The 54249-nt window shown below is 57.8% G+C and carries 59 protein-coding genes and 7 pseudogenes (2 of these 66 only partly in view); 29 read left to right on the forward strand and 37 right to left on the reverse strand.

Features of this window, described 5'->3' with window-relative positions; genetic code table 11:
• The 3 genes and pseudogenes from ltrA to AC5XE7_RS14855 all read left to right on the forward strand — a co-directional run.
• Positions 1-897: the 3' portion of a group II intron reverse transcriptase/maturase gene (gene ltrA / locus AC5XE7_RS14845; RefSeq protein ID WP_495366688.1), read on the forward strand. Its footprint begins 363 nt before the window's first position; 897 of the gene's 1260 nt are visible here — the last part of the coding sequence; its start codon lies beyond the left edge, outside the window; its stop codon occupies positions 895-897.
• Between the two features lie 80 nt (positions 898-977).
• A pseudogene (locus tag AC5XE7_RS14850) lies at positions 978-1361 on the forward strand (IS630 family transposase); the annotation flags it as partial.
• A 145-nt stretch (positions 1362-1506) separates the two neighbouring features.
• Positions 1507-1845 (forward strand): annotated as a pseudogene (locus AC5XE7_RS14855) (integrase core domain-containing protein); the annotation flags it as partial.
• 134 nt (positions 1846-1979) lie between these two features.
• Here the strand turns inward: AC5XE7_RS14855 and AC5XE7_RS14860 are convergent.
• The 4 genes and pseudogenes from AC5XE7_RS14860 to AC5XE7_RS14875 form a co-directional block, all read right to left on the reverse strand.
• Positions 1980-2174, reverse strand: a complete 195-nt coding sequence (locus AC5XE7_RS14860; protein ID WP_495366649.1) for a KGG domain-containing protein — start codon at positions 2172-2174, stop codon at positions 1980-1982.
• A gap of 349 nt (positions 2175-2523) precedes the next feature.
• Positions 2524-2878, reverse strand: a pseudogene (locus tag AC5XE7_RS14865) (chromate transporter); the annotation flags it as partial.
• A gap of 44 nt (positions 2879-2922) precedes the next feature.
• Positions 2923-3097: pseudogene (locus AC5XE7_RS14870) on the reverse strand (arsenical resistance protein ArsH); the annotation flags it as partial.
• A 112-nt stretch (positions 3098-3209) separates the two neighbouring features.
• Positions 3210-3458 carry a DUF982 domain-containing protein gene (locus AC5XE7_RS14875; protein WP_495366648.1) on the reverse strand — a complete coding sequence of 83 codons (249 nt, stop codon included), beginning with the start codon at positions 3456-3458 and terminating at the stop codon, positions 3210-3212.
• 604 nt (positions 3459-4062) lie between these two features.
• Here AC5XE7_RS14875 and AC5XE7_RS14880 point away from each other — a divergent pair.
• Both AC5XE7_RS14880 and AC5XE7_RS14885 read left to right on the forward strand, forming a co-directional pair.
• Complete coding sequence (locus AC5XE7_RS14880) at positions 4063-4434, forward strand: PRC-barrel domain-containing protein (RefSeq protein ID WP_495366647.1); 372 nt, start codon at positions 4063-4065, stop codon at positions 4432-4434.
• Positions 4435-4511: 77 nt separating this feature from the next.
• The gene (locus AC5XE7_RS14885) at positions 4512-5276 is read left to right on the forward strand and encodes a DUF421 domain-containing protein (RefSeq protein ID WP_495366646.1); all 765 of its coding nucleotides are present in this window, start codon (positions 4512-4514) and stop codon (positions 5274-5276) included.
• Here the strand turns inward: AC5XE7_RS14885 and AC5XE7_RS14890 are convergent.
• Positions 5250-5503 (reverse strand): annotated as a pseudogene (locus tag AC5XE7_RS14890) (hypothetical protein). The gene AC5XE7_RS14885 and the pseudogene AC5XE7_RS14890 overlap by 27 nt on opposite strands.
• A gap of 78 nt (positions 5504-5581) precedes the next feature.
• Positions 5582-6793: pseudogene (locus tag AC5XE7_RS14895) on the reverse strand (phosphoketolase family protein); the annotation flags it as partial.
• 168 nt (positions 6794-6961) lie between these two features.
• Between AC5XE7_RS14895 and AC5XE7_RS14900 the strand changes: the two are divergent.
• Positions 6962-7159, forward strand: a complete 198-nt coding sequence (locus AC5XE7_RS14900; RefSeq protein ID WP_495366645.1) for a hypothetical protein — start codon at positions 6962-6964, stop codon at positions 7157-7159.
• A gap of 1193 nt (positions 7160-8352) precedes the next feature.
• On the opposite strand, the gene AC5XE7_RS14905 is transcribed toward AC5XE7_RS14900, so the two are convergent.
• The gene (locus tag AC5XE7_RS14905; RefSeq protein WP_495366644.1) at positions 8353-8937 is read right to left on the reverse strand and encodes a hypothetical protein; all 585 of its coding nucleotides are present in this window, start codon (positions 8935-8937) and stop codon (positions 8353-8355) included.
• Between the two features lie 16 nt (positions 8938-8953).
• Positions 8954-9259, reverse strand: coding sequence for a PepSY domain-containing protein (locus AC5XE7_RS14910; RefSeq protein ID WP_495366643.1), 306 nt, complete (start codon positions 9257-9259; stop codon positions 8954-8956).
• Positions 9260-9648: 389 nt separating this feature from the next.
• Between AC5XE7_RS14910 and AC5XE7_RS14915 the strand changes: the two genes are divergently transcribed.
• Entirely contained in the window at positions 9649-9861 is a 213-nt protein-coding gene (locus AC5XE7_RS14915) for a hypothetical protein (protein WP_495366642.1), read from the forward strand.
• Positions 9862-9896: 35 nt separating this feature from the next.
• Here the strand turns inward: AC5XE7_RS14915 and AC5XE7_RS14920 are convergent, their stop codons facing one another.
• Together AC5XE7_RS14920 and AC5XE7_RS14925 are read right to left on the reverse strand one after the other, a co-directional pair.
• On the reverse strand, positions 9897-10376 hold the full coding sequence (locus tag AC5XE7_RS14920; RefSeq protein WP_495366641.1) for an MgtC/SapB family protein: 480 nt from the start codon (positions 10374-10376) through the stop codon (positions 9897-9899).
• 162 nt (positions 10377-10538) lie between these two features.
• Positions 10539-11666, reverse strand: a complete 1128-nt coding sequence (locus tag AC5XE7_RS14925; RefSeq protein WP_495366640.1) for a DNA topoisomerase IB — start codon at positions 11664-11666, stop codon at positions 10539-10541.
• 453 nt (positions 11667-12119) lie between these two features.
• Here AC5XE7_RS14925 and AC5XE7_RS14930 point away from each other — a divergent pair, with 453 nt between their 5' ends.
• Complete coding sequence (locus AC5XE7_RS14930) at positions 12120-12311, forward strand: KGG domain-containing protein (RefSeq protein WP_495366639.1); 192 nt, start codon at positions 12120-12122, stop codon at positions 12309-12311.
• Between the two features lie 384 nt (positions 12312-12695).
• On the opposite strand, the gene AC5XE7_RS14935 is transcribed toward AC5XE7_RS14930, so the two are convergent.
• The 5 genes and pseudogenes from AC5XE7_RS14935 to AC5XE7_RS14955 all read right to left on the reverse strand — a co-directional run bounded on the left by AC5XE7_RS14935 (position 12696) and on the right by AC5XE7_RS14955 (position 15471).
• Positions 12696-12941 carry a hypothetical protein gene (locus AC5XE7_RS14935; protein ID WP_495366638.1) on the reverse strand — a complete coding sequence of 82 codons (246 nt, stop codon included), beginning with the start codon at positions 12939-12941 and terminating at the stop codon, positions 12696-12698.
• 123 nt (positions 12942-13064) lie between these two features.
• Positions 13065-13232, reverse strand: a complete 168-nt coding sequence (locus AC5XE7_RS14940) for a hypothetical protein (RefSeq protein ID WP_495366637.1) — start codon at positions 13230-13232, stop codon at positions 13065-13067.
• A gap of 70 nt (positions 13233-13302) precedes the next feature.
• Positions 13303-13809, reverse strand: coding sequence for a YciE/YciF ferroxidase family protein (locus tag AC5XE7_RS14945; RefSeq protein ID WP_495366687.1), 507 nt, complete (start codon positions 13807-13809; stop codon positions 13303-13305).
• A gap of 210 nt (positions 13810-14019) precedes the next feature.
• The gene (locus AC5XE7_RS14950; protein WP_495366686.1) at positions 14020-14205 is read right to left on the reverse strand and encodes a hypothetical protein; all 186 of its coding nucleotides are present in this window, start codon (positions 14203-14205) and stop codon (positions 14020-14022) included.
• A 500-nt stretch (positions 14206-14705) separates the two neighbouring features.
• Positions 14706-15471: pseudogene (locus tag AC5XE7_RS14955) on the reverse strand (integrase core domain-containing protein).
• 309 nt (positions 15472-15780) lie between these two features.
• On the opposite strand from AC5XE7_RS14955, the gene glf reads away from it, so the two are divergent.
• From glf to AC5XE7_RS14970, 3 genes are read left to right on the forward strand one after another with little or no spacing between them, the layout of a single operon-like run.
• Positions 15781-18003: a UDP-galactopyranose mutase gene (glf, locus tag AC5XE7_RS14960; RefSeq protein ID WP_495366685.1), complete on the forward strand. Its 2223-nt coding sequence runs from the start codon at positions 15781-15783 to the stop codon at positions 18001-18003.
• The gene (locus tag AC5XE7_RS14965; protein WP_495366636.1) at positions 17969-19744 is read left to right on the forward strand and encodes a hypothetical protein; all 1776 of its coding nucleotides are present in this window, start codon (positions 17969-17971) and stop codon (positions 19742-19744) included. Before glf ends, AC5XE7_RS14965 begins: the two co-directional genes overlap by 35 nt.
• A complete protein-coding gene (locus tag AC5XE7_RS14970; RefSeq protein WP_495366635.1) occupies positions 19741-19884 on the forward strand; it encodes a hypothetical protein in 144 nt (47 codons plus the stop codon). The genes AC5XE7_RS14965 and AC5XE7_RS14970 overlap by 4 nt, the downstream gene beginning before the upstream one ends.
• 110 nt (positions 19885-19994) lie before the next feature.
• On the opposite strand, the gene AC5XE7_RS14975 is transcribed toward AC5XE7_RS14970, so the two are convergent.
• The 3 genes from AC5XE7_RS14975 to AC5XE7_RS14985 form a co-directional block, all read right to left on the reverse strand.
• Positions 19995-20747 carry a Crp/Fnr family transcriptional regulator gene (locus tag AC5XE7_RS14975; RefSeq protein ID WP_495366634.1) on the reverse strand — a complete coding sequence of 251 codons (753 nt, stop codon included), beginning with the start codon at positions 20745-20747 and terminating at the stop codon, positions 19995-19997.
• 117 nt (positions 20748-20864) lie between these two features.
• Positions 20865-21350 (reverse strand): DUF6894 family protein, encoded by a 486-nt coding sequence (locus AC5XE7_RS14980; RefSeq protein ID WP_495366633.1) that lies wholly within the window; start codon positions 21348-21350, stop codon positions 20865-20867.
• A 36-nt stretch (positions 21351-21386) separates the two neighbouring features.
• The gene (locus tag AC5XE7_RS14985; protein WP_495917822.1) at positions 21387-21923 is read right to left on the reverse strand and encodes a sigma-70 family RNA polymerase sigma factor; all 537 of its coding nucleotides are present in this window, start codon (positions 21921-21923) and stop codon (positions 21387-21389) included.
• A gap of 155 nt (positions 21924-22078) precedes the next feature.
• Between AC5XE7_RS14985 and AC5XE7_RS14990 the strand changes: the two genes are divergently transcribed.
• Entirely contained in the window at positions 22079-23005 is a 927-nt protein-coding gene (locus AC5XE7_RS14990) for a manganese catalase family protein (protein ID WP_495366632.1), read from the forward strand.
• Positions 23006-23095: 90 nt separating this feature from the next.
• Here AC5XE7_RS14990 and AC5XE7_RS14995 read toward each other — a convergent pair whose 3' ends face one another.
• The 3 genes from AC5XE7_RS14995 to AC5XE7_RS15005 are packed head-to-tail and all read right to left on the reverse strand — an operon-like array spanning position 23096 to position 24930.
• Positions 23096-23404: a hypothetical protein gene (locus tag AC5XE7_RS14995; RefSeq protein ID WP_495366631.1), complete on the reverse strand. Its 309-nt coding sequence runs from the start codon at positions 23402-23404 to the stop codon at positions 23096-23098.
• 5 nt (positions 23405-23409) lie between these two features.
• On the reverse strand, positions 23410-23721 hold the full coding sequence (locus tag AC5XE7_RS15000) for a hypothetical protein (protein WP_495366630.1): 312 nt from the start codon (positions 23719-23721) through the stop codon (positions 23410-23412).
• A gap of 36 nt (positions 23722-23757) precedes the next feature.
• Positions 23758-24930: a zinc-dependent alcohol dehydrogenase gene (locus AC5XE7_RS15005; protein WP_495366629.1), complete on the reverse strand. Its 1173-nt coding sequence runs from the start codon at positions 24928-24930 to the stop codon at positions 23758-23760.
• A gap of 168 nt (positions 24931-25098) precedes the next feature.
• On the opposite strand from AC5XE7_RS15005, the gene AC5XE7_RS15010 reads away from it, so the two are divergent.
• Positions 25099-25596, forward strand: coding sequence for a YciE/YciF ferroxidase family protein (locus AC5XE7_RS15010; protein ID WP_495366683.1), 498 nt, complete (start codon positions 25099-25101; stop codon positions 25594-25596).
• Positions 25597-25671: 75 nt separating this feature from the next.
• Here the strand turns inward: AC5XE7_RS15010 and AC5XE7_RS15015 are convergent, their stop codons facing one another.
• From AC5XE7_RS15015 to AC5XE7_RS15025, 3 genes are all read right to left on the reverse strand, one after another.
• On the reverse strand, positions 25672-26307 hold the full coding sequence (locus AC5XE7_RS15015) for a DUF6766 family protein (protein ID WP_495366628.1): 636 nt from the start codon (positions 26305-26307) through the stop codon (positions 25672-25674).
• A gap of 20 nt (positions 26308-26327) precedes the next feature.
• Positions 26328-26936 (reverse strand): cysteine hydrolase family protein, encoded by a 609-nt coding sequence (locus AC5XE7_RS15020; protein WP_495366627.1) that lies wholly within the window; start codon positions 26934-26936, stop codon positions 26328-26330.
• A 73-nt stretch (positions 26937-27009) separates the two neighbouring features.
• Positions 27010-27531: a DUF6894 family protein gene (locus tag AC5XE7_RS15025; RefSeq protein ID WP_495366626.1), complete on the reverse strand. Its 522-nt coding sequence runs from the start codon at positions 27529-27531 to the stop codon at positions 27010-27012.
• 184 nt (positions 27532-27715) lie between these two features.
• On the opposite strand from AC5XE7_RS15025, the gene AC5XE7_RS15030 reads away from it, so the two are divergent.
• The 5 genes from AC5XE7_RS15030 to AC5XE7_RS15050 are packed head-to-tail and all read left to right on the forward strand — an operon-like array spanning position 27716 to position 32044.
• Entirely contained in the window at positions 27716-28225 is a 510-nt protein-coding gene (locus tag AC5XE7_RS15030; RefSeq protein ID WP_495366625.1) for a ferritin-like domain-containing protein, read from the forward strand.
• A 40-nt stretch (positions 28226-28265) separates the two neighbouring features.
• The gene (locus AC5XE7_RS15035; protein WP_495366624.1) at positions 28266-28763 is read left to right on the forward strand and encodes a hypothetical protein; all 498 of its coding nucleotides are present in this window, start codon (positions 28266-28268) and stop codon (positions 28761-28763) included.
• A complete protein-coding gene (locus AC5XE7_RS15040) occupies positions 28753-30285 on the forward strand; it encodes an FAD-dependent oxidoreductase (RefSeq protein ID WP_495366623.1) in 1533 nt (510 codons plus the stop codon). The genes AC5XE7_RS15035 and AC5XE7_RS15040 overlap by 11 nt, the downstream gene beginning before the upstream one ends.
• A complete protein-coding gene (locus AC5XE7_RS15045; protein ID WP_495366682.1) occupies positions 30279-31568 on the forward strand; it encodes an SDR family oxidoreductase in 1290 nt (429 codons plus the stop codon). The genes AC5XE7_RS15040 and AC5XE7_RS15045 overlap by 7 nt, the downstream gene beginning before the upstream one ends.
• Positions 31568-32044, forward strand: coding sequence for a DUF2269 family protein (locus tag AC5XE7_RS15050; protein ID WP_495366622.1), 477 nt, complete (start codon positions 31568-31570; stop codon positions 32042-32044). The genes AC5XE7_RS15045 and AC5XE7_RS15050 overlap by 1 nt, the downstream gene beginning before the upstream one ends.
• Before the next feature lie 32 nt (positions 32045-32076).
• On the opposite strand, the gene AC5XE7_RS15055 is transcribed toward AC5XE7_RS15050, so the two are convergent.
• Positions 32077-32991: an NAD(P)/FAD-dependent oxidoreductase gene (locus tag AC5XE7_RS15055; RefSeq protein WP_495366621.1), complete on the reverse strand. Its 915-nt coding sequence runs from the start codon at positions 32989-32991 to the stop codon at positions 32077-32079.
• Positions 32988-33779 (reverse strand): DUF2243 domain-containing protein, encoded by a 792-nt coding sequence (locus AC5XE7_RS15060; protein ID WP_495366620.1) that lies wholly within the window; start codon positions 33777-33779, stop codon positions 32988-32990. Before AC5XE7_RS15060 ends, AC5XE7_RS15055 begins: the two co-directional genes overlap by 4 nt.
• Positions 33780-34507: 728 nt before the next feature.
• Here AC5XE7_RS15060 and AC5XE7_RS15065 point away from each other — a divergent pair.
• The 4 genes from AC5XE7_RS15065 to ku (AC5XE7_RS15080) all read left to right on the forward strand — a co-directional run bounded on the left by AC5XE7_RS15065 (position 34508) and on the right by ku (AC5XE7_RS15080) (position 37302).
• The gene (locus tag AC5XE7_RS15065) at positions 34508-35401 is read left to right on the forward strand and encodes an SDR family oxidoreductase (RefSeq protein ID WP_495366619.1); all 894 of its coding nucleotides are present in this window, start codon (positions 34508-34510) and stop codon (positions 35399-35401) included.
• 25 nt (positions 35402-35426) lie between these two features.
• Positions 35427-35603, forward strand: coding sequence for a hypothetical protein (locus AC5XE7_RS15070; RefSeq protein WP_495366618.1), 177 nt, complete (start codon positions 35427-35429; stop codon positions 35601-35603).
• Positions 35604-35639: 36 nt separating this feature from the next.
• The gene (gene xth / locus AC5XE7_RS15075; RefSeq protein ID WP_495366617.1) at positions 35640-36425 is read left to right on the forward strand and encodes an exodeoxyribonuclease III; all 786 of its coding nucleotides are present in this window, start codon (positions 35640-35642) and stop codon (positions 36423-36425) included.
• A gap of 70 nt (positions 36426-36495) precedes the next feature.
• Positions 36496-37302 carry a non-homologous end joining protein Ku gene (ku, locus tag AC5XE7_RS15080; protein ID WP_495366616.1) on the forward strand — a complete coding sequence of 269 codons (807 nt, stop codon included), beginning with the start codon at positions 36496-36498 and terminating at the stop codon, positions 37300-37302.
• Positions 37303-37307: 5 nt separating this feature from the next.
• Here the strand turns inward: ku (AC5XE7_RS15080) and AC5XE7_RS15085 are convergent, their stop codons facing one another.
• From AC5XE7_RS15085 to AC5XE7_RS15130, 10 genes are all read right to left on the reverse strand, one after another.
• Positions 37308-37463 carry a KTSC domain-containing protein gene (locus AC5XE7_RS15085; RefSeq protein WP_495917825.1) on the reverse strand — a complete coding sequence of 52 codons (156 nt, stop codon included), beginning with the start codon at positions 37461-37463 and terminating at the stop codon, positions 37308-37310.
• Between the two features lie 65 nt (positions 37464-37528).
• Positions 37529-37837, reverse strand: a complete 309-nt coding sequence (locus AC5XE7_RS15090) for a hypothetical protein (protein ID WP_495366614.1) — start codon at positions 37835-37837, stop codon at positions 37529-37531.
• 11 nt (positions 37838-37848) lie between these two features.
• A complete protein-coding gene (gene ligD / locus AC5XE7_RS15095) occupies positions 37849-40404 on the reverse strand; it encodes a DNA ligase D (RefSeq protein ID WP_495366613.1) in 2556 nt (851 codons plus the stop codon).
• Positions 40405-40406: 2 nt separating this feature from the next.
• Positions 40407-41273 (reverse strand): non-homologous end joining protein Ku, encoded by an 867-nt coding sequence (gene ku, locus AC5XE7_RS15100; RefSeq protein ID WP_280199549.1) that lies wholly within the window; start codon positions 41271-41273, stop codon positions 40407-40409.
• A 447-nt stretch (positions 41274-41720) separates the two neighbouring features.
• Positions 41721-42749, reverse strand: coding sequence for a succinylglutamate desuccinylase/aspartoacylase family protein (locus AC5XE7_RS15105; protein ID WP_495366612.1), 1029 nt, complete (start codon positions 42747-42749; stop codon positions 41721-41723).
• 1 nt (position 42750) lies between these two features.
• Positions 42751-43560, reverse strand: coding sequence for an amino acid ABC transporter ATP-binding protein (locus AC5XE7_RS15110; RefSeq protein WP_495366681.1), 810 nt, complete (start codon positions 43558-43560; stop codon positions 42751-42753).
• The gene (locus AC5XE7_RS15115; protein ID WP_495366611.1) at positions 43557-44216 is read right to left on the reverse strand and encodes an amino acid ABC transporter permease; all 660 of its coding nucleotides are present in this window, start codon (positions 44214-44216) and stop codon (positions 43557-43559) included. Before AC5XE7_RS15115 ends, AC5XE7_RS15110 begins: the two co-directional genes overlap by 4 nt.
• A complete protein-coding gene (locus AC5XE7_RS15120; protein ID WP_495366610.1) occupies positions 44206-44865 on the reverse strand; it encodes an amino acid ABC transporter permease in 660 nt (219 codons plus the stop codon). The genes AC5XE7_RS15115 and AC5XE7_RS15120 overlap by 11 nt, the downstream gene beginning before the upstream one ends.
• The gene (gene ehuB, locus AC5XE7_RS15125; RefSeq protein ID WP_495366609.1) at positions 44862-45752 is read right to left on the reverse strand and encodes an ectoine/hydroxyectoine ABC transporter substrate-binding protein EhuB; all 891 of its coding nucleotides are present in this window, start codon (positions 45750-45752) and stop codon (positions 44862-44864) included. Before ehuB ends, AC5XE7_RS15120 begins: the two co-directional genes overlap by 4 nt.
• A gap of 104 nt (positions 45753-45856) precedes the next feature.
• Positions 45857-46360: a hypothetical protein gene (locus AC5XE7_RS15130; RefSeq protein WP_495366608.1), complete on the reverse strand. Its 504-nt coding sequence runs from the start codon at positions 46358-46360 to the stop codon at positions 45857-45859.
• Between the two features lie 239 nt (positions 46361-46599).
• Between AC5XE7_RS15130 and AC5XE7_RS15135 the strand changes: the two genes are divergently transcribed.
• The 5 genes from AC5XE7_RS15135 to AC5XE7_RS15155 all read left to right on the forward strand — a co-directional run bounded on the left by AC5XE7_RS15135 (position 46600) and on the right by AC5XE7_RS15155 (position 50007).
• Positions 46600-46821 (forward strand): helix-turn-helix domain-containing protein, encoded by a 222-nt coding sequence (locus AC5XE7_RS15135; RefSeq protein WP_495917833.1) that lies wholly within the window; start codon positions 46600-46602, stop codon positions 46819-46821.
• 59 nt (positions 46822-46880) lie between these two features.
• Complete coding sequence (locus tag AC5XE7_RS15140) at positions 46881-47087, forward strand: helix-turn-helix domain-containing protein (RefSeq protein ID WP_342213529.1); 207 nt, start codon at positions 46881-46883, stop codon at positions 47085-47087.
• On the forward strand, positions 47084-47347 hold the full coding sequence (locus AC5XE7_RS15145) for a helix-turn-helix domain-containing protein (RefSeq protein WP_495366606.1): 264 nt from the start codon (positions 47084-47086) through the stop codon (positions 47345-47347). The genes AC5XE7_RS15140 and AC5XE7_RS15145 overlap by 4 nt, the downstream gene beginning before the upstream one ends.
• Before the next feature lie 688 nt (positions 47348-48035).
• Entirely contained in the window at positions 48036-48992 is a 957-nt protein-coding gene (locus AC5XE7_RS15150) for a GHMP family kinase ATP-binding protein (protein ID WP_495366605.1), read from the forward strand.
• Entirely contained in the window at positions 48976-50007 is a 1032-nt protein-coding gene (locus AC5XE7_RS15155; RefSeq protein ID WP_495366604.1) for a pyridoxal-phosphate dependent enzyme, read from the forward strand. The genes AC5XE7_RS15150 and AC5XE7_RS15155 overlap by 17 nt, the downstream gene beginning before the upstream one ends.
• A 311-nt stretch (positions 50008-50318) precedes the next feature.
• Here the strand turns inward: AC5XE7_RS15155 and AC5XE7_RS15160 are convergent, their stop codons facing one another.
• The gene (locus AC5XE7_RS15160) at positions 50319-52424 is read right to left on the reverse strand and encodes an AAA family ATPase (RefSeq protein WP_495366603.1); all 2106 of its coding nucleotides are present in this window, start codon (positions 52422-52424) and stop codon (positions 50319-50321) included.
• Positions 52425-52585: 161 nt separating this feature from the next.
• Here AC5XE7_RS15160 and AC5XE7_RS15165 point away from each other — a divergent pair, with 161 nt between their 5' ends.
• Together AC5XE7_RS15165 and AC5XE7_RS15170 are read left to right on the forward strand one after the other, a co-directional pair.
• Complete coding sequence (locus AC5XE7_RS15165; protein ID WP_495366602.1) at positions 52586-53800, forward strand: hypothetical protein; 1215 nt, start codon at positions 52586-52588, stop codon at positions 53798-53800.
• An 11-nt stretch (positions 53801-53811) separates the two neighbouring features.
• Positions 53812-54249, forward strand: partial view of a nucleotidyltransferase family protein gene (locus AC5XE7_RS15170; protein WP_495366601.1) — the 5' portion only. It continues 321 nt past the right edge of the window; 438 of the gene's 759 nt are visible here — the first part of the coding sequence; it begins with the start codon at positions 53812-53814; its stop codon lies beyond the right edge, outside the window.

A 54249-nucleotide genomic window follows, 5' to 3' on the forward strand; every position in this document is an offset into this window, starting at 1 on the left:
CTGGATGCCGTGGGTGTGACGCGGCAGCGGTGCTGGAAGTATGACTGGGTTCTGGAATTCGACATCAAAGGGCTGTTTGATAACCTTCCGCACGATCTCCTGTTGAAGGCGGTCAGGAAGCACGTCGCATGCAAGTGGGCTCTGCTCTACATCGAAAGATGGCTGGCAGCGCCGATGGAGAAGAACGGAGAAGTAGTCGAGCGCACACGCGGTACCCCGCAAGGAGGTGTTGTCAGCCCGATCTTGTCGAATCTCTTCATGCACTATGCATTTGATCTGTGGATGACGCGGACACACCCTGACTTTCCATGGTGTCGATATGCAGACGATGGCCTTGTGCATTGCCGGAATGAGCAGCAGGCAGAAGCCCTCAAGGCGGAGCTTGGTGCTCGACTGGAAGCATGCGGGCTCCAAATGCATCCGACAAAGACCAAGATCGTCTATTGCAAAGACCAAAGGCGCAGAGGGGAATACCCGAATGTCGTGTTCGACTTCCTCGGGTATCAGTTCCGACCGCGACGCGTGGCGAACACACAGCGAGATGAGTTCTTCTGTGGCTACACGCCTGCGGCCAGCCCAACGGCAATGAAGTCGATGCGAGCCACGATCAAAAGCTTGAACATCCCGCGGCAAACGCCGGGGACGCTGGCTGAAATCGCCCAACAGCTCAATCCACTCCTTCGGGGATGGATAGCCTATTACGGCCGTTACAGCCGTTCGGCCCTGTCCACTCTGGCTGATTACGTCAACCGGAAGCTCAGGGCGTGGATCATGCGTAAGTTCAAGCGCTTTCAGTCTCATAAGACGCGTGCCAGCCTCTTCGTGAGAAAGCTGGCGCGGGAAAATCCAGGACTGTTTGTGCACTGGAAGGCGTTCGGAACGAATACGTTTGCCTGATGGGAGCGGTGTGAATCGAGAGGTTCACGCACCGTTCTGCGAGGGGCCGGCAGGTGAAATCCCTCCGGCCTACTCACCCAGGTCTGTCGGCCAGGATGGCGCGACTACGCGTTCGTGCACCGCGCGGTGAACGCCGCCGCGTCGGCATGCCGCATGGGCATTGGAAGACCACGACATTCACCGGCGCGCTGCGGCTGACTGGCACGACCGCACCCTTCGTCTACGATGGCGCCATGAATGGCAATGTATTCTTCGCCTATATCGAGCAGGCCCTGATTCCGACCCTGTCGGCAGGCGATATCGTCGTGATGGATAATTTGCCCGCTCACAAAACCGCCGGCGTGCGCGACGCAATCGAAGCGGCCGGTGCGAGGTTGATGTTCCTGCCGCCATATAGTCCCGATTTCAACCCCATTGAGAATGCCTTCTCAACTAGTCGACAAGGCCGACAGGAAGACCGCCTGGGAATTCCTTCAGCATATGCTCTAAGCCGTACCCTACCAGGTCCATACCATTCTCACCGACAACGGCATCCAGTTCGCAGAGCAGCCTCGGAACCGGAATACCATCTACTCCCGGCCGATGCGCTTTGACATGATCTGCGAGGCCAACGGGATCGAGCACAGGCTGACCAAACCCAACCATCCATGGACCAATGGCCAAGTCGAACGGATGAACCGCACGATCAAGGAGACCACCGTCAAGCGCTTCCATTACGACAGCCACGAGCAGTTGCGTACACACCTCGCCGACTTCATGGCGGCCTACAACTTCGCACGAAGGCTCAAGAACCTCGGCGGTCTCACGCCCTACGAATACATCTGCAAGATCTGGACATCAGAGCCAGATCGATTCATCCTGAACCCGATCCACCAAATGCCGGGACTGAACACCCAGGGCACGCGTTACGTTTTCCTCGCAATCATCAGGACAATCGAAGAGTTTTGAGGGGTCCTAAGGAAACCTCCGCAACCAATTCCCCGACTCTGCAATCCAGTACAGTGCAAAAAAAGCCCGCTGCCGGGTTATCATTTCGGCAGCGGGTGGGCGCAAGTTCAATTGATGATGCTCAAAATATAAGGCTAATGCTGGCCGCCCTTGCGGCCGGCTTCGGAAGCTCGCTCACGGTCTTCGGCAAAGTTGCCCTTTCGGCCGCGGCGATTGCCTTCGTCCTTACTGCGCTCGGAAGCATGCCGCTGCGTGTTCTGATCATCATTCTTATGGCTCTGCTGACCGGCTTTCACATGCTGTTCGTGGGTTCCGCCTTGGTTCGGCATAGTGCTTCTCCTTGTTGGGTTATGCATGGCTTCATCGCCTTGCCCAAACGCAACGGAACGTGCCGCTTACCGTTCCCTCACGTAATATTTCGTGTTTATGCCGCTGTTCAACCGACACTATCCGTTATCATGATATGAAAATGTCTCGCTAATCCAGCAAAGGGGAGAGAAATGCAGCTTCATCAACGAGGTGTTGACCTTCTTCTCAAAGTTATGGATGCCGCAGACCACGCAGACAAGCTCGAGACCAATCAAACACAAGCACTTCTTAAGGAGGTCTCGGAGGTATTGGCAGCAATTCTGGAACGGGATGCAAGGAATATCGTGATTCGGGATGATCCCAACGACATATTGCGACAGCGACGATATGGAGATTATGTAGGACGCTAAGTAGCAGCGGGCTTTCCAGCCGCGTGGCCGTCATGGCGAGCGCGAGAACGATCAAAGCCAACGGCAAGGTGAAGACGAGGGAAGCTGCAAAAGCTCTGACCCATCCCGCCCGCGCGAGACCAAGCCCAAAGCCGACCTCGATGGAGGCCGGACCGGGTAGGAACTGGCACAGCGCCACCAAATCGGCATAGGCGTTCACTCAGTCATTTTCGCCAGGTCACCAGCTCGTCCCGAGAACAGCCCAGATGCGCAATCGGTCCACCGAAGGAGTAAGCCCCATTTTCGCGAGCGAGGACGTGCGATCGATGCGGGATAGATTCTCAGATGCAGCCATCAAGTTGACTGCCGCATCTGGGCTTCACCACTCTCCATTGCTTTCGGAATAGGGGTAAGTGAGGTAGGTAGAGACGTCATGTATCAGCAGCGTGACCTTCATCCATTTCCTCCAGTACATCGACCACCGGATCATAGCAGGATAACGGTTTCATCCGAGCTGTCGGAGCGAACTCCTGAAAAGCTTTGGCGACGGAGGACTAGTTGGGGATTCAGTCGGCCGGTGAGGCCGCAACGGGCGCCTGACCAGAAAATCTCCGTGAGGGAACCCCACTATTCAGAAGGACCCGAAAGAAGCGCTGCATGATTTTCTCACTCCATCGTAACTTCCGCCAGTGCATCGGAATCTTTGAGAAAAAGAATAACGGCTTTTCGTGCTTCAGCAGGGGCGATGGAGCCCTTCAGAGCTTCGTCGATTTTCGCGACCGTTTCATAAAACAGTGGAGTTCTTTTGTCCGGTTTCAGAGCTTCAAGAAATTCTTTTGCATCCTCAACTGTTTCCAGCTGTTGAATCTCGATACCTCGCTTACGTGCCCAGATACTCGTGCTGAACCACTGCATACACACCTCCCTGAATATTTTGACCAACGCACAGGCGGCGATGTGGTTTCATGAACATCTCTGAACGCCTTGCCCGTGAAGCCTATGACCGCCAAGCCATGGCGACCGATGTCCGATGCCTTCCCAGACAGCACCGTCTGTGAACCTCGGTTCCTCGACGATAAGCGTTGGTATTGCATCGATCCGCGCGCCCCTGTTTACGCATGATTGCCTGGCGTCCCGCCTGCGCGCATCTGACCAGCCAGCGTCGGCACCACATCAAGCACCAGGCAAGGTGGAGATGAGCAGGCAGAACCAATCAACCCGGCACCCTGCAGTGATGGCAGGCAAGCGGCGCAACATGAGCTTTGGGGGAGCGCGCCGGCATATCCATCGCCAGTTAAGCCAACTTCCTGCGCGGAACTGCCTCCGGCTACGCCACTGGATTGGCCGGTGGCCGCGCAGATGCGATCGACAGGTTAGATGCCTTCAGGAAGTCACGGGTGACAAGCCTGCGGAACCATTTTCCGACTAATGTGCTTAGCAAGCCGGGCTTTCTTTTAAGGTTTCTCGGAACAGTCTTGCTCACGGCCCGTTGGTTAATCCTACAAGGAAGGAGACCAACATGACGCATCAGGACCCTAATATTAACGAAACTTTCGATCTTGTGGCGAGCGACATGGTTATCGGAACCAATGTCTATGACGCAGAGGGAAACAGCGTCGGCGAAGTGGAGAAGCTGGTTCTGGGCAAGCGAAGTGGGAAGGTTGCTTATGCCGTGCTCAGCTTGGGCGGCTTTCTGGGAATTGGCACTGATTATTACCCGGTGCCCTGGGAAACGCTGACTTATGATGAAAGCGTTCAGGGCTTCAGGGTGAATATTACCAAAGAGCAGATTGAAGGTGCCCCTCGCTACAATCCGGCCGATGATTACGATTGGTTTGAAGGCGGCAGAACTGTCGACGAATATTACGGGACCCGGCCTTACGCCCTCTGAGGCCTTACTAAAGGAGCTGCCCCCAACGCAGCTCCTTTTCAAGGAGAAAATTGTCTGATCATAGGCTCTAACGTCCCATGGATCAAATCCTGCAAATATTCGAGTGGAAACGCTTGTTGTTGGGTGACGAGCCGCCATGGTTCTTCATAGAGATTCTTTTTCGTACCGCCGTTGTATATGTCTATGCGTTGCTGCTGATCCGCTGGCTGGGTAGTCGCACCATCGGCCAACTGTCCACAATCGAATTTCTTCTGGTAATCGCCTTAGGCTCAGCCGTAGGCGATTCAATGTTCTATCCTGACGTTCCCCTTTTGCACGCCTTGTTGGTAATAACGGTGGTGGTCGTTGCCAATAAGGGACTGGATGTCCTAATCGCGAAAAATTCCTCTGCGGAGAGAGCTCTTGATGGGGCCCCCGAAGAAGCCGTCAGAGATGGCGTGATCTGCCAGTCATTTCTTTCCAGCACGAGTTTGAGCCAAAGCGAGCTTTTTCAGCAACTGAGAGAAAAAGGCATTTCGCAACTTGGGGAGGTAGCCCACGCCTACATTGAGACCGACGGAATGCTTAGCGTATTCAAGGCAACCCCTCCGCACCCCGGATTACCCATCGTGCCTCCGTGGGAAAACACCCCGCCACCCGAAATCACTTCGGGCGACAGGGATTTTGCAGTGGGCCAAGTCGCATGCAAAACTTGCGGCGCTATTGCGCAAGAAGAAAATGCTCGCTGTCTTCATTGTGATGACGACCACTGGATAAAGATATCATCCTCTGGCCTGGCCGAATTCAACGCAGGATCTAGCAGGCTGTTGAAGAAGTCAGCCGCGAATGCAGACGAAGCCTGAATCGTCGCCATTGTGGATGTAGAAGTGGCCGACGAGCCGGCCTGCGGTGCCGAAGACAACCACCTGCGGCCAGAGGCGGGATCGTTTTCGTCATAGCCTTCCCATGAGAATTCGGCGCAGGTAGATCGCCTCTTCAACGAGGTCGAGGGGTCATTGGCCCAGACATCCATCTCGACGATACGCCAGCGGCCGGCAAAAGCCTTGGCGAAGGCGGGAACCTTGGGCATCAGCCGGTCCACAACGATGATCCTCTCCATCGACACCCTCTCCGTGACCTCGAAGACCGCGTCCAGCCGGTTGGAGGCCGTCTCGTCCGGCGCCATGGGTCGGAAATTTCGGGCTTGGGCGTTAAGCCGGACCACCTCGCGCAGGTATTGCCCCATCACGCGGGTCGCCTCGGCGGTCATCGCGCCCATCTGCGGCACGTCCAATGCCAGTTCCTTCCAGTCCGGCAGCAGGAGATCGCGTTTCAGCACGCCGCCATTGGCGTGCGACAGCGCGCCCATACGCTTTTCGCCCTCCGGCGCGAGCGCGGCAAGCTCCGGCCTGAGCCGGCCGTTCTCGTCGAACAGCTCGTCCGGCCGGTAGCCGCGCATCCATTCCTCGAGGATTTTCCGGTGCGCCGCGTCGCCGCGCCCATTGGACACCGGCACCTGATGCGAGCGCCAGAAATCCTCGACCTTCTGGCCGTCGACCTCCTTCGGTCCGGTCCAGCCTTCGGGCTGCGCAGCACGATCATCGGCCAGCGCGGACGGCCACGTTCGCTGTCGCCGGGACGCCATTCCCGCTTTATTGCGGCGATGCGCTCAAGCGTTGCGTCGAGCACGTCTATCATCGCCGCATGCATCGGCGCGGGCTCGTGCCCCTCGACAAAGAACGGCTCGTAGCCATAGCCGGCGAAGAGGCTTTCCAGCTCGGCATTGTCCATGCGCGCAAGCACCGTCGGATTGGCGATCTTGTAGCCGTTGAGGTGCAGCATCGGCAGCACCGTGCCGTCTGTCCCCGGGTTGAGGAACTTGTTCGAGTGCCACGCCGCCGCCAGCGGCCCGGTCTCGGCCTCGCCGTCGCCCACCCCGCAGGCAACGACGAGATCGGGGTTGTCGAAGGCCGCGCCATAGGCGTGGACGAGCGCGTAGCCGAGCTCGCCGCCTTCGTGGATCGAGCCAGGCGTCTCTGGCGCCACATGGCTCGCTACGCCGCCAGGAAAGGAGAACTGCCTGAACAACGTTTTCATGCCCTCGACGTCTCGGCCGACATGCGGATACACCTCGCTGTAGGTGCCCTCCAGCCACGTGTTGGCGACCATGGCCGGGACCGCAGATAGAGAGGACATCGAGACCGCGCTCCCTGATCACGCGATTCAGATGCACGTAGATGAAGTTGAGGCCGGGCAGGGCTCGGGGCCGAGGCGAAGAAGCCGTCGCAGCAGCTTTCCCGGGTGCTATCCTTTTCCGGTCGGCGGTGATGACGGGAAGTGACGACGCCTTTCTGACGACGATCGTGCGAATAGTCGGCATGCTTCCTGCCAACCCGCTGTTCGGCAGCCGTCTTCAGCCGGCATTCGTCGAAGACGTTGCGCAGGCCATTGCGCCTCTTACGTCAGGAACGGTCGAATCCAGGGCTCCTGTTTTCGAATTCGGCGGTGCCCGCATCTACACCTACCGAAATCTGGTTCGGAGGAAAGTATGCCGTCGGTTCGGCGTTCGCGCACGCTTGGTATCGGTGCGTTTCCAGCGTGGCAGGCACTCGCCGCCGTAGCCGAATTGGTCCCCGGCGCGCGCCTAACCCACAAGCAGGTGGAACTCATGCAGATCGACAATGTCCCGACGGCGGAAAGCCGGGCTTTCGCGACCCCGGAACGGAGCCTTGCGACATTGACGTGATGGTGCAGGTGATCAGGGATAAGCCCCGATGAGGTTCCAGGCAAAGGAGGGTATGCGCCGACGGCCAGATGCGCTCGGTGTGGCAGGCTGCCGATCTCTGGCCTTCCTGCCGTAGATCGCTGCGTTCGAGCGTCTTCCGCCGACCATTTCCTTGTATCGCCGGACATGGAAAGGCCGCCAATGTGCTGAAATTTTCGATCCTCATGAGGACCTTGCAAGCTCACTCCGGGGGCTGTTCGGGGTAAGGTCTCCGGAGGGATGATTGGTGTGGTTCCGGTGTCCGGCGGCGCTGGTCGCCGGTCTTCGGCGGAGTGACCACGCCATTGCAGTCTTTAAGTTCCGGCCGCCGGTCGACGCCCATCGGATTGTCTTTTCTCCCGGTCTTGTCCTCATATGATTCAGTCTTGTCGTCAGGCTGCGCCTGACATGGGTCCGCCGGCTTTGTCACGCTTGTATCGTTGTCTGGAGTCTCGGCGCCAGCGGTGGTGGCCGCCACCGTGCAGCTCAGCAGTTCAGCACCGCGGCTGCGAGGACCGAAAATCGAACTGCGCTTGGCGCGGGATATTCCGGTTGCGGAGGTACCTCTGGCGGCGTTTCGGGCGGTATCTGGATCGGTTCCTTGTCCGGTGAAGGGAGAGGATCTGACGCTGGCGGGGGAACTCCCGGCGGCACATCGGGATTTGGCTTCTCGGGAGGCATTGGAGGACGGGCTGGTCCCGGATTTGGATTAGCCGGCGTCGGTCGTGGATTGTTCGGATCCGGCGTGGGCGTAGTCATCATGAGCCTCATCAATAGCAATCCCCGCCTTCCCGAGGAAAATGACGGATGCCCCGCGGAGGGAAAGGGATGGAAAAAGGACCGCCGAGGGCGCGCATCTCGATGGACATCAACTTTCGCGCGCGCCCGGCATGGGAAGCAGTCTCGACCACATGGGGATCCGGCGTTATAACCTGACTCACCGTACCTCCCTGAAAGAGAATGCAAGCCCGGGAATCTGGTACGTGGTAGCCATGAGAGCTTCATCATTGCCTCCTCTATCTTGGTTTGTTGCACCCCGCCTTCGCTTGCGCCTCTGGCGTAGTAACGGCGGAAGTCTTAAGCTCCAAAACGCGATAACTCGCCAATCTCGGGCAAGAGACTGGCGAGCTGTCGAGAAGCTCCAAAATCCATCGAAAGCCGTTTCAAAGATAAACTTAAGCGCGATAGCGTCCGCGCTCCCGGTCAATTTCTTCGGTGGTATATGGCGGCAAGTTTTCATCGAAAGCGGCCCAGCCTTCTGCTTCGTAGGCACGGCGACGCTCCACGGGATCCACCCATGCTCCACGACGCAGAATAGCGGTGGCTTCTGCCTCGTGGACGTCGTTTACACGAGCCGTAACGAGAGAGCCGCCGCGGCGAACGCCTTCGGCATACACGTGAGCGTCAGCTTCAGGAACGCCCTCACCCGTTATGGCTCCAATTATGCCCCCTGCGGCGCCCCCCGCCACTGCTCCGGCAATTACGCCAACTGCAGTCGAGGCAAGCCACCCTGCAGCCACTACCGGTCCGACGCCGGGAATCGCCATGAGGCCGAGGCCTGCAAGAAGACCGCCAGCACCGCCGATTGCTGCACCTACACCAGCTCCCGTGCCTGCGCCTTCGGCAGCATCGGAGGTTTCGCCCTCCACGTGATGGCTGATAATGCTGATGTCTTGGCTGGGAATTCCCATGTTTTCGAGGTCGCGCACAGCTGAAACGGCATCAGCATGGGTGTCGAAAAGTCCTGTTACGGTTTTCATCAGTCAGTTCTCCCTTTTACTCAGAGGTCACGTTGCCCTGATAGTCCAACGCCACAGAAACGGACGCACCATCCTTCATTGCTGTGCCCCTCCAGAAACCCTTGTCGTCCAGCTTCAGGTCAGACACATCGGTATAACCCGCGTCGGCAATCCGGGATTTCGCCTGCTCTTCAGTAAAGCTGTTAGCGCCTTCGACAGGGGCCGTGGGGTTGGTGCTGTCAGGCGTTACAACCGCAGGCGTATCGGGTGCCGGTTGTGTTTGGGCCAGTACGGGCGAAAAAGACAAAGCAGCGGCGGCCATAGCGAGCATGGTTCTACGCATGATGTGCTCCATTATTGGGGGGTTGTCCTACCCGGGAGTAACATCTCGTGGGCGCATAAGTTCCACGCATTTTCAGCCCGAAGAGCCGCTGCCTTTCACGAAGGCTCCATGCGGGGCAAGCGGCCGCTCCTCTGTCATCCGATACCAGGAGACAGACGCCACGAAGCGCCCTTAACCTGGCCTTCAGAAGAAGCTGCAGAAACAGTAGAAATTAGCGGGTCGGACCGGTAACCCTGCCATTCAAAAAGGTGAGGGACTTTTACTGTTTTAATACGTGATGAGGCTTCTTCTCTGCGATAGCCTATGCTGCGTAATCGGCAGCTTTTGCCAAGGGCGCTGTCGACTGTAAGCAACCGTCATGCTTCCGCCCCAGTGCAAGGGAGAGGGCCATGAGTGGCTCTGACAATGGAATTGCCACCCCTGAGAATATGCGCTCATTGAAACGAGTGTTTGATGATCTCTGCGAGGACCACCAGATCGATCAGAGTAGCTCGGATGGCGAGGTGCTTGCGAAGGCAGTTATGTCGCTTTTCACTGTTGGGATGGATGACGCAGATGAGCTTCGGGCAAGTCTTACGGAGTTTATGGACCGGCGATCGTAATCCATACTTGAACGGGACGCAGTATTGTAATCGATTTATTCACCAGAGGGTTTTTTGAGTTGGAAAACTGAAAGAACCCCCAACACTGTGACTGTCAATCCAGTTGCAAGTACGGCGATTTGCCAAAACCCCAACCCTACAGCAAGACCGATAGCACCTGCCAGCCACATACCAGCACCTGTAGTAAGGCCATGTACCTGGCCTTTGGAGAAAAAAATTAAACCGGCAGCCAGGAATGCAACACCTGCAGTTGTGGCCTCAATCAAGCGAATGGGGTCAATACGGATTTCCTGTCCCGCAAAGTCGTCCACATGAGTGATCTCTATAGTGAGGATCGCAATGGCTGCAGTGCTTACACAGACGAGAATATGCGTGCGCAGCCCTGCTGGTTGACGACGCCATTCACGCTCCATGCCAACTACAGCCCCTAACATAGCAGCAAGGAAAAGCCTGGCCGCAATTATAGGGAAAGGCAGCCATGTGCTATGACCGAATGTTTCGAAGAATGCTTCCATTCTCCATCAACTATTGGAGCGCACACAAGTTCCGGCGAAGCAGCATTGCAAGCTGGACGGGATAGGCGCTCGTCTGCCATTGCGTTGCCAGATCGAGAAACCGGAAAAATCCTCCTATTCACCTTGCCGCCATGTCCGGTTAACGCAGCCAGCAACAATATTTCAGCGAGCAGATGGGCTGGGCGTTCCATGCTTTGAAAGCCAGCTTAGTACCAGCGCCTCACCTTCCTTGAGACCTTTAACCGCAAAACCAGCATTTCTGCGGATCGCGTTCATCTCAGGAGGAAGTTGCCCTCGTTGCCATGCCGTTATGACTGCAGGATGAATGTAAGAACGGCGACATACTGTTCGGGTGTTACAAAGAAGACGGGCAGCTGTGTCGATCGCTGCATTTAGCGTTCTGGCTTTTTCTCTCGTTGAATCCGGGAGCGTGGTTTTTTCAAGACTCAGCGCTGTGGTTACCGTAGCACCCCAAGTCCGAAAGTCCTTTGAGGTGAAATCCTCACCTGTGGCAGAGGAAATATACTCATTCACGTCCTGAGAGCGGATCTCATACTTTTCAGTGCCTTGGAGATATTGGAACAGGTGCTGTCCTGGTATTTGCTGTACAGATAATATCAATTTTGCCATTCGACGGTCGTTGAGCTTCAGCTTCCATCTTTTTCCCGATTTCCCGGTATAGGAAAATCTCATCTCGTCGCCTTCCACTTTCACATGACGGGAACGTAACGTTGTCAGGCCATAACTCTTATTTTGCTTCACATAACTCTCATTTCCAATCCTCATGAGAGTGCAGTCGAGAAGCCATACGATCGAAGCCAGAACGCGGTTGCGCGACAGGCCCTGACATCGAAGATCGTGTTTCATCTGTTCACGCAGCGCCGGCAATGACTTCGCAAAGTGAGTAAGGTTCCCGAATTTCTGTTCGTCCCGATATGATGTCCATTCTTCATGATAAATATATTGCTTTCGACCCTCTTGATCGCGGCCAGTAGCCTGAAGATGACCAGAAGAGTTGGAGCAAATCCAGACATCTTTCCATGCAGGGGGAATGGATAACGTTTTGATACGCGACAAGCACGGCCCAGCTTTAACGTGGGTGCCATCTGGCTTCACATAACAAAAGCCCTTTCCGGCTCGCTGTCGTCGATATCCTGGGTCGGTATCGCTGACGTAGATCAGGCCCTTAGGAGGCTGAAGCCCTTGGTTTATTGGTACCGGCGCATCCATAGGAGAGACGTTTTGCACTTGCTGATGGTTCCGGTTGCACATCAGAAAAATATGCTTCATCGGGCGCATATCTAATTGATTTCTGCGTCTCCGTTTTTGACTAAGATGCTTCAGGCGCAAAAGCACTGGAACAGCTCTGCCGATCCCGCAATAGCCGCTGTAACGAACGTCGTTTTTTCAACCAGTTTTTCCGATGCATTATAGAAAGGTGAATCATACAGAGGCTGTGGATCAGGGATACGTTCGTCCCCGGCTGTTTCGCGCGTCAGGTGATTTCTTGTCATCGTATATCAAGAGATAAAGGACTCAAGCCTAATCAGTTCAAGCCCGTATATTCAATAGAAACCCGGCAAACGCTACCTCCTCTCGTATACGACGAACGACCATCTTTCATTTCCGAAATCATGATCCTGAATCTGTCACGAAATGTTACGTGAGGGAACGGCAAGGGGCGCCTTCCGTTCGGTTTGTGCAAGGCAATAAAGCCTTGCATCATGCAACGGGAGAAACACTATGCCGAACCAAGGCGGAACCCACGAACAGCATGTGAAGGCCGGCCAGCATAGCCACAAGGATGACCAGAAGAAGCAACAGCAGGCTTCTGAACAGAATAAAGACGAAGGAACTCATCGTGGCGGCAAGGGCAACTTTGCTGAGGATCGTGAGCGGGCCTCTGAAGCCGGCCGCAAAGGTGGTCAGCACTAATTTGCAGTAACTACCACCTTGACATTGAGATTGCGTTCGCCCGCTGCCAAATCTCATGGCAGCGGGCTTTTTCATTCCATTGAGCGCTGTCGGAATACGCTCGTCCCTGAAAAGGCCGGTATATCAAACCGCAAAGGCTCCTGGGTGTGGCAAACCGATGGCGCTGGAAACCTGTCTCAAAAAGGAAGCTTTTCGGCCACCCCAACCACGCTACCAATGATGTACCCGCATGAAGGTATGCAGGCTTCTTCGCGTCTTCTACCGTAAAACGATCTTATTCGGCCCGCGCACGGCCCGGCGCGCGCGGTTTCAGCGCCCTTGGGTTGGATTTCCTGGGGCGCTGCCCCTCTTGGCTTGGGTCAGCGGAATACGGTTCTTGGAGTGCTATGCAGCCGTATCGCTTGCATCGGGTTTCGTCAGAGGAAGGTGCCGTGAATATGCGAATCGCTCGGCAAAATTGAGATCCTCCTGAGTGATAACCGGGATAGGATCGGAAATCATTGCCAGAAGCGCTTCGCGTGAGATGCTCTCATCTTCAAGTGCCGTCTCAAACGCCCCGCGCGTCTCCCGTTCGGCCCGTAACAGAGCCGCTAGCGCGAGGATCAAACGATCTTTAGTGTCAAAGTGCATTTGGCGCTCCTGAAACGTGTAAACGGGGGCCTTCCAGAGTATTAACGCCGCTTCGTCTTTGTCTAGGAATCGATGCTAACGTTTCCAGAATGAACGTGCTTCTCTCAGGTGGGCGGAATGAGGCTAGCCTTCAGCTTTCATTGTGCGCGCTATTTCCAGCAGCTTCACACGATCATTTCCGTGTCGGGCGATCAAATCCCGGGCTTGCCGGGGAGACAGATCTGTGTGCTCTGCCAGAAACCGTACATCAGGATCATCATCATAAGGTAACGTCTTGTCTTCTTTGGTCATAGCGAACCGCTCCTTTTGGACCGATACAAAAAAGCAGGGTCGGCCCCCTCACCACCGACCCCATCCGGCGTTATTCAGCAGCATGAAGATTGACGCGGGATTCTGCCATCTGAGTAAGTTTCTTGTCGGTGGCTTTTTCCTCGTAGAGATTCTGCTCCAGCACTGCAGCGCAATCAGAACGGCCGAGCTCATTTGCCCATGCGATGAGCGTGCCATAACGTGTGATCTCATAATGTTCGACTGCCTGAGCCGAAGCAATCAGGGCGGCATCCAGAACTTGCTTGTCATCGACCTCAGAAGAAACTTCGTCCGCCTCTTCGAGAATGCCGTCAATAGCAGGACAATTCACCGCCTTTGCCTTCACATCGTGCATAGAAAAGACCTGTTCCACACGATCTATGTGGCCTCTGGTTTCTTTAAGGTGTTTCTCAAAGCCGGCTTTGAGTTCCGGGCTGGAAGCTTTGTCGATCATCTTCGGCAAAGCTTTCTCGATCTGCTTTTCGGCATAGTAGATGTCACGAAGGGTATGAACAAAAAGATCGTCCAGCGATTTGATGTCCTTTGAAAAGAATCCCATCTCGATCATCCTCCATTTTCTCGGTTTAAGGGAATTTGTTGCCTGAAACTGAAGGCCAACGTGCACCCCTCTCTGTTGGTTCCGGCATTTTTCTCTAATGCTAAAAAGCGAGAGCAGAGGTATATCAACGATAGATCGGCATTCGCGATGCCCACACCCACAAAGCGAAAACTCTCACCAGCGCTGCGGAAGAACCTGATAATCACAAGCTTAACGCCCTCGCTTTTTAAAAGCGTCGGTCAGCTTTTTCTTTTCAGGATCTTTCAGGTTTTCACCGGCGGCATCACGATCATTTTCGGGATCGTCCTTCGCTGGCAGATAACCCCGCGGACGGTTCTCCGGAGGCCCTTCCCAGCGAGGTTTTTCGCCGGATGTTCCGGATGGCTCGGCAGTGATAGCATCTCCCGGGGGATTGGGCGCCGGCGCTTCTCGTACATCGCGTGGGCTTGCCGAATCCGAATTGCCGAACTTAACGAGGGGAGATTGGTTTTTCGCAGCTTGTTCGAAAGACTTCTCGTTTTCAGCACGGGTACGCTTGGGCATCGGCTTTCGCGCACCACGTTCATATTTTGTTGTGTCAGCCATTTTCCTCTCCCAGTTTGCATGAAAGAAGAATGGCAAGGGTCTCTGATAGGTTCCCCCGGTTTGTTGTTTGATCCCAGACTATGATGGTGCGATCTTTTCGCGGGAAGGATCCAGAATGGAACAAATTTATCATTGAAGCGCCACGACACGCTATCCAAGCTACCATACACTGATCGCAAGTTGTGTTCGCGAAGTTGAGTCAGAAATTGGGGACGTGCACCGAGCTTTCATCCAGCGGAAATTAGAGTATCTATCTTGTGTGATCCGATACCATTCTTTGGACCGCCGGAAGGTGGAGTTTCCCGGCTTCTTCACGATGGCGGGCTGGTGGCACCATCGGATGGATCAACGAGATCGGCACCTTATGGCCTATCGCGCCATGTGGGCGCACCTCGTTGTAGTATCTGCGCCAATCCTCCAACTTTTCTGCCGCGTCCGCAAACGTCAGGACCCAGTGCGTTCAGGCATTCTGCCGGAAGCGGCCGTTGAAGGCTTCGATGAAGGCATTGTCCGTTGGCTTCCCCGATCGTGAGAAGTCGAGCGTGATGCCCTTGGTGTAGGCCCACAGATCGAGGTCGCGGGACGCGAACTCTGTGCCCTGGTCGACCCTGATCGTCTTCGGATAGACGATCCTGGTGATCCGATACCGTTGTTTGGACGGCTGGACGGTCTGCGGAGTTGATCCGATACTGTTTGTTGGCATTGGTATCTGGCGATCAGTTGAGGATCGAAACTGGCCTCACGGTCGCGGGGGATAGACACGTTCCACTCTCCATACGTCTGCGCCACCAGCTCGCGTTTGCGGCCAGGCCTCACAGTTGTCGGCGGACAATGCGCCCTGAGCATCTCCTTGTCCAGCGACAGGTCGGCGCCCAACCTCCTGAGCTTGCCGTTCTCATCCCAAGCTGCTTCAGCCGTTTCATTTACTCAGCAGCCCGTCATACTTCTTTTTCCAATTGAAGTGGGTCGCCCTTGGCTGATCCGGGTACGGCGGCAGATTTTCGCCACCGGAATCCCATCCGCACCCTGCTTCAGAATGAACGCCTTCTGAGCGTCGGAAAATATCGATGCCTTCATCGTCTCCCGCTCCTCTCCCGGCAAAGAAATTACAGCGGACAACTCCAATACTGAACAGGCCGGTTTTGGGGATCAGATCACATCCAGAGGAAGTCAAAAACTGGAGCAGCTTGACAAGGCACGTCGGCGGGAGTTCGGATTTCGTAGTAGGGAACAGTGTGAGCTTCCGGAGGTTAGGGGCCGATCTTATGAAGGAGCCCGGCCTTGAACATCAACGTCGCAACAGAACTCGAGAAGAGTCAGTCCAGCCCTCTTATTTGTTTTTCTCATCTTCGCTGGGATTTCGTTCTCCAGCGCCCACAGCATCTGATGATGCGATTCGCGCAAGAGCGAAAAGTTTTCTTTTTCGAAGAACATATTCCCACGGAGCATCACACGCCCTTCCTCGAGTTCCATTTTTTCGAAGATACGGGAGTGACGGCAGTCCGCCCCCGGATACCGCAGGCCTATTCCGGTGAGCGCCTGATAGGAACGTTATCGGCGTTGCTTAATCAATTGCTTGACGTTCATGCGACTGAGGCACGGCCGATTCTTTGGTTCTACACGCCGATGATGTATCCGATCACGGCACATGTCGATGCCGCGGCAGTTGTCTACGACTGCATGGACGAACTCTCGAATTTCCGGTTCGCGCCACCCGGCCTGAAGCACAATGAGAATTTGCTTCTGAAACGGGCTGATGTCGTGTTCACAGGCGGCTCCAGCATCTACGAGGCGAAGCGAGACCGGCACAAGAACATCCATCCATTCCCTTCAAGCGTGGACGCAGCGCACTTCGCCAAAGCACGGGACAATCAGTCGGAGCCCGTCGAACAGCGTGGCCTGGCCGGCCCCGTCCTAGGCTACTATGGCGTGATCGACGAGCGGATCGATCTGGATCTCATCGCTAAGCTTGCCCGGGCGCGGCCGGACTGGACCATCATGATGGTCGGCCCTGTAGTGAAGATCGACGAGGCTGATCTGCCCAGACTGGAAAATATTCGCTATCTTGGCCGCAAAGACTACGCGGAACTGCCCGCCCATGTCGCCGGTTGGGACGTGGCGCTGATGCCTTTCGCCATCAACGAGGCGACGCGTTTCATCAGTCCAACCAAAACTCCGGAATATCTCGCCGCGGGCAAGCCGGTGGTGACGACGCCGATCACCGACGTGGTGCGGCACTACGGCGAGATGCCGGTGGTACTGGTCGCCGAGGACGCGGACGCATTCGTGCACGCATGCGATCGTGCCCTCGAGCTTGCGAGTATTCCGGAAGCGTGGATCTCGGAAGTCGACGCATTGCTGGCGCAGTCATCGTGGGACAAGACGTTTCACGCGATGTCGGCCCTCATTGCCGATGCGTTCACCGCAAGGAAGCGACAGACTCTGAGCCGGCCCGCCATCGTGCCCTCCGAACCCTCCATGTCTTACGACTACCTGATCGTAGGGGCGGGCTTCGCAGGCTCCGTCCTTGCGGAGCGGCTCGCCAGCTCCGGTAAGCGAATCTTCCTTTGCGACCGGCGCCCGCACGTGGGCGGCAATACATACGACCACTACGTTGAGGCCGGCATCCTCGTTCACAAATACGGGCCACACATATTCCACACCAACAGCGACGAGATATTCGCATATCTGTCGCGATTCACGGACTGGCGTCCCTACGAACATCGTGTCCTCGCCAGCGTTGCCGGTAAGCTCCTGCCGATGCCGATTAACCGAACGACGCTGAACGAACTCTATGGCATTGATCTCCGGGACGAGGCCGCGGCAACCGCCTTCCTTCGGGAGAGGGCCGAGCCGGTCGCGGATATCCGCACCTCGAAGGACGTGGTGATCTCGCAGATCGGCAGCCATCTCTACCGCACCTTCTTCGAAGGCTACACGCGAAAGCAGTGGGGGCTCGATCCAGCCGGGCTCGACAAGTCGGTCACGGCACGCGTGCCGACGAGAACGTCGACCGACGACCGCTACTTTCTCGACACCTACCAAGCGATGCCGGCGGCTGGCTTTACGCGTCTCTTCGAAAACATGCTGGATCATCCGAACATACAGCTCGAACTCGGGGTGGACTACCGCGAGCTGGATACCCGCAAGCTGGCGCCCCGGACGATCTTCACCGGCCCGATCGATGCCTATTTCGACCATCGCTTCGGCGCACTGCCTTATCGAAGCCTCGAATTCAGGCATGAAACGCTGGACCAGAAGGAGTTCCAGCCTGTCGCTGTCGTCAACTATCCCTCAGAGGAGGTTCCCTACACCCGGATCACCGAATACAAGCACCTGACCGGCCAGACCCACGCGAAGACGAGCATCTCCTATGAATTCGCCAAGGCAGACGGAGAACCCTATTACCCGGTGCCCCGGCCAGAAAACCAGGCACTCTACAAGCGCTACGAGGAACTCGCCCGGCAGCAAGAGGACGTCATTTTCGTTGGCAGGCTCGGAACGTACAAATACTATAACATGGATCAGGTGGTCGGTCAGGCACTGGCGACGTTCCGCAGGTTGATGAAAGCCAATGCCCAGCCCACTGCGCCGGTGGCGGCAGAGTGACGGTTCCGGGCTCGGTCGGGTTATGACTAAATCGGCCTGCTCTCCGATCCGCGTGCTGTTCGTACTTGGCTGTCTGGACGAAGGCTATGGACCAGCAACAGTCCGTCATCTGACCGAGCACCTCGGCCCGCAAGGCTACCGGCTGGACGCGATCGTCTGCGTCGATGACGCGGACAGCGGTGGAAGCGGGCTGGTAGCATCCGGGGTCGATGTCGATTGCGTGCCATGCCGCCGATCCTTTGAGGAAACGGTGGACTATCTGGCGCACAGGCTTCCAGCCTATGACCTCGTCGTGTCCTGCCAGAACGTGGCAGATATTTATCCGGCGCTGGAGAGGCTGCACTGGCGACCGCCGTTGATAGAGTATGGAGAGCTGGTATCCGAGGCGCTTGCAGGGCCGAAGCACTTCACCAGCCGATATGTGACGGCGTCTTCGTCCGCTCGGGAGGCTGCTGCATCGCGCATGCCAGGCCGCCGAAATCACGCGATCGAAATTTCTCCTGCGGCGGACGACGCGACCGCGCGAAAGTGGCACATCCTTTTCCAGCAGGTGCTGGCTGAGAGAGAGCGGGCGACGTTGCCGGCCATTTTTTCAAGCTTCGTCCACGGTGGATTCGAGTGCTCCACTCAGGTTCGGCAGGACGGCCGGCGCCTCGACCTCCTTGCGTCAACTTCACATGACCGGAACGCGGCAGCGGACTACCGGCAGCTTCGACAGCACGGTATAGTCACAGTTCGGGACGGATTGAGATGGCATCTGATCGAGCCGAGCGCCGGCCGGTATGACTGGTCAAGTTTCCTGTCCATGGTGCGCGCTTCACGCGCTACGGGAACGCAGATCATCTGGGATCTGATGCATTACGGCTGGCCAGACGGGCTCGACATCTGGTCTCCACAGTTCGTCAGGCGCTTCGCCCGCTATGCTGCCGCTGCGGCACGCCTCATCCAATCCGAGACAGACGAGATACCTTTCTATTGCCCGATCAACGAGATTTCATACTTTGCCTGGGCGGGCGGAGATGCCGCCTATCTGAATCCCTTTGCCAGCGGCCGAAGCTTCGAGCTCAAGGCCCAGCTTGCCCGGGCCGCGATTGAGGCCATGCAGGAGATTCTCGCCGTCGACCCGCGCGCCCGTTTCGTTCATTGCGAGCCGGTGATCCACATCGTTGCGCCCCGCGACGGCGGAAGGCTCGATGCCGAACAAGCGCGCCAGGCCCAGTTCCAAGCCTTCGATATGATTGCCGGCAGGCTCTGGCCGCAACTCGGAGGCGAGCCAAGACTGCTCGATATCGTGGGCGTCAACTACTACAGGCAGAACCAGTGGGAGCTTGGCGGCACCACCATCGAAAAGCTCGATCGTCGTTACCGACCGTTCCGCTCCCTTCTCGCGGAGGTATCCTCCCGCTACGGCCGGCCGATCCTCGTCGCAGAAACCGGCACCGAGGGCGACGACCGCCGACAATGGTTTGAGACAATCGCCAGCGAAGTGATGGCCGCACGAGACGCGGGTGTCCCTGTAGAAGGCTTATGCCTCTATCCGATCATCGACCATGTCGGATGGGACGATGACCGCGACTGTGCGAGCGGGCTTCTGGCAAACAGGTTCGACGAAGGTGGGCGGCCGGTGCATCGCCCGCTGGCATCTGCCATCAGCCGGCTGCAGGAGGCTGCGCGACGCTCAACCTCGGCACGGGAACCGGATACTCCGTTCTTGAACTCCTCAGGACATTCGAAGACGTGAACGATTGTAATGTCCCGGTCGTGGTCGTGGACCGGCGTCGTGGCGACGTTGCGGCATATTATGCCGATCCGAGCACAGCCCAGACTGCACTTGGCTGGTCAGCGCGGCGTAAGCTCGCCGACATGTGCCGGGATGCCTGAGCCCGGCAGCAGACCAGCTCAAGCCAGGAGATCAACACCAGTTCAGACCACGGTGTACAGACGGCTGCAGAATAGCGTTAGCGCTCAGGCACGCTCTTGGCTGGCAACGCCTACGCGCGGGCAGCAATTGCACCCTCCCGGTTCCCACGATGCAGGTATGCATCGTCGAACTCGGCGAGATTGGCGAGCTGTTTCCATTCAAGTACTACAAGGCGCCCGTCATTGAACGTCATGAAGCCGCTTGAACGCAGGACCTGCAATGTCCGATTGATGTGCACGGCCGAAAGGCCAGTCACGTCGCTTAAATTCTCCTGAGTGAGCGGCAACGCGCACTCACCGTTGTCCGCCAGACCAACGGAATTCATTCGCACCATCATCTCACAGAAGAAATGAGCCAGTTTTGCCAGCGCGGCTCTCCGTGCCAGATTGACAACCCACTCCCGCATGATGGCTGCGTCGAAAAGGGTGACTCTCCAGAACGCGAAAGCAAGCCGCGGATGATTTTCACAAAGCGCGCGCAGGTCCTCATGGTCCACGAACTCAATTTCACACGCGGTTGTGGTGCGAATATCGCAGTCCATCCTCTCCAGGTGCATACTCATGAGATCCGGCATGTCACCCGCGACATGAAGCGCCGCAACCTGACGCTTCCCTTTACTCACCATCTTGGATGTGCTGGCAAATCCGCTGACCAATGTTACGCAACGGCTCGGCCGATCGCCTCTGCGGACTATATCCTGATCGGCGCGAAGACTTATCTGGCTGACAGGCAATCTCGCAATAGCGGCCTGTTCGGGTGCAGTAAGCGACAGACCTCCACTAAAGTTTCTGATGGAATGGATCTGCGGGGATTTCTGAGACATTGTTCGCTCCGGTCGATAAGGCGGGAGCAAATCCACTCTCAGCCGCCGGCACCTCTGCCAGTTGCCTGCGATGTTAGGAACATAGACTAACCTGGGATAATGTCCAGCATTGCCACGTTAGCCCAGCCAACGGGTGCGCAGGATAAGGCAGGCCATAAATATATTTCCACCGCCTTCGGTCCGAACTCTCACCCAGAATTCGCGCGCTAAGTCTTCTGTTAGGTCGCTCGCCAACTCAGGCAAAGCTCCCACTGCCTTGCGGACGACGGCCTCCCGCTTGCAGATAAGGCCAATATCGTCCTGAACTTCCGTTACCCCATCGAACGTGTCAAAGAAAAATCGAGGCATCACCAGCTCCTTCCGCGCCAAAGGGCCGAGCGACGGCATTGTTCCATCACTGAAATATGTTGCGTCGAAAAATGCTTTAGGGAACAAGCTGGCGACGGCGTTGTTTGGGACGCGATCAGAGATTTTTTGATGACCTCTTCTTCCGGCAAGCCCCCGTCGTCCCGAGACAAGCCTGAAGCGGAGGCGTCGACGATACCAATCCCCGCGAAGCTGATCGAACTGGCGAAGAAGTTGCAGAAACTTATCGACAAGCACAAGCAATCTGATGGGACACGCCAGTGACATCTCAGTTTATTGCGCGTCACCCCTTTCGAAACGAGCCGCTAATCTCGCCCTTGCGCGGTTGAGCCGGCTCTTCACCGTGCCTATGTTGCACCCGCAAACGTGAGCTGCATCTTCATAGCTCATGCCTTCAATTGTTATCAGGACCAACACTTCCCGCTGAGGCGCCGGAAGGGTGTGAATGGCAGTTTCCACCTCCTTCGCGTGAACGGTCCACTCCTGTGATGCTGGCATACTGCGCTTGTCTGAAACGCATCGCATGGCTCCCACGGGCTCCCGCGACGACTTTTTAATCTGCGTGTAGAAAGCATTACGCATGATAGTGAAGAGCCACGATTTCAATCGTGTTCCAGGTGTAAAAGTGTCGTAGGAATTCAGTGCCCGAACCAGCGTTTCCTGGACAAGATCATCTGCATCATTTTGATTGCTACAGAACGTGCGGGCGAACGCCCTCAGAGCGGGGAGCATTTCAACTACATTGTCAGTCGCAGGGTTACTGTCCTCATACATTGCTGCATCGCTCCCGGGAACAAAGACCAACGCCATGCTCGGCGGGGAAGTTCCTCCTAACAATTGATAGCAGTTAGAGGCCTGGCATTAAGGGCAGTGCTGATCCTTATGTTTATGCTGCGGTGGACCGGAATTCGGGAACAAGCGCCCACGCATGCGGTTAGGCGTCTTTTCACGGAAAGGATACCGCAATGTTCCTACGCGTCGACAAACTGCAAATCGAGCTGCCCCCACCCTTGCAGCAGGACGTAAACGCCGCCTCTGCCCTTCAGGAGCTACTGGGTGGTAAATACGGGGAAATGTCCACGCTGGGCAATTACCTCTTCCAGAGCTTCAACTTCCGTTCGAAGAGCAAGCTTCGTCCGTTCTACAGCCTCGTCGCCGCCATCACCGCGGAGGAGCTGGGACACGTCGAGCTTGTGAGCAACGGCGTGGCGATGCTCGCCAACGGCCCGGATGAGCCCGGTGCCGACGAGGCCGGCCCGACCGACATCACTGGGGCGCCTTACGAGATGATGAAGGATGCGCGACTGGCGGCCGGCTTCCTTTCGCATGGCGGCGGCGCGGTCCCGATCGACAGCAATGGCTTGAGCTGGAACAAGGATTTCGTCACCACCACTGGCAATGTGATCTTCGACCTTCTTCACAATTTCCATCTGGAATGCGGCGCGCGGCTTCATAAGCTCCGCGTCTATGAAACCCTCTCCGATCCGACCGGGCGCGAGGTATGCGGCTATCTGCTCGTGCGTGGTTCCGTGCACGCCCACGCCTACGCTCTTGCCCTCAAACAGATCACCGGCGTGGAAATCGAGAAGATGCTGCCAACGCCCAATATCCCTCTCGGCAATATACCGGAGTGCCAGAAATATCTCGACGAGGGGTCTCACCGCCGGCTCTACACTTTCAGCCCGTCCGACTACGCGGAGATCGCGTCAGTCTGGGGCGGGGGCGAGATGGCGCTTCCCGACGACCCGCCGGGCGAGCTGGAGGTCGTGGAAGGCATGCCGGACGGTGGCAAGATCCAGGAACTGGTCGGGGAGCCGTCCGCCTTTACGCCGGACTATGCGCCTGAGGAAATGTACGAGATCGCCGCCAAACTGTACAAGGCGTCGCGTTGATTTCGCCGCATCTCAGGTGAGCGCGCTCGGTGCGGTGCGCTCACCCGATAGTTAATCCGTCGCGGGATAGCTTCACCGCCAATCTCGGAATCACTGCTGATCGTTATACGGACCCTTGGTCTCTCCAACCGTGCGGGCGAGTTCCGAGAACGTCGGTATCTCATTCTCGCCCTGCATGTTATTTGCGGCCATGAGGAAGCGGAGCGGAAAGCAAACCGCATCGCGGTTCGCAGGCGTCATATCCTCGAACAGGCGCTCTTCGCCGGTCAGGTTGGCCTCCGCCTTTCGGAGGGCCTGATCGATATCGTCGACGTTGAGGATGCCTTTGTGCACCAGCGCGTTGTTGATCGAAGCGACTGCCATGAGCAAGCCCTGAAGCTGAAGATTGGCCACCTTCATCGGTTTCAGCTTTTCTTGTATGCGCCGGACTGACGACCGGCCCGTGGCGCCTTGGCATCCTTCGAATGTTCGGCCATCGCCGGGCCGGCGCCCGAGACCTTCTCCGGTGCCGGGCTAGGGGTGGGCCTCCGGGAGGGGTTGACGCCATCCGAATGGCGGGTCTTTTCGTTGGTTTCATCGAGACGTTCCGTCAGACCGTAAGGGCTCGGACGTTTTGGAAGAGCTGCATCCTGTGACGTCTCACTTTCCTCAGTACGTTTAACCGCGGGGTATTTTCTGGCGCCGGTCTCACGCCGGTTGTCGGGGTTCATCGACATGACTGTTCCTCCTGTTGAATGGTGGTAGCCTGGCTATCAGGGTCGCATCATCACTTTGATGCAGCCGTCCGTCTTGTCGCGAAACGCTTTGTAAAGGTCGGGGCCGTCCTCCAGCGTGGCGCGGTGGGTGAGGATGAAAGACGGATCGATCTCACCTTCGGCAATCTTTGATAGCAGCGGCTCAAGATAGCGTTGCGTGTGGGTTTGCCCCATCCGGAACGTGAGGCCCTTGTTCATCGCAGCACCGAATGGGATGTGGTCGACCATGCCGACATAGACGCCCGGAACCGAGATCGTACCGCCCTTGCGGCAGCTCATGATCGCCTCGCGCAGGACATGGGGCCGGTCAGTGGCGAGCATCAGCGCCGCTTTCGCCTTGTCGAGCATAGAATCCAGTGAAGCGTTGGCGTCGGCCTCGGTGCCTACGCAATCGATGCACCGGTCAGGGCCCCGCCCGTCGGTCATCTCCATCAGGGCATCGTATATCTTGACCGCGCTGAAATCGAGCGTCTCGGCCCGCCCGTGCACGCGCGCCATCTCCAGCCGCTCGGGTATCCGATCGATTGCGATGACACGGCCGGCGTCCAGCATCCAGGCGCTCTGGATCGCGAACTGGCCCACCGGCCCGCACCCCCATATGGCGACGGTATCACCTTCCTCGATCTCCGCATTCTCGGCAGCCATGTAGCCGGTCGGGAAGATGTCGGAGAGAAACAGCACCTGCTCGTCAGGAATAGCATCCGGAACCTTGATCGGACCGACATTAGCGAACGGGACCCGCAGATATTCTGCCTGGCCGCCGGCGTAACCGCCCAGCATATGCGAATAGCCGAGAAACCCCGAGGGCGAATGGCCCATGGCCTTGATCGCCATGTTGGCGTTGCGGTTGGAGCGGTCACAAAGGGAGAACATCTGCTTGCGGCAGAAGAAGCAGTCACCGCAGGCCAGATTGAACGGTACGACGACACGGTCGCCAACCTTGAACTTTGTGTGTGCGGGACCGACTTCGACAACCTCGCCCATGCTCTCATGACCGAGCACGTCGCCGGATTCCATGGTCGGCATGTAACCGTCCATGAGATGCAGATCGGACCCACAGATTGCGCAGGCGGTCACCTTGATGATGACGTCCTGATCGTGTTCGATCGTGGGATCGGGCACCGTATCGCAACGGATATCACCTTTGCCATGCCAGCAGAGCGCTCTCACTATCTCGTCTCCTTTGCTTTCTCACTGTCGGCGACGACGGCAGTCTGGTCCGAACAGTTTCGCTTGCCGCTTGTTCCATCAGCGAGCACGGCTGGTGCGGAACAAATCGGCTCGCCAGCGCTTTGGTCCGGTCATCGGGAAACGCCCCAAATCCAAAGGAGATTGCAAATGGCTAAGGAAAAGACGCTGGACGACCTCTTTCTCGATACTCTCAAGGACATCTATTACGCGGAGAGAAAAATTCTGAAGGCGCTGCCGAAAATGGCGCGGGCTGCCGCTTCAGACGATCTCAAGGCGGCTTTTCAGAAGCATAAGGACGAGACCGAAATCCATGTCGAACGTTTGCAGCAGATCTTCGAACTGCTCGGCAAGCGTGCTCAGGGCAAAACCTGCCCTGCAATTGACGGCATCATCGAGGAGGGCGAGGAAATCATGGATGAGTTCAAGGGCACATCGGCGCTGGATGCTGGGTTGATCTCAGCAGCACAGGCCGTTGAGCACTACGAAATCACCCGCTATGGCACTCTGAAGCGCTGGGCCGAAGTGCTGGGCATGAAGGATGCGGTGAAACTGCTGGACCAGACGCTGGGCGAGGAATCGATGACGGACGAGGCCCTGACGGGCCTGGCCGACGCATCCGCCAACGAGATGGCGAAAGCGGCATGATCGTCCTTACAGCCGCCCCGTCCGGGGCGGCTGTATCTCTACCAAATCCCACATCACCTGATCTTTAAGTTTCTACTATGCGCCGGTATCGGAGTTCGACGCACCTGCCGGTTTGGATTCCGGAGAACCCTTGTGGCGAAGGAAGATTGAAAAGATCACCAGCACCGCAGTCGCAAGGAACTCCGACTGCCAATTCTGAAATGACTCGAACCAAAGCTGTGCATCGAACAGGTGGTCGACAAGGGAATGAATCTTTCCCCCATGAAGGAGGGCTTGTTCGTTTGCCGCCGAAAGACTGCTCGTCCAGTGAAGCGCAAAAGAAAGCAGGAAAAGAAGTGCGAGTGTAATGCCCAGCGAATAGGCATAGAGCCAGGCCAGCACGGGATGTCTTCGCCTGATGCCAGTCGGAACCTCGTCATTGGCTCGATCCGGATCGTCGGGATCGCGCGACTCCGCCGAGCCACGTTGAAACAGCATTGCGGTAAGCATCACATAGGCGGCCATCTGCAGGAATTCGCTTTCCCAGTTCTCGAACAGAGCCGAAAGGAAATCGCCGCTCTGCAGATATGCAAGCAACCCGACACCTGGCGCGCCGTGCTCGCTCAGTTCCTCATTGAAGGCGAACCAGCCCGACCACAGCATTCCTGCGAGACTTAAGAGAAATAATGCGAGTAATGCGATTGTCAGACCATTGTCTCTCAGCCTTTTCATAGTCGTTCCTCCAAACCTGCTTACCGCCAGCTTTCCAGGATTTCCTGCATGGTCACCGCCTCGATCTGCTCGCTGAAGCGTGAGCGGTAGACCTCCATCAGAGCGTCGTGCGTCTCGTCGGCGGAACCAAAAACCCCGTCTGTCGCCAGAATGACACGGAAGCCCCGATCCACGGCGCCGAGCACGGCGGCAAGGACACAGACGTCCGTCTCGCCGCCGGTGATGATGAGCGTGTCGACGCCTGAGCCGTTCAGCATCGCATCGAGCTTGCCTTCGGTCCATGGTGAGTAGACTCGCTTGTCGAGGAGCTTCGCAGGCGGCGTGAAGGCTGCGAGCGATGGCATCAGGTCAATCAGACCTGGATCAATGGTGGAAAGCGTGACGCTCGCCCACCGCCGATAGTAGTGCGCCCACATGCCTCTGCCTTCGCCCGGGCGGCTGACCGGGACGAAGCGCGTGAAGATGGTTCTTTCGGGGTGTCTTGCGCATAGCTGCTCGATTGCTGGCAAGACCTTCTGCGTCCAGGGCACCGCCCATGGCCCGCCCGGCGCAAACAAGCGCTGCATGTCGACGCACAAGTGGAGGCATGTGTCCCCGAGAGTACCGTGGATCAGGCCGTTGGCTGCCACTCGTCGCCCCTCCACCAGCTAGCTGACAGGTTGCTCGTGCAAACGGCTTCACGCCGAGCATGTCCGCCGGCATTCACTGGCCCACCTCAAGATTTGCCTGGGCTTCAGCAACATCGATGGTGCAAAGCAATTCACCATTGGCATCGCGTATGCGTACCAGCCAGCCAGTTAGATCGTCCGTGCCCGGCTGGAGATCGGGAAGAAGGTCAACGGCGGAGCGAATCGCCTCCTCGCGCGCTGCATCGAAGCTCGGCATCGTGCAGGGCGGCACCTGACGTCCGCCATCACCGTCACGATACTCGAAGATGTAGACCTGGTCGGTTCCGGCGCTTGCGGTGGTGACAGACAACTCGTCGAAGCTTCCGTTGCTTCGCGCATCATAATCGTTGGCCGCCAGATTGAATGTTGCCGTCTGGACAAGGATAGCCCGCGCTCGTTCGATGGCCGAAGCGTCGTCTGGCAGGTCGACGCTCGTCATATCGACGGTGACGCAATCGCCGCCTTCGCCGCAAAACATAACCTGCAGAATGGGCTGGCCTTTTGGCCCGGTCACATGGTTCACGTCGGTTCTTAAAAGTTGCATGCGCGCCTCCATTCAAACGTGGCCGCTGGTTGGGTAGCTTTCCGGAAAGGAAGATCTTCGCGGTGCTGCCAATCGTCGCCTCCAGGTGGCCCGAACCCGTTAGCCATTGGAAAAAGTTCCCCTATCGTGAGTTCCGGTGGAAAGGGAACAATCGTCCGTCACCACGGTTAGGCCAGCCCAAGCAAAGGAGACGAAGATGCCGGAATCCCGCGAGTGGCTTGTCCAATGGTTGAGAGATGCCCATGCCATGGAGGAGCAAGCTGAAACCATGTTGAATGGACAGTTGAGCCGCCTCGATAACTATCCCGAGCTGAGCGACCGTATTCGTTTGCACGTCGAGGAAACCAGAGAACAGGCTGCTCGCCTGAAGGCCTGCCTCGACGGTCTTGATGAAGGATCCTCGACCATGAAGGACGTCGGCGGAAAGCTGATGGCCACCGCCCAATCGCTGAGCGGGATGTTCGCCGGCGACGAGGTGATGAAGGGCTCTCTTGCCAGCTACACCTTCGAGCACATGGAGATCGCGTCCTATACGATCCTCATTGCGGCCGCTCAGTCTCTGGGCGAGATGGAAATCGCGCGTGTCTGCGAGCAGAACCTTCGTGAAGAGGTTGCCATGGCGGAATGGCTGCAGAAAAATCTGCCATCCACCACGGAGCAATTTCTTTCACGCACCGAGATGGATGACGATACCGCAAAACGCTGACCTCGGTCCTGCTGATTGCGTCGAGGCGAAGGAGACTGGCTTGTACCGTATCGTTCTGGGAGGTTGTGCGGGTATTGCGGCGACGGTCGCCATGACGATGGCGATGCGGCGGCTCCACCCGCTGCTGGAGGATGACAAGCGTTACCCCTTGCCGCCCCGGCAGATCATCGATCAGCTTGGCCTGGGCAGCGAGGAAAAGGCAGCCAGTAACCGGACCGTGTTTGGTCATCTGGCCTATGGAGCGCTTACTGGCGCTCTCTTCGCCCTTTTGCCAAAACAACGCGGTACCGGATTTGCCTATGGTGTAGCGATCTGGGCGGCGAGCTATCTTGGCTGGATTCCCGCGTTCGGGGTACTGTCACCCGCGAGCCGTCATCCTACCCAGAGAAACCTGCTGATGTCAGCGGTGCACGTGGTGTGGGGAACCGTCCTCGCCAAGTCATTGTCCGAACTAGAAGCCTCGCGGGACGACGTCTTCAGCCGCTCCGCCCCCGCCACCCGGCAAAACGAACCGGAGCTGGACAACGATGCCTACTAGACCTGGCATTCCCTTCTGGCTCGACTGTCAGCCTCCGGTCGAATTCCCCGCGGTCAATACGGACATGGATGTCGATGTTGCGATCGTCGGTGCGGGGATCGTCGGCCTGCATGCCGCCTATGAGTTGAGGCAGAGTGGTTTAAGCGTCGCGGTCTACGAGGCGCGGCAGATCGGCAGGCAGGCCACGGGCCGCTCTACGGCAAAGGTCAGCTCGCAGCACGGGCTGAAATATGGCTCGCTCATTCGCGATTTCGGACTCGACAAGGCAAAACTCTACGCAGATGCGAACCAGGCGGCGATCACCAAGATCGTCGGGATAAGTTCGTCACTGCCCGAAAACGCAGGCCTGGAGGACAAGCCCGCCTATCTCTACGCCGAGAGCGCACAGCAGCTCGACCACATCGAAGCGGAAGCGGAGGCGGCGTCCTCACTCGGCTTGCCGGCGGAGTTGCTGCCGTCTGCGGGTCTCCCTTTCGAGACCCATGGCGCGCTACGGTTCGTAGGACGGTATCAATTCGATCCCTATCTCTATCTCTCCGGGCTGGCTCAACTCGTTGCCGAGGCGGGTATACCCGTCTTCGAGCGAAGCCGGGTTGTCGAGGTCGAGGACGGGCCGCCTTACAGGCTTTCGGTGAACCGCTCCAAAGTGACCGCAGGCAAAGTGATCGTCGCAACGCAGATGCCCGTCACGGGCGACGGTCTTTTCTTTGCCAAGGCGTTTCCGTTTGCGCATCCGGTCGCCGCCGTACCGCTGGCGCAGGACATGCAGATAGAAGGCATGTTTCTGAGCGCGGGCAATCCATCCCATTCCTTCCGGACGGCGACAAGGGACGGGAAGCATTACCTCATCGCCGCAGGCGGGGAATTCAAGACTGGTGAGCAAGGGGCTGCAAGCGAAGCCGTCGCAGATCTCCTGGCCTGTCTCAAGCGGAGTTTCGGCGGGGACGACCCGACGCATCTGTGGATCAACGAGGACTTCCGCCCCATGGACGGGATGGCCTTCGTTGGGCCCGCCACGTCCGGCAAGCCGGACCTGCTTGTCGCTACCGGCTTCAATGCGTGGGGGATCACACAGGGAGCCGTTGCCGGCGAGATTCTTGCGGCCCGAATTCTGGAGAAGACCCACCCCTGCGCCGACCTGTACGACACCACACGGGTGAAGCCGGTCGCCGGCGGCCCCACATTCGTCGTGGAAAACGTCAAGACAGCCACCCACTTTGCCGGAGAACGGCTTTTCGGATCGCGCATTTCAAAGCTGGAGGATATCGCCCAGGGCGAAGGCGGGGTCATCCGGCATAAGGGTGAGCAACTGGCTGTATTGAAGGATGCCGACGGCGCGGTCACGGCAGGGTCGGCCATCTGTACCCATCTCGGATGCGTGGTCGGGTGGAATGCCATCGACCGGACCTGGGACTGCTCCTGCCACGGATCGCGCTTCGACGAAGATGGCGCAGTATTGTCCGGTCCCGCCACCGCGCCGCTCGAAGCGCGAGCTCTGGCGGGAGCGAAGTCCCGATCATGAAGGTTCTCGTCACGGGCGCCAACGGGCTGATCGGTTCTGCGATTTGCGCCCGCCTCGTCACCGAAGGTCATGATATCCGCGGCGTCGTCCGACATGATGCGGCGCCGGGTCTTCATCGCGGCGAGAGTATCGTTCTCGACATGTCGCAGGCTATTCGCGCCGGAGACTGGCTTGCGCAGCTGGAAGGCGTTGACGCCGTGGTGAACTGCGCGGGATCGCTTCAGCGGAGTTCGCGCGACGACCCTCGAGCGGTCCACGACAGGGCCGCGACAGCGCTCTTCGAGGCATGCGAGCAGGCGGGCGTGTGCAAAGTCATCCATTTCTCGGCGATCGGCGTGGAACGTGATCAGCCGTCGGAATTCTCCGCGACGAAGCTGGCAGGAGACGATGCGCTGGCGCAGCGTGATCTCGACTGGATCATTTTGCGGCCCTCGGTGGTGCTGGGCCGCCCGGTCTTCGGCGCCAGCGCCCTGTTTCGCGGTTTGGCCGCGCTGCCCGTTCTGCCGACGATGCCGAACACGGGACGGCTTCAGGTCGTGCAGCTGGACGACGTCGTATCGACCGTGTCTTTCTTTCTCAGGCCCGGCAGCCCCACCCGGCTCGCGGTCGACCTGGCAGGCCCGGACGCCCTGACGATGGGTGAGGTCATAGCGCTCTACCGGCTCTGGCTCGGCTGGCCGCCCCAACGATCGTTCACTCTGCCCGACTGGGCTGCCGGTTTATTGTATCGTCATGGCGATTTTGCTGGGTGGCTCGGCTGGCGGTCGCCTATGCGAACGAACGTGGCGCGCGAAATCACCCGTGGGGCCACCGGCGATCCCGACCGCTGGACCACTCTTACGGGGATCATACCGACGAGCCTCGCATCCGCCCTGACGGCCGCACCCGCGACTATTCAGGACAGGTGGTTCGCCAGGCTCTACTTCATAAAGCCGGCGATCTTCGTCGTGCTTCCGGTTTTCTGGATCACGACCGGGGTCATCTCACTGAGCATTGGCTGGAACATCGGCATCGACCTGTTGGACAATACGGCCGTCAGCGCCCTGTCGGCGCCCGCCGTCGTGGCTGGTGCGATCGCCGACATGGCTGTGGGCGCGATGATCGCCTGGCGGAGGACCAGCCGGGCCGGGCTCTGGGGAGCGATCGCCGTCTCAGTGTTCTACGCCGTGGCAGGAACGATCCTGCGGCCAGATCTGTGGTCCGAACCGCTTGGTCCCTTCCTGAAGATCCTGCCGATCCTCGTCCTGCATTTCGCGGCCCTGGCAATCCTGGAGGAACGCTGATGCTGTATTTCGGTCTGAAGTTCCTCCACATCATCGGGGCTGCCGTTCTGCTTGGTACGGGTGCCGGCATCGCCTTCTTTATGTTGCTCGCGCATCGGACCGGCAACGCTGCATCGATTGATGCCGTAGCCCGCATCGTCGTTATTGCTGATTTCTTGTTCACCGCGACCGCCGTAATTGCGCAGCCGGTTACAGGCGTCGCTCTCGCCTGGCATACGGGGTATTCCCTGTGGGAGGGATGGATCGTGCTGTCGATACTTCTTTACATTGTCACCGGCCTGTTCTGGCTTCCCGTCGTCTGGATGCAAATGGAGATGCGCGATCTGGCTGCACAGGCGGCCACCTCAGGCAACTCCTTGCCCCAGCGTTACTATCAGCTTTTCCGCTGGTGGTTCGCGTTCGGCTTCCCGGCCTTTGCAGCCGTGGTCGCCATCTTCTGGCTGATGATCAGCCGTCCTGCGATTGACTGGCTCTGATCGCCTGACGGTTCGGTTTCGTCACCTCGATCTTACGCGAGGCTGTTGTGAATGGCTGTGGCGGCCGTCGCGGCCTGACCGAAGGCAACGGCGATCTGGCTCAGCGATTGAACTACGTCCCCGGCGGCGTGGACGCCTTCGATGCTGGTCTGCTGGTGAGGCCCCACGCGAATGTGGCCATTCTGATCGCACAGGATTCCCAGATCAACCGCCAGTTCCGACCGAACGTCACAGCCGAGCGTCGGATAGATGACGTCGAATTCGTGTCGTGTCCCGTTGCGGAGCATTACTTCATAGCCTGTGCGGCCCGAGACGATGTCGTCGACGGTGTCCAGGAGGGTAACGCCTACCCTCGTGGCTTCTGAGCGGATGGCTGATGACAAGTCTTCAGGTTCGTTCACCAGGATCGATACGTGAACCGAATATGTCCTGAGGAAAACGGCCTCGCGCAGGGCATGATCGGTGCAGCCGATGACGCCGATCTTCTTGCCGATCGCCTCATAGCCGTCGCAGAGCGGACAAAGGCAGAGCGCGCGGCGTTCGATGTTTCTTTCGATTTCCGGAAGCTCCGGCGCGAGATCGACGACGCCTGTGGCCAGGAGCAGCCGCTTCGCACTGAACGTTTGCGTTTCGCATCTAGCGGTGAATCCTTCATCAGTGCGTTCGATACGCTCCACCGGGCAATCAATGAACCGAACATGGTAACGGGTGGCCTGCCGGCGCAGCCTTGCCACCAGTTCCCTACCGCTGATCCCGTCCGGAAAGCCTGGACAGTTGTTGATCTGCGGTATCCGCAATGCGCGACCGTCGCCAGCATCAGCCACCAGAACCTTGCGGCGAAAGCGCGCCAGATACGTGGCTGCCGAAAGGCCGGCCGGCCCTCCGCCGATCACGATGCAGTCCCAAATTTCGGATTCCTGCCACGGCTGCGCGTCGGCGTCCTTCATGTCCGTCGGGTCCAGGCGAGGCACCCGCCGAGCGCAGGACTCGAGCCGACCAGCAGCGCACCCTCTCCATAGAGTGTGGCAACGCCATGCCATGACACGTTGTCCACCGCCCATATCGTGCCACTGGCATCGGTCCAGCGCATCGTGGTATCGGCGCGCAGTACCGCCGCCATCATCTGCGCAGGGTCCATATCCTGGCGGAAGACGACGATGGTCTCGCTCACTTCACTGTATCGAGGACCTGCGCCGGCTGCGATCCCGGCAGATAGCGCCACCGTCATGATGGCTGCGGCGGCTCCACGGGAAGGACCGCTTTTCGGCGGCAGCAGCACCGCGATCAGCAGCGGCAGAATGCCGAAGACAATCAGCCATGCGACATCCCAGAAGAGCGGAACATCGCTGTCCATTCGAATGCGATGAAGGCCCAACAACCAATGGGAGACCATCGCATCAATGACGTGCCATGTCCCGAAGCCGATCAGGACCAGCCGCAGGATCTCGCTCGTGGTGCCGGCGCGGCCACCTGCGGCGCGCCCGGCTACCAGAAGCACGGTGCCGGCCATCCCTACCAGATACATCAGGAGATGGAAAAGCCCGTCCATGGTGATCTGGAAGCGAAGGTCGGATCCAAGCGGATCGTCCAGACCGGAGAGCAGGTGATGCCACTGCAATATCTGGTGCAGCACGATCCCGTCAAAGAAACCGCCGAGCGCGAAGCCTACCAGCAGCCAGCCGTAGCGCGTCCTGCGCTTGACCGGGATTGAAGATGGATCTGCAATCGACATCATGTCCTGCCTGCCGTTGACACCGCATACAGCCGAACGCCGCAGTTGTGTGACGCTCCCTAACCGGCCTTATGGCCAGATGTTCCCTTCGGCGCACGCCATACGGTCAAACCAACGTCAAAGTCAGCCAGACCGCGACCACAACCAGAATGCCGGCAAAGACAAGGAGTCATGGCCGCCGGCGACGCGCCGGCGCTTTTCCGGTCCCCGATTCGAACGGTCTCATCGCTTCGGCGTGTGATCCCTTGCCAATCTCTGCCATCAGGATGAAGGTGATCCTGGCGCGCTATACGGACGTGGTCTGGCTCCAAAGTCTCGCCTGCCGCCTCGGAATCTGTTTCAGTGGCGCTGCCGCGGGATCGAATCCCGGCTTCTTGTCGCCGGATATTCCCTGCTGAATGACGCCACGAATGTTTCAGCCGTTCTCTTTGTTTGGTCGCATGTCCTTACCTCAGATCTACTACCAAGCTCTCAACCTGTCCTGATTGTCTCGGAAATTCCGTTCCGACGAACCGCAGGTGCCGGAACGTCCACGGGAACATTGCGGGGAAACCGTGGTTTGACAGTTGAGGCGGGGTAAGGAGATAGCACCATGTTTCACACTGGAGCGGCGCAAATTAGCCGACCAGAGCGTCTGGGGCAGACTTAGGATGCTCCCGTGCCTGAAGCGATGGAACAAAGGCCGTCTGCTACTCATTCGTTCTTCAAACAATAGAGAAAGAGGCAGAACAATGGTTGATCGCTTGAGCATCCAGGATCCCCGGAACCAGTACAAGAAGCCACCTTTTCCTCGTCAACCGCAGCCGATGCCAGGCCTTGTAGCCAAGATGAATCCGGTCCCCGATCATGGCGAGGATAGTTATCGCGGTTCTGGAAAGCTGAGCGGACGCAAGGCGCTCATTACCGGGGGGGACTCTGGTATCGGTCGAGCCGTCGCAATCGCCTTCGCACGGGAGGGCGCCGATGTGGCGATCTCCTTCCTGAAGCAGGAACAAGCCGATGCGGACGAGGTCATCGCCCTGATCGAGGCCGAAGGCCGTAAGGCCGTAGCGCTCCCTGGCGACATCCAGGACGAGACCTGGTGTCGCGATCTGGTGGAGCAGACCGTTCAGAAGCTCGGTGGACTCGACATTTTGGTGATCAATGCCGGGCGTCAGCAATATCGCGAAAGCATCTACGAGCTGAGCACCGATGATTTCGACAAGACCATGAAGACCAATCTCTATGCCTTGCACTGGATTACCCAAGCTGCCGTGCCGCATCTGCCCCCGGGAGCTTCGGTCATCACCACGGCATCTATTCAAGCCTATCAGCCCTCGGCCATCCTTCTCGACTACGCCACGACCAAGGCCGGCATCGTCGCGTACACCAAAGCTCTGGCCAAGCAGCTCATCGAGAAAGGCATCCGCGCCAATGTCGTAGCGCCAGGGCCATTCTGGACGGCGCTGCAGCCCAGTGGTGGCCAGCCTGACGAGAAGGTCACCAGGTTCGGTGAAGATAGCGACTTCGGGCGTCCGGGTCAGCCGGTGGAACTCGCCCCCGTCTACGTCCTGCTAGCGTCACAAGAGGCCAGCTTCATCAATGGTGAGGTTTACGGCGTGACTGGCGGCAAGGGCGTCGCCTGATCAGAGATATCTGGAGGAAAGTACCATGACCAAACGCGAACTCATCGATACCGGCACCGACAAGCGCTATGTCCGCCGCGACGAGAAAGGCCAGTTCAAGGAATCCGTCGATGTCGGCAAGTCCTTGTCACAGGATCGCCGGAAAAAGGCGAAGACCGTTAGCAAACCCGGCGAAGGCGACCGCGGCGATCGAAAATCCTGACCGATCGTGGAGACTAACGCCCGTGGCCAGCGAGACTTGAACGTTGCTACGTTCAACGTCAACGGAGTCAATGGTCGCCTGTCCGTACTCCTTCGGTGGCTCGAGCAGGCACAGCCCGATATCGTCTGCCTCCAGGAGTTGAAAGCTCCACAGAACAAGTTTCCTACGGCTCCTCTTCGTGGAGCAGGCTATGAAGCGATCTGGCATGGGCAGAGCCGTTGGAATGGAGTCGCCATTCTCTCCAAGGGCAGCGATCCCATAGAGACGCGACGCGGATTACCAGGCGATGTTGCGGACGAGCACAGCCGCTACATTGAAGCGGCGGTGAAAGGCGTTTTGATAGGATGCCTCTATCTCCCCAACGGAAATCCAGCACCCGGTCCGAAATTCGATTACAAGCTTGCATGGTTCGATCGGCTGATCGACCATGCGGCCGCCCTGCTGGCGACGGGTGCTCCGGTCATGCTGGTCGGGGATTTCAACGTCATGCCCACTGAGCTCGACGTCTACAAACCGGAGCGATGGGTCGATGACGCCCTGTTCCGGCCCCAGGTCCGCAGGGCTTATCAACGCCTCCTCGACCAGGGGTGGACTGATGCTATCCGCTCGCGCCATCCGGGAGAACGGATCTACACCTTCTGGGATTATCTCCGGAATGCCTGGGGTCGAAATGCTGGTCTCAGGCTCGATCACCTTCTTCTTTCTCCTAGCCTCAAGGATCAGCTTCGTGACGCGAATGTCGACCGCGAGGTTCGCGGATGGGACAAGGCCAGCGATCATGCCCCGGCATGGGTGACGCTCTCTAAGTTTCCGGACAACTGAAAGCGCCGCCAATTCAGGAACAAAACCCGCGCCGATCCCGTTGTTTCTGCATTCTCGGGGAAGATCTCATATGGCGCCGCGCTCATTCTGGAAAGGCTATCTCAAGCTCTCACTGGTCACCTGTCCGGTAGCGATGACGCCTGCGACGTCGGAAAATGAAAAAGTCCGCTTCCACACCCTCAATGCCAAGACCGGCAACAGGGTCGTTAGTCAGTACGTTGATGCCATCTCCGACAAGCCTGTCGACGAAGACGACGAGGTCAAAGGCTATCAGCGTGGCGAAGACGACTACGTCATGCTCGAAGACGAAGAGATTGAGGCAGTGGCGCTGGAGAGCAAGCGCACTATTGATATCGAGAGCTTTGTCCCGCGCGATACCATCGAATGGATCTGGTATGACAAACCCCACTACCTGACACCGAACGACACCGTCGGCGAGGAAGCCTTCTCCGTCATTCGAGATGCGATGGCGTCGACCGACACCGTAGGGATTTCACGGCTGGTCATGTATCGCCGGGAACGAGCGGTGATGCTCGAACCGCGGGACAAAGGCATTATTTTGTGGACCCTGCGCTATGGCGACGAGGTGCGCGACGAAACCGACTATTTCGGCCACATCAAAGAAGGCAAACCCGATCCCAAGCTCATGACGCTTGTCACCAGGCTGATCGACGAGCGTACCGCACCCTGGAACCCGAAAATGGTCGACGACCCGGTCCAGAAGAAACTGCTCGATATCATTGCAGCCAAGAAAAAGGGCAAGAAGCGCGTGGCGAAGCCTAAGACTGCACGTGAGGAGCCGGCGAGCAACGTTATCAACATAATGGATGCGCTGCGTAAAAGCATCGGTTCGGAGGCCAAACAGAAGCGGAAATAGCGCGTTCAATCCTCGGCGTCATCTACATGTCGATACGGAAAGCGATTGCGGATATGGGCATTGAAGAAACTGCCCTTTGAGAACGCACGGCGGAAATCCGCAATGACGTCCGGCGGGATACCCTCGTAATCGTATCGGTTTCGGCTGGGCACAAACCACACCGAGAGACACGGCGCTCCTCATCATAGCTGGTTTTGCGGATCAGCTTGGAAGGCATGGCCGCACCTCAGATCAGTCCGATGCCCATATGGCGGATCACAACCCGCTCCTGCCGAAACCGGCTTTCCAGGTCGCCGCGGCGCTGTTGCCATTGGCCCAAATCCAGGTCTGCAATCATCACTTCGAAAATGACGATGTCTTCCTCGGCCGCGCTGGCGTTATCTTGGGACCAGCGCCCCCGGGCGGGCGCCTGCACAAACGCCGTCACGCCCTGATACGCTTTGGTCAGATCCGCTTTGAGGGTTTCGAACATCTGGGGCGGAAAGGGCTTCCCGTCATTGTCGGTCAGCGGAAGCAGGATCTGAACGAGCTTCATGGCCAACCTCGCTAGCCCACTTTGCGTTTGCGGCCGGCCGAAACGACCAGCGGCTCGGCTGCGGCGCGAAACTGTTCCCAGGGGTCCGATGTCAGTGCGGCGAGCCGCGTGGGTGTGTTATCCACGGTGAAATAATCCGGGCCGATTCCCGGGCCCAACTCCTTCCAGGCGAGCGGCATCGACACCGCAGCGCCTGGCCGGGCGCGTGTCGAATAAGGGGCCACGGCCGTCATGCCGCGCTGATTGCGCAGATAGTCGATCAGAATCTTGCCGCGACGCTTCGACTTGGTGATGGTCGACACATATTGGTCGGGGCTGTCCGCGGCCATGCTATCCGCCATAGCCTTGGTAAACGCCTTCACCGCGAGCCAGTCCGCCTTGGGCTTGAGGGGCACCACGACATGGAGGCCTTTGCCGCCCGACGTCTTGACGAAAGCATTCAGACCCGCGTCCTTGAGCCGCTGCCGAACCTCTTCAGCCGCCGTGATGATCGTCTCCCATACGACACCCTCGCCGGGATCGAGATCCATGATAATCGTATCGGGCCGCTCCCAATCCGCGACCGTCGAGCCCCAGGGATGGATTTCCAGGACGGCGGATTGCACGAGGCCCATCAATCCGTCGAGGTCGTTGATCGAAATCAGTGGATCATCGGCGCTGTCCTTGGGGTCAGTGACCAGCACGATGTTCTTGTTGAGCCCTTTCCAGGCGTGCTTCTGGAAGAACGTCTGACCGGTGATCCCGCTTGGGCAGCGCAGCAATGCCAGTGGGCGACCGCCGATATAGGGCGCAATATAGCGCCAAACCTCGGTGTAATAGTCGGCAAGCCCTTCCTTGGTGACGCCTTCGTCGGGCCAATAGACCCGATCAGGATGGGTGAGCGTGACGGTGCGCCGCTGCGGCTTTGTCGTTGCCGTCTTGCTCTTCGGGATTTCCCGCACGATCTCGCTGGCGGCCTTATCCTCTCGCAGCCCCCGGAACGAGGCGTGGCGTAGATGTCCGTCCGCCGTCCAGGCGCGAAACTCGACCTCCGCCACCAGCTCGGGACGAACATATCGCGCAAGTCGTGCCTCCTCGGCGGTTAGCTTTTCGGCGAAGGGACTCGCTGGGACTCGCATCCTGTCGAGCCGCTTGAACAGGTCCTCAGCAACGGCGCCGGTGAATCCGGTGCCGACGCGGCCCACATGCTCCAGTCTACCGTTATCATAGACGCCTAGCACCAGGGAGCCGATGGCTTTGCGCGAGGTCGAGGACGGCACATAGCCGGCGACGACGAACTCCTGGCGGGCAGAACACTTCGATTTGACCCAGGTCTTGCTGCGCCCGGATCGATACGGCGCATCCCTGAGTTTCGAAATGACGCCTTCCAAGCTCAGCCGACATGCATGTCGCAGCACAAGACCGCCATTTTCCTCGAAATGGCTGCTGTAACGAATGACGTCGGGCTCAGAGCCCACGACCTTTTCCAGCATGGTCTTGCGCTCGAGCAGTGAAAGGCCGCGGAGATCATACCCATCGAGATAGATGAGGTCGAAGACGTAAAAGACAAAGCGATCGGAACGGCCAGCACTGAGGTCGGCCTGCAGCGCGGAAAAATCCGATGCACCCGAGCCTTTCTCAACCACCAGTTCGCCATCGATCAGCGCTGTCCCTATGGGCAGCGCCTGAAAGGCGGCAACGACGTCCTTGCCAAACTTTTTGGACCAGTCGAGACCGCTGCGGGTTAGGAGCTTCACGCGGCCGGCCTCGACGCGCGCTTGCAATCGATAGCCGTCGAACTTGATCTCGTGAATCCAGCGTTGACCGGTCGGCGGCGCCGTCATTAGCGTGGCGAGGGTTGGCTCGACGAAGTCGGGCAGCGGTGCCTTTTTCGCACCTTTTATCGAGCCAGGATCGGGAAGCTCCAGGGCCGCCTCGGGCTCTGCCACCTTCGCGGTCTTGGCTGGTTTTCGTGCTGGTGATTTGGCGATCTTTCCGGTTTTCGATGACCAGCCCGGCGCCTCACCGGCGACCTCCTCAATCTCGCGTCCGGTCTTCACCGATTCCGGACGTTCCTCAAGGATGTCTGGATCACCAGCGATGCGGGCGGCATCGTCCTCGCCCTTGATCAGCAGCCAGTTCTCACGCTTTTCGGATGGCTTTCCAGCCATCTTGACCAAGTGCCATCGGCCCGAGAGCTTTTCCCCCACCAGTTCGAATTCCAGATGGCCCTTGGCATAGCCTTTGTGGGCATCAAAAACCGGATTCCATGTGCCTCGGTCCCAGATAATGACCGTGCCGCCGCCATATTCGCCCTTCGGGATCGTACCTTCGAAGTCGTTGTATTCGAGCGGATGGTCCTCGACATGGACGGCCAATCGCTTTTCGCCAGGGACCAGGCTCGGGCCCTTAGTCACCGCCCAGCTCTTCATCACGCCGTCCATTTCCAATCGCAGATCATAATGCAGACGCGTGGCGGCATGCTTCTGGATGACGAAGGCGTTGCCGGTCTTCCGGGCCTTCCGGCCTTTGGGTTCGGAGGTCTCGCTGAAATTACGCTTCCGGCGATAGGGTTCGAGGGTTGCCATTCTCAGCTCGCCTTTCGGCGTGTCGGCGTGACTTTTGCCTTGGCAGCGGTCGCTTTCGAGTTCGCAGTTTTGCGACTAGCTGTCTTCTTCTTGCCGACGAGGCCTGCGCTCTCCCGCAGGGCGGCCATCAGATCGACCACCTTGTCCTGACGGGGCTCCTTACGGACATCGATTTTTCGACCTTCGATCTTGGCTTTTACCACCTCGGCGAGGGCCGCCTCGTAGCGATCATCGTAGTCCTTGGGGTTGAATTTGCCGCTCTTGGTCTTGATGATGTGCTCCGCCAACTCCAGCATCTCGCCCTTGATCTTGAGATCGGGCACGCTATCAAATGCATCCTTCGTCGAGCGGACTTCGTAATCAAAGTTAAGGGTTGTCGCGATCAATCCTGTCCCGTGGGCTCGGATCAGCACGGTACGGACGCGGCGGAACAAAACGGTCTGCGCAAGCGCTGCTACCATTTTCTTGCGCATACCCTCCCGGATCAGTGCATACGCTTCCTCAGCATGGCGATCGGTGGGCGCCAGATAATAGGGCTTGTCGAAATAGACGTCGTCGATGTCACCGCAACCAATGAAGGTCGAGACCGAAAGGGTCTTGTCGCTGTTCGGAACCGCCGCCGCCACTTCATCGGGATCGAGGATGATGTATTCGCCCGAGCCCACTTCATAGCCTTTGACCTGATCATCCCGGTCGACGGGCTTGCCTGTGTCGCTATCGATGAACTGGCGCCGGACACGATTGCCGGTGGCGCGGTTGAGAGTATGGAAGGCGATACGCTCAGAGGTCGAAGCGGCCGTATAAAGGGCTACCGGGCAAGAGACCTCAGCGACCGTCAGAAAACCCTTCCAATTTGCTCTTGGTGCCAAAACTGGTCTCCCACGCATTACTTGCAGTGAGAACGGCGCGGAGGGAAGATTTGTTCCAACGCAGCGCAGTCTGGAGGCACCGAATCTTCGCACAAAGAAGATCGTTGGCTATGAATATTTGGCGAAATTCACCCGAGGGCGCATTCGACGTTGTACGCAATGTGGGCGACTTTTCCGTGATGCAATCACGTTCCCCGACAAACTCACGCGCCCTTTCCAAAGGCGGAGTCAGTGCATGACAGTTTCACGCATAAGCCGCGCCCCGTGGATCGTTGCCGTGCCATAGCTGGCGACCGCGTGCAGCGGCCCTGAGCTGTCTGGTCTTGGTCCGTCGGCGGCCGGGACGGGGCCTCGGTGCCGTCGTCCCTTCGGCGAAGAGCTTTGGCGAGGCCTTCAGCTTCTCCGATAGCCACTCCTGGACTCAACGCTAACCGGATTAGCGATGTCCTAAAGACGTTCAATATCCGACAGTAATTTGAACAGGCAGTCTCCGGGATCCGTGATTGCCGGGAAGCGACAGCAGGCAACAAAGCCCGATTTCGTGAAGTATATGGCTTCGGTCGGCCGATGCGCTCCCTCGATGGGATGGATGAGACCAGCGCACTGGCCAGCGTGAACGCTGTCGCCAATCCCGATACAGGGCTCGAAGATTCCGCGACAGGCAGCGTGGATGAACGCATCTTTGCCCTCCACTCTCATCATGCGCACGGGTGGGGGCGGTTCGGTTTCGACGCGGGGCAAGATGCCGATATGTCTGAGAACACGGCGAAGACCCTGTGTTGCAATCGCTTCCCCTGCGCGTGAAACACCGCCGCCACCTCCCAGTTCCGCAGTAAGAGCCGGAACGCCGCAAGATTGGGCCGCAGCCGACAGTGTTGTCGAAGCGCCTCCGCCTGAACCATCGCTGATGGACCCGACGGGCGCGCCAAAGATTTTCATCAGTTCGACTAGCTTCGCCGTTTCGGCCTCGATCCCGCCATCCCGGATCAGGCAGCATGGATAATAGGAGAGCGATCTTCCGCCAGAGTGCAGGTCTATCACGAGATCGGACAGGGGCAAAAGAACCGACGCCACGTAGTGGGCAATCATTTCGGTCGGTGTGCCGTTGGCTTTGCCCGGAAACAGGCGGTTCAGATTGCCCTCATCGAGTGGGGACAGCCGCCGACCGGCGGCTACGGCCGGGTAATTCAGGGCAGGCAGGATAATGATGCGGCCACGGACGTCTGCTGGCTCGATCTGCCGAGCCAGGTTGCCCAGTGCGATCTGGCCCTCATATTCGTCACCGTGATTGCCTGCGACCAGCAGCGCCGTCGGCCCCTCGCCATTCCGAATACAGGTGATCGGAATGGGGATAGTGCCGTATGCGGAAAGGTCAGTCGAGAATGGCAGACGCAGAAAGCCATGCTGCTTTCCGTCCTTTTCCAGGTCCAGGGTCGTCCAGATGCGCGTTTCGCCCGCCGGCGTGACAGCCACCATGTTAGTGCAAGAGGTTGCTGAGGAAGTTGCGGGCCCGCGGGTGGCTCGGCGCAGAGAAGAAGGTGGCAGGTTCCGCCTGCTCCACGATCGTGCCCTGATCCATGAACACGACCTCATCAGCCACTTCGCGGGCAAAACCCATCTCGTGGGTGACGCAGATCATGGTCATGCCGTCCTGGGCAAGCTCAGTCATGACGTCCAAAACCTCGCGGATCATCTCCGGATCGAGAGCCGAGGTCGGCTCGTCGAACAGCATCAGGCGCGGGCTCATGCACAGCGCCCTTGCGATCGCCACCCGCTGCTGCTGGCCACCAGACAGTTGTGCGGGATATTTGTATGCCTGCTCGGGAATGCGGACCTTCTCCAGATAGTGATGTGCCAGGGCTTCGGCCGCGGTGCGCGCCATGCCTGCCACCCGGCGCAGGGCTAGAGTGCAGTTGGAAAGCACGTTAAGATGCGGAAACAGGTTGAAGTTCTGGAAAACCATGCCGGTCTGCCTGCGGGCCAGCGCGGTTAGCCCGGCGTCTTCTCCGAGTCTGGTCCCATCAAGTCGTATGGTTCCCTGCTGATATGCCTCCAGGCCATTGATGCAGCGGATCAGGGTGGACTTGCCCGACCCGGACGGGCCGCAGATGACGATGCGGGAACCATGCGCGACCGTGAGGTCGATGCCCTTCAGCACATGAAAGGTGCCATACCATTTGTGAAGGGCGTCGATTTCGACGGCCAGGTTCTGTGGGGAAGATTGCATGGAAAGCGGGTCTTTCTGAAAGCAAAGGTTCATAGCTGCCATTCCTCGGGAGATGCTCATCGCACTGTGGAAACGGCGAGGCGCTTCTCCAGCCATTTGACGCCCTGCGAGATGGTGAGGGCCAGCGCGAGGAAGATGATACCGGCCACGGTAAGCGGTTCCGCATAGCGATAGGTGTCGGAGGCGATGTCGAAGGCGGCGCCGAGCATTTCTGGAACGGCCAGAACCGCCAGATAAGGCGTGGCCTTGAGGATGGAGACGAAGTAGTTGCCCATGGGCGCAGCAATGTTGCGCAGCATCTGCGGCGCGATGACGAAGACGACCGTATCGATCCGGCCAATCCCCAGTGCCTTTGCCGCCTCCTGCTGGCCTTTGGCGATCGCGTCGACGCCAGCCTTGAAGACCTCGGCCAGATAGCCGCTGTAATAGAGGCTGAGACCGACGATCCCGACCGTCAGCGCGCTCAGGCGCACCCCGTAGAAGGGCAGGATGAAATACAGGCAATAGAGCCATACCAGCACTGGCGTCGCCCGGATGAAGTCGATGAGGAAGCGCACGAGGAGGCCGACGATGCCACCCATGCGTCGCACGATCTCAAGGCAGAAGCCAAGGGCGGCGGCGCCGACGCAGCTCGCAACCGCCACTAGCAGGGTCATGCCGATAGCGCCCAGGATTGCCGGCACGGTTGACAGGGCAAAGCTGAAGTCAAATCCCACGACCCGCCTCCCTGACCGGCGTCACCCACCGTTCCACCCATCGCCCAAGCAGGGCGATCGGATAGCAGACCATGAAATAGGACAAGAGCAGGGCGAGGTAGACGGGGACCGGGTCATACTCGACCTGAGCGATTTCCTTGGCCCGAAACGTCATATCGGTCAGCGTGATCAGCGAGACCAGCGATGTCGCCTTGACCAGCTGGATAACGAGGTTGATGAAGGTCGGGCTCATGGCCAGCAGCGCCTGCGGCAATTCAATGAGAACGAGGATAGTGGCGCGGGATAAGCCGAGCGCCTGTCCCGCCTCCTTCTGGCCGCGATCGAGCGCCTGCAATCCCGCCCGCACTGCCTGGCTGGCGTAGCCTCCTACGTTGCAGCCCAGAACCATGGCCCCCACGGTCATGGCGGACAAGGTTACCCCGACCACGGGCAGGGCGTAATAAAAGACGAACAGAAGTATCACCACAGCTGAGCTTCGCCAGAATTCGATCATCGACGTGACGAGGAAGCGGGCAAACCCGGTCGTCAGATATTGGGCGATCCCGAAGACAAGGCCGAAAGGTACTGCGAAGACCAACCCATATAGCGTGACGGAGGCCGTGATCCGGAATCCGCCAAGGATTCCGGACCAGATATCGAACATGCTCATTTGCCGGCACCGTCCTTGCCATTGCCACAGACTTGTTCGGTGGTAATGGTGTCCGGGACGGTCGCATCCTCGGCAAAGCCGTAGTTCGCCATGATCTTTGCGACCGTTCCGTCCTGCTTCAATGCTGTGAACTTCTCATCGTAGAGCGCCTTCAGGTCCTCGTCCTGCTTGCGGAAGGCCACGGCGGCATAGTTGGCCTGATCATCCGCAATGACGAACGGATCTGCCCGCTCCACATCACGGGCGCTGCCATCCTTCAGAAGGCCGAGCACTGTCGGCAGAGAAAGCAGGGATACGTCAACACGGCCGGCGCGCAGGGCGGCCACGTTCGACTGGATGTCGGGAAACAGAAGCATGCGCTCGTTCGGCACGCCCGCTGCAAGCGCATTGCGCACAACCACGCTGCCACGACCGGCGCCCATGATGATGTCGGGGTTGTCGACGATATCCTGATAGCCATGGATTTTCTTTGGATTGCCGGGCGCGACCAGCGCCGCATCCAGTTCCTTCAGGTCGGGCTTGCCGAATGCGACCTGCTTGCATCTTTCCGGGGTAATGGACAGGCCAGAGGCCACCACATCGAACCGTCCCGCCAGCAGGCCGGGAATAAGGGCGCCGAACTCGGTTACTCTGATGTCGAGCTCCTTCACACCAAGATCCGCGAAAGCTGCCTTCAGCAGGTCGGGATGCCAACCCGCCACCTCGCCCGTCGCCTCGTCGCGATAGCCCCAGGGGGCGCGGTTGTGGATGCCGACCACGATCTTGCCCTCACGAAGAACGCGTTCCTTCGTGGTTTCGGCAAACGTGGCCTGACCAGCGGTACCCAGTGCAATAACACCCAGCACCGTGGTCAGCATTGCCCGGCGCAGGCTAAATCGAGACCTCATATTGTTCCTCCCATTTGTGATGTTTTTTCCAGCGATCGCTTCGGCTCAATGGCGAGCTGCAAGTCTGGCTCGAGCAGCGAACGGTCGGTGCGTACACGACGCCTTTACGACGGGCCCCGATGCGAAGAGGCCTCCGCACCAGTCAGTCGCCGGAGGTCCGCCAGCACCGAACGCAGATGCGGCCATGGAAAGTCGGACGGGCCGTCCCCGACCTCGCTCTCAAGCAGCATAACCTCCAGCTTGGCCACCACACCATCCATCGAGTGGGCCGGCGTCTGCGCCAGCTCCTCAAGGAGCCGGGCCGTCTCCCGGGCGAAGTGTTCCTCCGCCGCCTTCACTTTCAAATAGCCGAGATCAGGGTCGCCTCGCGTCTGGTGCTTGGTCCCCAAGACCCCTTGAGTGGAACAGGAGGGCAGATAGCCGCTCGTCTGCGCGATCCTGCTTTCCAGCCGCTGCTGCCGCCGGCACAGCGCCAACGTCCGCGCATGCGCATCGCGCCAGCGATCTGCCAGCGCCAGAACCGGGTCCCTGCGCCGAAAGTCATCTCTTGCCGGCGTAACCGATGTGCACCCCTGATGCGTATCAGCTGGCCTTGCCACGGTATTCATGGCATTTTCACCTCTCGCCACAGGATGACGAAAGGCAAAGAAATGCTATGGTCGGAATCAGCCATGATCCGAGCTCCACTCAGCTTGGGTTGCGGCTAGGTTGAGCGGGGTGCTGGAACACCCTGCTCAGCCGCTTTTCGCAACGATAAAAATCGTATCAGGGCTACGATAATGGAAAGCTGTTATCAGATCAACAAAAATCGTATCGTTGTTACGAAATGAATGCCATCCAATCCAAGATGGCCCGCGTGGCGCTGGGATGGGGAACTCGAGACCTCGCCAGAAATGCTGGGGTGTCACCTGATACCATCGCTCGGTTTGAACGGGGCGAGCAGTTGAAACCCGCAACAGTAAACTCAATTGTCTCAGCATTCGAAGCTGCGGGTATTGTGTTCATAACTGAGAACGGCAGGGACGTTGGTGTTAGGTTCGAAAAGTCTGGCCCGGCATCGCGAGATTGATCAATTAATCTTAGACATTTTGTATGATTTCTTCTGAGCAATGTCGGGGCGCACGCGCAATGTTGGGATGGAGCCAAGGCCAGTTGGCCACGAAAGCTGCTGTTTCTCGCGCCACCGTGGTGGATTTCGAACGAGGGACGAGAGTCCCACACAGAAATAATCTCACGGCAATACGAGTGGCTTTAGAAACTGCGGGGATTGTTTTTATTCCCGACAATGGCGGTGGGTTGGGCGTCAGATTTGACAAACCGAAGAAGCTCGAATGAAGGATTCGGAATTACCAAAGGTAACCAGTGAACATATTCGTGCGGCTCGCGCCTTACTGCAATGGGATCAAAAGACATTGGCCGAGAAGTCAAATGTATCTGTTGCCACCATCAAGAGGTTGGAGCCGAAACCCGGTCCTTTGAAAGCTAACAAGGTGACGGTTGCCGCCTTAAAACACGCTTTGGAAAGTGCGGGCATAGAGTTCATACCGGAAAATGGCGGTGGTCCGGGTGTTCGATTGGTGAAAAGGTCAACTTAACAACCCAAGGTCTGAGAGTGCTATATTGCTCATTCCTGTCCATACAACAATGATTCCAAGTCGGCATGCATAGCAAGAATAAGATTAAACTACAGTGTCGACACAGCTGTTGGAAAATGTATCAGATATAATTCTCACATGACCACATCAGAACGATTTGAGTTACGGCTCTCTAGCGAATTGCTTGCGCGCATTGATGAATGGCGTCGGGCACAACCTGATCTTCCCAACAGATCGGAAGCAGTGCGCCGCCTTATGGAGATTGGGTTGTCTGCTCAAACGACGGGTACATCAAGCAAGCCCCTAAGCTGACATCAACGTCCGCCATTAGTGCGGGTAGGGCACTTTGGACAGGGTCGATGTCAAGGCACGAACAAGGACTTAGCATCGTGGAAAGCTGCTTTGGGCGGCGAACCAGTATGCACAACGTTGCAACAGATCGGATATGTTTCCGATATGTCTGTTGTTCTTACTGATTTCGCAAGATAATTTCTATATCGGAGTGCTCAAGTGCCGCCTACTGTCGCACAGTCGGCCGCTCCGCAGCGTCCTGTGGCCTCACTCACGCAATCATCAAACTGCTGACCGTTCCCGGCTTCCGTTCCGGTCAATCCCAAATTACCAGAAGTGACGCGAACTGATAGCTGGTTCATTTTCCGGCCGAACGCTTCAGTTCGGAGATAAGCCCGTGACGACCACCGAAGAAGCATCCAAGCTGCTTTCGGCCCAAATTGGCGCTCGGGGAGAAGGGCACGCGATCGGGCACCACGGCGAACTGATCCAAGGTGTATTCGAAGACGGACAGGGGCGCTTGCACCGTGGTCTCGTTACGATTCCGCTGGATGGTCTCCGCTCCACAGCCCAACTCATCCTCAACGAAAGCGCAAACCTCCGCGTCGCGCCACGCGAAAAGACGAAGGCGCTACGCGCGGCCCATCTGACACTTGAACAGCTGGGGCAGTCGGGGGCAGGCGGATTGCTTCGCATCGAAAGCAATATCCCGGTAGGACATGGCTACGGCTCTTCGACTGCGGACGTCGTAGCATCGATCCGGGCGGCCGCTGCGGCGTTGGGAACAAAGCTTCCACCAGCTTCCATCAGCCGTCTGGCGGTAGCCGCCGAGACCGCATCCGATGCGACGGCATTTGAATCCGAGGCCTTGCTTTTTGCGCAGCGGGAAGGGGAGGTTCTCGAGCATTTCGGCGCCTCATTGCCGCCATTCGTCCTTGTCGGCTTCAAGGCAGGCGGAACTGGCAGTGTCAGCACGCTCGAGCTGGCTCCCGCGCGATACAGCCTCGAGGAAATCCAACTGTTCCGTGTCTTGCGCGGACTGGTGGCCCGAGCGATCCGCCATCAGGATCCCCGTCTTCTCGGCCGTGCCGCAACCCTGAGTGCCCGTATCAGCCAACGGCATTTTCCCAAACCTTCTTACGATCTTGTGACCGGGCTTCTTGAGCGCCATCAGGCTCTTGGCATTCAGGTTGCTCACAGCGGATCTTTGTATGGGCTTCTGCTGGATCCCGGGTCAGCCGGCCTGACTTCCGTCATTCGCACGATTTCGAACGAATTAGGCGATGTCGGTTTTCAGGACATCGGCGTTTTTTCCGTGAACGGGGCAGGGGGCACCCATGTCATTCAACATTGACTATTTCCGGGCATTGGAAACGCCCCGGCTTGCGCGGCCTGGCCCGAATATCGTTGCTGCCGCTTTTCCCCTGATGAAGCTGATGCCAGCTCGTTTCATTCTCGATCAGGCACAGAAGTCCGGCGAACTGAAAGCCGATAGTCACATCATTGAAACGACCTCGGGGACATTCGGCATGGCAATGGCGCTGCTTGCCGCCGCGCGGAGTTACCGGATCACGCTGGTAACGGCAGAATCCCTGATCGACAAACCTTACAAGCGCCGCCTTGAACTGCTCGGGGCAAATGTCGTGGTGCTGGAGGATGAGAAAGGTGACGGGAACCAACCGGGCCGGCTGGCGTATCTCAGGCAGGCCATAGAGGAACAGCACGGAACATTCTGGACGCGGCAGTACGACAGCCCCGGAAACTGGTTGTCCTACGCGCGCCTGGCTGAGCTGTTTGTGAGATCCGCAGGGCAAATCGACTGGCTTGTCGGCTGCGTCGGAACAGGCGGCTCTCTATGTGGAACAGGAACGTTCCTGCGTCAGCTCTACCCACATTTGAAAATTGCAGCTGTCGATACCCATCGCAGTGTGTTGTTCGGCCAACCGGTGGGCAAGCGCATGTTGCGCGGGCTGGGGAACAGCGTCATTCCCGCTAATGTCATACATCACCTGATCGACGAGGTTCATTGGGTTGGCGCCTATGCCGCATATCATTCCGCACACGCGCTGCTGCGAAACCACGGCATTTTCCAGGGGCCGACAAGTGGCGCATCTGCCCTCGTGGGTGACTGGATCGCCCGCACTCATCCCGACGCAACAGTCGCAGTCATCATGCCCGATGAAGGCTTCCGACACGCCGATACGGTCTATAATCAGGAATGGCTGGCTCGCCTTCCCGGCTGGCCGGGTGAAGTCATCCATGAACCTCAGACTCTCTCCGTGATCGAGCCCCGGGAAGAATGGGAGTGGACACGATACGAATGGGGAAGGGCACATCCGGATGATGTGAAGCTGCCTCTGCAGGGTTAGGTCCGACGTTCGGACGAAGTGCATATTACGCCTCCCAACCAATTCCAACAAAAAGCACTATAAATCCACATATAATCAATATCTTATCTGGTTTTAGCGCTCGTTCGATGTGCCTCCTGTCGGGAGCGGCAGCTTCGCGCCCTCATTCCGGTCGTTCAGGCAACTGTTGCCCGTTCCCAAAAGCGGTCGTTCGACAGCGGACCAGACTGGCGCCCATGTGAGGGTGGGAGGCGGACTGGCACCTAGTGGACAGGCTTATCCAGACGCGGACGACAGCCACGACCCCCAGTCTCACTTAATGCCCATTCTCTTTATTTCGCAGGCGCTAACGCGAGTATCCGCTCACACTCTGCCACAACGTACTCTGGGATGCTCTCGAATTTATGTGGGTTGAGCTGCATCACATACTCGTTCTCGATGTGATAAGCCTCGTTGATGAACTTGCGGATCACATCGTCGTCATGGTCGGCATTAATGATCCGAAACAGTTGTATCTTTTCGTACCCGACTGTGGTCGCGTGAAATTTGGCCTTAATGGCATCCACGTTGGTGATTTCGGCTAGGAGCGCATCGTAATCAAAGTCGGGAATGAAGGCCGCCTTGATATTCGACTCTGAGGTGTTCTTTTCGTCGGCAGTCATGTCACGAGTGGCGGTACCAGACTGAATAGTCGGCGTCGCCCGACCTTTGAACAGGCTTGCCAGCAGATTGTATTCCAACTCAGTGTCGTCATGCAGCTCGAAGTGGCGCCGTAGGTAAATGGCTTTGCAAATGCTGTCATTGAGGGCAGCGACATTGTCGGCGCAGATTTTTGCGAACGTTTGTATGTCATGCCGTTCGATCGGCACTTCGCTTACGACGCCTGCCCGGGATGAAAGGAAGTTTGCCGAGGGCGAGGCGCCCTGGAAAACCGCACTAGTGCTTTTGATCACGTCGATAGCCGGTTCTATGTCGTGAGTGAGCATAAGGGTTGTTCGCCCGCGCAAACTGGCCTTGCCACGAAAAAGCTCATGAAGAATGGCGAATTTTTTATTCTTGTCGAATGATGAGATCGGGTCGTCCAATACGACCAAGTCTGGCTTTTCGCTCAGTACCTGGTACATGAACAGGACAAGCGCAAACGCATTCTTCTCACCGTAGCTCAGGTGTCGCGTGGCGGCTTCGATGTGACTGGCGAGATCCTGGTGAACTAGCTTCATCTTGTAAGATTCGGGCTCAGGCACAATCTCGACGGCGTATTTGTAACCCGCTGATTTCAAGAACGCATTTATGCTCGACTGGTTCTCGTCGATGGCCTTTTTGATGCGAGCCTTATGTCGATTAATCTTCCCTTTCAGGTTGCCGACTTTGGCGATAAGCCCGTCGAGCTGCTGATTGATGGGATCAACGGTCTTGCGCGTTTCTTCGGAATCGAGCTTATCCATAAGCGCCAAGTCGATTTTTAAGGGCGTCAGTCTATCGGTCACTTCTTCGACGTCGCGCAAGGAGAAGAATGACATGGAGCGCAGACCTTCAAGCTTTTCGATGAGGGCATCGATGTCCGCCTTAAGGCCAGTGAGGAAGCTGTACTCCTGTGCTGTAAGCTCGACCTTCGCTTTTGTAACTTTATCCAGGTTTTCACGGCACTTTTCGCTGAAGTAGGTGCCTAGCCTATTGATAATTGCACGTAGGGCGCTTAGGTGGCCAACGGCGGTAGCGTCGTATTCCTTCTCAACTGCAAGAGCCACATCCTTGCTTCCAGCCTCGTCGAGTGGCGAAGCGCAGTATGGGCACGCGTCCCCCAACTGCAAAAACTCATTTCCCTTGATCTGCCAGTTGATCCACTTCGCGGGCTCCTGGCTTTTGATGAAGGTCTCAAACGGCCTGAGCGCAGCCGGAATATTTTCAAGTTTGTTGCCTGAACCAAAAGCCTTATGGATCTTGCTCGACTTCGGTATGGCGCCACTTTTGCTTGGCTTACCGAATGCGTCCCGCAGCTCCTTCAGGTCCGAGATAACCTGCCCGATTGCCTCGTTGTCGGAGAAGGCCTGCCGGATACCAGCCAGCAGCTCGTCAATCTCGGCCATTTCGGCCAAATACTCAGGCGTCCTAATAAAAACCTCGAAGCTGTTTTTCAACACTTCGTCTTTTTGAAACACAAACTGCTGGATGTAATCGTCATCGAAAACGAGCGCTGACGTGAGCGCATCCGTGCCTTCGACGCGAGGAGAAGGCGCACCAGCTTTTCCTCGCCCCTTAAACTGGGCGAGATTTTCTAGGCTCCCGTCCCCGCGAATCTGGCTGACGATGGCGCGCGCAATCGTGCTTTTGCCAATTCCGTTGGGACCATACTTTATGTTGAGGGCGCCCTCCCTCAATACGATTTCAGCACGGTCTACGCTGTTGCAGTTTGTGATTAGGACGGCGATGTCCGGCATAATGTCCCCCCATTTAGACGCGGACGTACTATGCAATTAATTCTGGCGCTGCCTCAAAGACCTAAACCCACTATTCCCAAGAATCTTGTCTGCGTAACATAGGGCCCAAGCGCAAACAGCAGGGGGCTATTCTAGTGGCAAGGTATGGAGAAGACGAGTTGTTGTTCTATTCGAAGGGCGACAGCTTCGGCGCCCGGAGAGTTCAAGAGCAGGCCGTGAAGGACGGCGTTGCCGGCATGTCTGAAAACCAAATCCTCAACAGCTCAATGGAGGATTTGGTCAATTTTATCTACGACAAGTTCATCATCAATGTCCCTGTGCTGGACCTCGAACATGCTGAGGTTTCACAAAACGAAAGCCAAGTGATGGTCCAAAGTTGGCGAACCGAACAGCCGATTGCCATGCCGGGCACAGTCGTCACCTTGGAAGTGCCTTATGAAGGAGACGAGATCCTGTTCTATATTAGGGCTTCGACATGGGGGATGAACCCGCCTAGGGCCTTCGTTAATAAGAGCCATCTCATTCTTCGGCAGAGCGGCACCAATCTTAACGGTGAGCAGGTACAGGCAGCATTCGATCAAACGATCGCCATCATTGAAGAAAATCTTGCCCGCTTGCGATCTGACTTTGATGAGTTCAATGGTCGGCTAAAAAGCGTGGCACGGGAGCTGATCGAAGCGCGCAAAGTGAAATTGCTTGCAAACCAGAATCTCGTGGCCGGTCTTAATTTCAAGCTCAAGGAACGGCCCGGAGCCGCCAAAACATATTCTGCCCCGATGCAACGGCGAAAGATTGAGCCTCGACTGCCCGCCGTGGCGACGAAGGGGTTCAAACCGGAGCCAGTTCTGCCCGAAGAGGACTATCAGCATATCCTCAAGATTATCCATGACATGACCTTGGTCATAGAGCGGAGCCCATCATCCTTTGCAACCATGGGGGAGGAGGATATCAGGCAGCATTTCCTCGTGCAGCTCAACGGGCAATACGAGGGAAAGGCTACTGGCGAGACCTTCAATGCAGCAGGTAAGACCGACATCCTAGTGCGCGATGAAGGGCGTAATATCTTCATCGCTGAATGCAAATTCTGGCGCGGTGATAAAGGCTATACCGACACTATAGACCAGCTGCTGGGTTATCTCTCTTGGCGCGACACTAAGACCGCGATCGTAATTTTCAATCGCAATAAGGACACGACCAATGTCCTAGCAAAAATCAGAACGCTCACAGAGGCCCATACACTATGCAAGACCGGGCCGAAGATCGAGGGCGAGACTAGGTTCCGATATGTATTCGGCCAGCCTAACGACACCAGCCGGGAAACGATCGTGACTGTTATGGTCTTCGACGTTCCGACCACCTCGACCGACACGGAATAAGCGAGCGGATAATGTCGGACGCATATTTACAAGGGATTTTGCGCCGGCTGCGGGTTGATACAGGACCCTACTCACCGGTTCGAAACGTGCAGGCAATGCTGCGGCCGTCACTGCAAGCTTGGGGTGGCTACTACTTGGTCGGTATGAATCCGAGTGGGTCATTTGCAAAGGGCACGGCCATTCGGGGCGGCACAGATATCGATATCTTTGCGTCCCTAGCTCAGGAAACTCCAACAAATCTGGAGACCATCTATCTGACGCTCTTTAACAGGTTGCATCAGGACGGCTTCAGTCCGCGGCAGCAAAACGTCTCGATCGGGATACAGATCGGCGGCTACTCCGTAGATGTCGTGCCCGCGCGCCGGCACAACACTGTCGGGGAATTTCATAGTCTGTGGCGCCGAAAGGCAAAGACCTGGACTCAGACTAATGTCATGACCCACATCAAC

Source organism: Aquamicrobium sp. YD-1-mutant5 (genome assembly GCF_059509755.1).

What these genes read in the sequence shown, in the direction of transcription:
- AC5XE7_RS14860 (WP_495366649.1), bottom strand. Translation starts at nt 2,174, where the DNA reads ATGCCGAACCAAGGCGGAACCCACGAACAGCATGTGAAAGCCGGTCAG.
- AC5XE7_RS14875 (WP_495366648.1), bottom strand. Translation starts at nt 3,458, where the DNA reads ATGCAGTGGTTCAGCACGAGTATCTGGGCACGTAAGCGAGGTATCGAG.
- AC5XE7_RS14880 (WP_495366647.1), top strand. Translation starts at nt 4,063, where the DNA reads ATGACGCATCAGGACCCTAATATTAACGAAACTTTCGATCTTGTGGCG.
- AC5XE7_RS14885 (WP_495366646.1), top strand. Translation starts at nt 4,512, where the DNA reads ATGGATCAAATCCTGCAAATATTCGAGTGGAAACGCTTGTTGTTGGGT.
- AC5XE7_RS14900 (WP_495366645.1), top strand. Translation starts at nt 6,962, where the DNA reads ATGCCGTCGGTTCGGCGTTCGCGCACGCTTGGTATCGGTGCGTTTCCA.
- AC5XE7_RS14905 (WP_495366644.1), bottom strand. Translation starts at nt 8,937, where the DNA reads ATGAAAACCGTAACAGGACTTTTCGACACCCATGCTGATGCCGTTTCA.
- AC5XE7_RS14910 (WP_495366643.1), bottom strand. Translation starts at nt 9,259, where the DNA reads ATGCGTAGAACCATGCTCGCTATGGCCGCCGCTGCTTTGTCTTTTTCG.
- AC5XE7_RS14915 (WP_495366642.1), top strand. Translation starts at nt 9,649, where the DNA reads ATGAGTGGCTCTGACAATGGAATTGCCACCCCTGAGAATATGCGCTCA.
- AC5XE7_RS14920 (WP_495366641.1), bottom strand. Translation starts at nt 10,376, where the DNA reads ATGGAAGCATTCTTCGAAACATTCGGTCATAGCACATGGCTGCCTTTC.
- AC5XE7_RS14925 (WP_495366640.1), bottom strand. Translation starts at nt 11,666, where the DNA reads ATGAAGCATATTTTTCTGATGTGCAACCGGAACCATCAGCAAGTGCAA.
- AC5XE7_RS14930 (WP_495366639.1), top strand. Translation starts at nt 12,120, where the DNA reads ATGCCGAACCAAGGCGGAACCCACGAACAGCATGTGAAGGCCGGCCAG.
- AC5XE7_RS14935 (WP_495366638.1), bottom strand. Translation starts at nt 12,941, where the DNA reads ATGCACTTTGACACTAAAGATCGTTTGATCCTCGCGCTAGCGGCTCTG.
- AC5XE7_RS14940 (WP_495366637.1), bottom strand. Translation starts at nt 13,232, where the DNA reads ATGACCAAAGAAGACAAGACGTTACCTTATGATGATGATCCTGATGTA.
- AC5XE7_RS14945 (WP_495366687.1), bottom strand. Translation starts at nt 13,809, where the DNA reads ATGGGATTCTTTTCAAAGGACATCAAATCGCTGGACGATCTTTTTGTT.
- glf (WP_495366685.1), top strand. Translation starts at nt 15,781, where the DNA reads ATGATGCGATTCGCGCAAGAGCGAAAAGTTTTCTTTTTCGAAGAACAT.
- AC5XE7_RS14965 (WP_495366636.1), top strand. Translation starts at nt 17,969, where the DNA reads ATGCCCAGCCCACTGCGCCGGTGGCGGCAGAGTGACGGTTCCGGGCTC.
- AC5XE7_RS14975 (WP_495366634.1), bottom strand. Translation starts at nt 20,747, where the DNA reads ATGTCTCAGAAATCCCCGCAGATCCATTCCATCAGAAACTTTAGTGGA.
- AC5XE7_RS14985 (WP_495917822.1), bottom strand. Translation starts at nt 21,923, where the DNA reads ATGGCGTTGGTCTTTGTTCCCGGGAGCGATGCAGCAATGTATGAGGAC.
- AC5XE7_RS14990 (WP_495366632.1), top strand. Translation starts at nt 22,079, where the DNA reads ATGTTCCTACGCGTCGACAAACTGCAAATCGAGCTGCCCCCACCCTTG.
- AC5XE7_RS14995 (WP_495366631.1), bottom strand. Translation starts at nt 23,404, where the DNA reads ATGAAGGTGGCCAATCTTCAGCTTCAGGGCTTGCTCATGGCAGTCGCT.
- AC5XE7_RS15000 (WP_495366630.1), bottom strand. Translation starts at nt 23,721, where the DNA reads ATGTCGATGAACCCCGACAACCGGCGTGAGACCGGCGCCAGAAAATAC.
- AC5XE7_RS15010 (WP_495366683.1), top strand. Translation starts at nt 25,099, where the DNA reads ATGGCTAAGGAAAAGACGCTGGACGACCTCTTTCTCGATACTCTCAAG.
- AC5XE7_RS15015 (WP_495366628.1), bottom strand. Translation starts at nt 26,307, where the DNA reads ATGAAAAGGCTGAGAGACAATGGTCTGACAATCGCATTACTCGCATTA.
- AC5XE7_RS15025 (WP_495366626.1), bottom strand. Translation starts at nt 27,531, where the DNA reads ATGGAGGCGCGCATGCAACTTTTAAGAACCGACGTGAACCATGTGACC.
- AC5XE7_RS15030 (WP_495366625.1), top strand. Translation starts at nt 27,716, where the DNA reads ATGCCGGAATCCCGCGAGTGGCTTGTCCAATGGTTGAGAGATGCCCAT.
- AC5XE7_RS15040 (WP_495366623.1), top strand. Translation starts at nt 28,753, where the DNA reads ATGCCTACTAGACCTGGCATTCCCTTCTGGCTCGACTGTCAGCCTCCG.
- AC5XE7_RS15050 (WP_495366622.1), top strand. Translation starts at nt 31,568, where the DNA reads ATGCTGTATTTCGGTCTGAAGTTCCTCCACATCATCGGGGCTGCCGTT.
- AC5XE7_RS15055 (WP_495366621.1), bottom strand. Translation starts at nt 32,991, where the DNA reads ATGAAGGACGCCGACGCGCAGCCGTGGCAGGAATCCGAAATTTGGGAC.
- AC5XE7_RS15060 (WP_495366620.1), bottom strand. Translation starts at nt 33,779, where the DNA reads ATGATGTCGATTGCAGATCCATCTTCAATCCCGGTCAAGCGCAGGACG.
- AC5XE7_RS15065 (WP_495366619.1), top strand. Translation starts at nt 34,508, where the DNA reads ATGGTTGATCGCTTGAGCATCCAGGATCCCCGGAACCAGTACAAGAAG.
- AC5XE7_RS15070 (WP_495366618.1), top strand. Translation starts at nt 35,427, where the DNA reads ATGACCAAACGCGAACTCATCGATACCGGCACCGACAAGCGCTATGTC.
- ku (WP_495366616.1), top strand. Translation starts at nt 36,496, where the DNA reads ATGGCGCCGCGCTCATTCTGGAAAGGCTATCTCAAGCTCTCACTGGTC.
- AC5XE7_RS15090 (WP_495366614.1), bottom strand. Translation starts at nt 37,837, where the DNA reads ATGAAGCTCGTTCAGATCCTGCTTCCGCTGACCGACAATGACGGGAAG.
- ligD (WP_495366613.1), bottom strand. Translation starts at nt 40,404, where the DNA reads ATGGCAACCCTCGAACCCTATCGCCGGAAGCGTAATTTCAGCGAGACC.
- AC5XE7_RS15105 (WP_495366612.1), bottom strand. Translation starts at nt 42,749, where the DNA reads ATGGTGGCTGTCACGCCGGCGGGCGAAACGCGCATCTGGACGACCCTG.
- AC5XE7_RS15110 (WP_495366681.1), bottom strand. Translation starts at nt 43,560, where the DNA reads ATGAGCATCTCCCGAGGAATGGCAGCTATGAACCTTTGCTTTCAGAAA.
- AC5XE7_RS15120 (WP_495366610.1), bottom strand. Translation starts at nt 44,865, where the DNA reads ATGAGCATGTTCGATATCTGGTCCGGAATCCTTGGCGGATTCCGGATC.
- ehuB (WP_495366609.1), bottom strand. Translation starts at nt 45,752, where the DNA reads ATGAGGTCTCGATTTAGCCTGCGCCGGGCAATGCTGACCACGGTGCTG.
- AC5XE7_RS15130 (WP_495366608.1), bottom strand. Translation starts at nt 46,360, where the DNA reads ATGAATACCGTGGCAAGGCCAGCTGATACGCATCAGGGGTGCACATCG.
- AC5XE7_RS15135 (WP_495917833.1), top strand. Translation starts at nt 46,600, where the DNA reads ATGGCCCGCGTGGCGCTGGGATGGGGAACTCGAGACCTCGCCAGAAAT.
- AC5XE7_RS15140 (WP_342213529.1), top strand. Translation starts at nt 46,881, where the DNA reads ATGTTGGGATGGAGCCAAGGCCAGTTGGCCACGAAAGCTGCTGTTTCT.
- AC5XE7_RS15145 (WP_495366606.1), top strand. Translation starts at nt 47,084, where the DNA reads ATGAAGGATTCGGAATTACCAAAGGTAACCAGTGAACATATTCGTGCG.
- AC5XE7_RS15155 (WP_495366604.1), top strand. Translation starts at nt 48,976, where the DNA reads ATGTCATTCAACATTGACTATTTCCGGGCATTGGAAACGCCCCGGCTT.
- AC5XE7_RS15160 (WP_495366603.1), bottom strand. Translation starts at nt 52,424, where the DNA reads ATGCCGGACATCGCCGTCCTAATCACAAACTGCAACAGCGTAGACCGT.